50 protein-coding genes, 1 tRNA gene and 7 pseudogenes (1 of these 58 only partly in view) are annotated in these 55,472 nt (G+C 68.2%); 32 read left to right on the top strand and 26 right to left on the bottom strand.

Translation table 11 applies throughout. From position 1 onward, the window contains the following. Positions 1–183: glycoside hydrolase family 15 protein (locus ACFWBQ_RS13150; protein WP_385487169.1), on the top strand; the 183-nt coding region annotated here is incomplete at its 5' end. 118 nt (positions 184–301) lie between these two features. Here the strand turns inward: ACFWBQ_RS13150 and ACFWBQ_RS13145 are convergent. The 4 genes from ACFWBQ_RS13145 to rph all read right to left on the bottom strand — a co-directional run bounded on the left by ACFWBQ_RS13145 (position 302) and on the right by rph (position 5,638). Continuing rightward, positions 302–1,147: an amino acid ABC transporter ATP-binding protein gene (locus tag ACFWBQ_RS13145; protein ID WP_385487167.1), complete on the bottom strand. Its 846-nt coding sequence runs from the start codon at positions 1,145–1,147 to the stop codon at positions 302–304. A gap of 5 nt (positions 1,148–1,152) precedes the next feature. Continuing rightward, positions 1,153–1,938, bottom strand: a complete 786-nt coding sequence (locus ACFWBQ_RS13140) for an amino acid ABC transporter permease (protein WP_385487164.1) — start codon at positions 1,936–1,938, stop codon at positions 1,153–1,155. A 14-nt stretch (positions 1,939–1,952) separates the two neighbouring features. Then, positions 1,953–2,759 (bottom strand): ABC transporter substrate-binding protein, encoded by an 807-nt coding sequence (locus tag ACFWBQ_RS13135; protein ID WP_385487162.1) that lies wholly within the window; start codon positions 2,757–2,759, stop codon positions 1,953–1,955. Positions 2,760–3,040: 281 nt separating this feature from the next. Further along, positions 3,041–5,638, bottom strand: coding sequence for a rifamycin-inactivating phosphotransferase (rph, locus tag ACFWBQ_RS13130; RefSeq protein WP_385487160.1), 2,598 nt, complete (start codon positions 5,636–5,638; stop codon positions 3,041–3,043). Between the two features lie 856 nt (positions 5,639–6,494). Here rph and ACFWBQ_RS13125 point away from each other — a divergent pair. Further along, positions 6,495–7,079, top strand: coding sequence for a hypothetical protein (locus ACFWBQ_RS13125; protein ID WP_385487158.1), 585 nt, complete (start codon positions 6,495–6,497; stop codon positions 7,077–7,079). 282 nt (positions 7,080–7,361) lie between these two features. Here ACFWBQ_RS13125 and ACFWBQ_RS13120 read toward each other — a convergent pair whose 3' ends face one another. The 5 genes from ACFWBQ_RS13120 to ACFWBQ_RS13100 form a co-directional block, all read right to left on the bottom strand. Continuing rightward, complete coding sequence (locus tag ACFWBQ_RS13120; RefSeq protein WP_385487156.1) at positions 7,362–8,741, bottom strand: IS1380 family transposase; 1,380 nt, start codon at positions 8,739–8,741, stop codon at positions 7,362–7,364. A 324-nt stretch (positions 8,742–9,065) separates the two neighbouring features. Beyond that, positions 9,066–9,698, bottom strand: a complete 633-nt coding sequence (locus tag ACFWBQ_RS13115) for an NADPH-dependent F420 reductase (RefSeq protein WP_385487154.1) — start codon at positions 9,696–9,698, stop codon at positions 9,066–9,068. Between the two features lie 800 nt (positions 9,699–10,498). Further along, positions 10,499–11,065: a VOC family protein gene (locus ACFWBQ_RS13110; protein WP_385487152.1), complete on the bottom strand. Its 567-nt coding sequence runs from the start codon at positions 11,063–11,065 to the stop codon at positions 10,499–10,501. Positions 11,066–11,202: 137 nt separating this feature from the next. Continuing rightward, entirely contained in the window at positions 11,203–11,574 is a 372-nt protein-coding gene (locus ACFWBQ_RS13105; protein ID WP_385487150.1) for a DoxX family protein, read from the bottom strand. A 267-nt stretch (positions 11,575–11,841) separates the two neighbouring features. Beyond that, on the bottom strand, positions 11,842–12,594 hold the full coding sequence (locus tag ACFWBQ_RS13100; protein WP_385487148.1) for an NADPH-dependent F420 reductase: 753 nt from the start codon (positions 12,592–12,594) through the stop codon (positions 11,842–11,844). A gap of 29 nt (positions 12,595–12,623) precedes the next feature. On the opposite strand from ACFWBQ_RS13100, the gene ACFWBQ_RS13095 reads away from it, so the two are divergent. The 5 genes and pseudogenes from ACFWBQ_RS13095 to ACFWBQ_RS13075 all read left to right on the top strand — a co-directional run bounded on the left by ACFWBQ_RS13095 (position 12,624) and on the right by ACFWBQ_RS13075 (position 16,814). Further along, on the top strand, positions 12,624–13,097 hold the full coding sequence (locus tag ACFWBQ_RS13095; RefSeq protein WP_385487146.1) for a MarR family winged helix-turn-helix transcriptional regulator: 474 nt from the start codon (positions 12,624–12,626) through the stop codon (positions 13,095–13,097). Positions 13,098–13,158: 61 nt separating this feature from the next. Beyond that, a pseudogene (locus ACFWBQ_RS13090) lies at positions 13,159–13,805 on the top strand (recombinase family protein). A 366-nt stretch (positions 13,806–14,171) separates the two neighbouring features. Beyond that, entirely contained in the window at positions 14,172–15,008 is an 837-nt protein-coding gene (locus ACFWBQ_RS13085; RefSeq protein WP_385487144.1) for a CPBP family intramembrane glutamic endopeptidase, read from the top strand. Beyond that, positions 15,005–16,159 (top strand): annotated as a pseudogene (locus tag ACFWBQ_RS13080) (sensor histidine kinase). Before ACFWBQ_RS13085 ends, ACFWBQ_RS13080 begins: the two are co-directional and overlap by 4 nt. After that, positions 16,156–16,814: pseudogene (locus tag ACFWBQ_RS13075) on the top strand (response regulator). The pseudogenes ACFWBQ_RS13080 and ACFWBQ_RS13075 overlap by 4 nt, the downstream one beginning before the upstream one ends. Positions 16,815–16,933: 119 nt before the next feature. Here ACFWBQ_RS13075 and ACFWBQ_RS13070 read toward each other — a convergent pair. Next, positions 16,934–17,119: pseudogene (locus ACFWBQ_RS13070) on the bottom strand (transposase); the annotation flags it as partial. Positions 17,120–17,363: 244 nt separating this feature from the next. After that, positions 17,364–17,540: a hypothetical protein gene (locus tag ACFWBQ_RS13065; RefSeq protein ID WP_385487142.1), complete on the bottom strand. Its 177-nt coding sequence runs from the start codon at positions 17,538–17,540 to the stop codon at positions 17,364–17,366. Positions 17,541–17,719: 179 nt separating this feature from the next. On the opposite strand from ACFWBQ_RS13065, the gene ACFWBQ_RS13060 reads away from it, so the two are divergent. Then, positions 17,720–18,528 (top strand): IS5 family transposase gene (locus ACFWBQ_RS13060; protein WP_385487203.1). Its coding sequence is split into 2 segments (ribosomal slippage): positions 17,720–18,068 and positions 18,068–18,528, totalling 810 coding nucleotides; the frame shifts between segments, so codons are not numbered across the junction. Between the two features lie 9 nt (positions 18,529–18,537). On the opposite strand, the gene ACFWBQ_RS13055 is transcribed toward ACFWBQ_RS13060, so the two are convergent. Then, entirely contained in the window at positions 18,538–18,996 is a 459-nt protein-coding gene (locus ACFWBQ_RS13055) for a MarR family winged helix-turn-helix transcriptional regulator (RefSeq protein WP_385487140.1), read from the bottom strand. Positions 18,997–19,134: 138 nt separating this feature from the next. On the opposite strand from ACFWBQ_RS13055, the gene ACFWBQ_RS13050 reads away from it, so the two are divergent. Beyond that, positions 19,135–20,181: an SDR family oxidoreductase gene (locus ACFWBQ_RS13050; RefSeq protein ID WP_385487138.1), complete on the top strand. Its 1,047-nt coding sequence runs from the start codon at positions 19,135–19,137 to the stop codon at positions 20,179–20,181. 363 nt (positions 20,182–20,544) lie between these two features. After that, positions 20,545–20,811: a helix-turn-helix domain-containing protein gene (locus ACFWBQ_RS13045; protein WP_385487201.1), complete on the top strand. Its 267-nt coding sequence runs from the start codon at positions 20,545–20,547 to the stop codon at positions 20,809–20,811. Here ACFWBQ_RS13045 and ACFWBQ_RS13040 read toward each other — a convergent pair. After that, the gene (locus ACFWBQ_RS13040; protein WP_385487136.1) at positions 20,720–21,646 is read right to left on the bottom strand and encodes a LysR family transcriptional regulator; all 927 of its coding nucleotides are present in this window, start codon (positions 21,644–21,646) and stop codon (positions 20,720–20,722) included. The two genes, ACFWBQ_RS13045 and ACFWBQ_RS13040, sit on opposite strands and share 92 nt — an antisense overlap. 134 nt (positions 21,647–21,780) lie before the next feature. On the opposite strand from ACFWBQ_RS13040, the gene ACFWBQ_RS13035 reads away from it, so the two are divergent. From ACFWBQ_RS13035 to ACFWBQ_RS13025, 3 genes are all read left to right on the top strand, one after another. After that, positions 21,781–22,713, top strand: a complete 933-nt coding sequence (locus tag ACFWBQ_RS13035) for an NAD-dependent epimerase/dehydratase family protein (protein WP_385487134.1) — start codon at positions 21,781–21,783, stop codon at positions 22,711–22,713. Positions 22,714–22,764: 51 nt separating this feature from the next. Beyond that, a complete protein-coding gene (locus ACFWBQ_RS13030; protein WP_385487132.1) occupies positions 22,765–23,259 on the top strand; it encodes an SRPBCC domain-containing protein in 495 nt (164 codons plus the stop codon). A 249-nt stretch (positions 23,260–23,508) separates the two neighbouring features. Continuing rightward, on the top strand, positions 23,509–24,012 hold the full coding sequence (locus tag ACFWBQ_RS13025; RefSeq protein WP_385487199.1) for an SRPBCC domain-containing protein: 504 nt from the start codon (positions 23,509–23,511) through the stop codon (positions 24,010–24,012). Positions 24,013–24,063: 51 nt separating this feature from the next. On the opposite strand, the pseudogene ACFWBQ_RS13020 reads toward ACFWBQ_RS13025, so the two are convergent. Further along, a pseudogene (locus ACFWBQ_RS13020) lies at positions 24,064–25,179 on the bottom strand (IS1380 family transposase); the annotation flags it as partial. A gap of 584 nt (positions 25,180–25,763) precedes the next feature. Beyond that, on the bottom strand, positions 25,764–26,387 hold the full coding sequence (locus ACFWBQ_RS13015; protein ID WP_385487130.1) for an HdeD family acid-resistance protein: 624 nt from the start codon (positions 26,385–26,387) through the stop codon (positions 25,764–25,766). A gap of 196 nt (positions 26,388–26,583) precedes the next feature. On the opposite strand from ACFWBQ_RS13015, the gene ACFWBQ_RS13010 reads away from it, so the two are divergent. The 10 genes from ACFWBQ_RS13010 (at position 26,584) to ACFWBQ_RS12965 (ending at position 35,111) form a co-directional block, all read left to right on the top strand. Continuing rightward, a complete protein-coding gene (locus ACFWBQ_RS13010; RefSeq protein ID WP_385487128.1) occupies positions 26,584–27,429 on the top strand; it encodes an endonuclease/exonuclease/phosphatase family protein in 846 nt (281 codons plus the stop codon). 258 nt (positions 27,430–27,687) lie between these two features. Then, a complete protein-coding gene (locus tag ACFWBQ_RS13005; protein ID WP_385487126.1) occupies positions 27,688–28,389 on the top strand; it encodes a hypothetical protein in 702 nt (233 codons plus the stop codon). A gap of 7 nt (positions 28,390–28,396) precedes the next feature. Then, a complete protein-coding gene (locus ACFWBQ_RS13000) occupies positions 28,397–29,032 on the top strand; it encodes a MauE/DoxX family redox-associated membrane protein (protein ID WP_385487124.1) in 636 nt (211 codons plus the stop codon). Then, positions 29,008–29,556 carry a hypothetical protein gene (locus tag ACFWBQ_RS12995; RefSeq protein WP_385487123.1) on the top strand — a complete coding sequence of 183 codons (549 nt, stop codon included), beginning with the start codon at positions 29,008–29,010 and terminating at the stop codon, positions 29,554–29,556. Before ACFWBQ_RS13000 ends, ACFWBQ_RS12995 begins: the two co-directional genes overlap by 25 nt. After that, entirely contained in the window at positions 29,553–30,470 is a 918-nt protein-coding gene (locus tag ACFWBQ_RS12990; RefSeq protein WP_385487122.1) for a peptidoglycan-binding protein, read from the top strand. The genes ACFWBQ_RS12995 and ACFWBQ_RS12990 overlap by 4 nt, the downstream gene beginning before the upstream one ends. Further along, positions 30,471–30,659 (top strand): hypothetical protein, encoded by a 189-nt coding sequence (locus ACFWBQ_RS12985; RefSeq protein ID WP_385487120.1) that lies wholly within the window; start codon positions 30,471–30,473, stop codon positions 30,657–30,659. A gap of 72 nt (positions 30,660–30,731) precedes the next feature. Next, complete coding sequence (locus ACFWBQ_RS12980; protein WP_385487118.1) at positions 30,732–31,235, top strand: hypothetical protein; 504 nt, start codon at positions 30,732–30,734, stop codon at positions 31,233–31,235. Between the two features lie 209 nt (positions 31,236–31,444). Next, positions 31,445–32,179, top strand: coding sequence for a D-Ala-D-Ala carboxypeptidase family metallohydrolase (locus tag ACFWBQ_RS12975; RefSeq protein ID WP_385487116.1), 735 nt, complete (start codon positions 31,445–31,447; stop codon positions 32,177–32,179). Between the two features lie 210 nt (positions 32,180–32,389). After that, positions 32,390–34,138 (top strand): glycoside hydrolase domain-containing protein, encoded by a 1,749-nt coding sequence (locus ACFWBQ_RS12970; protein WP_385487114.1) that lies wholly within the window; start codon positions 32,390–32,392, stop codon positions 34,136–34,138. Between the two features lie 34 nt (positions 34,139–34,172). Then, positions 34,173–35,111, top strand: coding sequence for a penicillin-insensitive murein endopeptidase (locus ACFWBQ_RS12965; RefSeq protein WP_385487112.1), 939 nt, complete (start codon positions 34,173–34,175; stop codon positions 35,109–35,111). A 55-nt stretch (positions 35,112–35,166) separates the two neighbouring features. Here the strand turns inward: ACFWBQ_RS12965 and selD are convergent, their stop codons facing one another. Continuing rightward, on the bottom strand, positions 35,167–36,210 hold the full coding sequence (selD, locus tag ACFWBQ_RS12960) for a selenide, water dikinase SelD (RefSeq protein WP_385487110.1): 1,044 nt from the start codon (positions 36,208–36,210) through the stop codon (positions 35,167–35,169). 56 nt (positions 36,211–36,266) lie between these two features. On the opposite strand from selD, the gene ACFWBQ_RS12955 reads away from it, so the two are divergent. From ACFWBQ_RS12955 to ACFWBQ_RS12925, 7 genes are all read left to right on the top strand, one after another. Further along, positions 36,267–36,360: transfer RNA gene (locus ACFWBQ_RS12955), tRNA-Sec, on the top strand. A 23-nt stretch (positions 36,361–36,383) separates the two neighbouring features. Further along, positions 36,384–37,703 (top strand): L-seryl-tRNA(Sec) selenium transferase, encoded by a 1,320-nt coding sequence (gene selA / locus ACFWBQ_RS12950; protein WP_385487108.1) that lies wholly within the window; start codon positions 36,384–36,386, stop codon positions 37,701–37,703. Between the two features lie 2 nt (positions 37,704–37,705). After that, entirely contained in the window at positions 37,706–39,493 is a 1,788-nt protein-coding gene (selB, locus tag ACFWBQ_RS12945) for a selenocysteine-specific translation elongation factor (protein WP_385487106.1), read from the top strand. Between the two features lie 427 nt (positions 39,494–39,920). Continuing rightward, positions 39,921–40,661: an amino acid ABC transporter ATP-binding protein gene (locus tag ACFWBQ_RS12940; protein ID WP_385487197.1), complete on the top strand. Its 741-nt coding sequence runs from the start codon at positions 39,921–39,923 to the stop codon at positions 40,659–40,661. Positions 40,662–40,728: 67 nt separating this feature from the next. Beyond that, positions 40,729–41,580, top strand: a complete 852-nt coding sequence (locus ACFWBQ_RS12935) for a glutamate ABC transporter substrate-binding protein (protein ID WP_385487104.1) — start codon at positions 40,729–40,731, stop codon at positions 41,578–41,580. A 77-nt stretch (positions 41,581–41,657) separates the two neighbouring features. Further along, positions 41,658–42,323: an amino acid ABC transporter permease gene (locus ACFWBQ_RS12930; RefSeq protein WP_385487195.1), complete on the top strand. Its 666-nt coding sequence runs from the start codon at positions 41,658–41,660 to the stop codon at positions 42,321–42,323. Further along, positions 42,320–43,261 carry an amino acid ABC transporter permease gene (locus ACFWBQ_RS12925; protein WP_385487102.1) on the top strand — a complete coding sequence of 314 codons (942 nt, stop codon included), beginning with the start codon at positions 42,320–42,322 and terminating at the stop codon, positions 43,259–43,261. Before ACFWBQ_RS12930 ends, ACFWBQ_RS12925 begins: the two co-directional genes overlap by 4 nt. Before the next feature lie 888 nt (positions 43,262–44,149). Here the strand turns inward: ACFWBQ_RS12925 and ACFWBQ_RS12920 are convergent. From ACFWBQ_RS12920 to ACFWBQ_RS12905, 4 genes are all read right to left on the bottom strand, one after another. After that, positions 44,150–45,100, bottom strand: coding sequence for a RimK family alpha-L-glutamate ligase (locus ACFWBQ_RS12920; protein ID WP_385487100.1), 951 nt, complete (start codon positions 45,098–45,100; stop codon positions 44,150–44,152). Next, positions 45,097–45,348, bottom strand: coding sequence for a hypothetical protein (locus tag ACFWBQ_RS12915; RefSeq protein WP_385487098.1), 252 nt, complete (start codon positions 45,346–45,348; stop codon positions 45,097–45,099). Before ACFWBQ_RS12915 ends, ACFWBQ_RS12920 begins: the two co-directional genes overlap by 4 nt. 409 nt (positions 45,349–45,757) lie before the next feature. Beyond that, positions 45,758–46,297, bottom strand: coding sequence for a GNAT family N-acetyltransferase (locus ACFWBQ_RS12910; RefSeq protein WP_385487096.1), 540 nt, complete (start codon positions 46,295–46,297; stop codon positions 45,758–45,760). A gap of 102 nt (positions 46,298–46,399) precedes the next feature. Continuing rightward, positions 46,400–46,975, bottom strand: coding sequence for a CGNR zinc finger domain-containing protein (locus ACFWBQ_RS12905; RefSeq protein ID WP_385487094.1), 576 nt, complete (start codon positions 46,973–46,975; stop codon positions 46,400–46,402). Positions 46,976–47,060: 85 nt separating this feature from the next. On the opposite strand from ACFWBQ_RS12905, the gene ACFWBQ_RS12900 reads away from it, so the two are divergent. After that, positions 47,061–47,936: an alpha/beta fold hydrolase gene (locus ACFWBQ_RS12900; protein ID WP_385487091.1), complete on the top strand. Its 876-nt coding sequence runs from the start codon at positions 47,061–47,063 to the stop codon at positions 47,934–47,936. Positions 47,937–48,109: 173 nt separating this feature from the next. Here ACFWBQ_RS12900 and ACFWBQ_RS12895 read toward each other — a convergent pair whose 3' ends face one another. From ACFWBQ_RS12895 to ACFWBQ_RS12880, 4 genes and pseudogenes are all read right to left on the bottom strand, one after another. Beyond that, positions 48,110–48,751, bottom strand: coding sequence for a hypothetical protein (locus ACFWBQ_RS12895; protein WP_385487089.1), 642 nt, complete (start codon positions 48,749–48,751; stop codon positions 48,110–48,112). Between the two features lie 733 nt (positions 48,752–49,484). Continuing rightward, a pseudogene (locus ACFWBQ_RS12890) lies at positions 49,485–50,224 on the bottom strand (IS5 family transposase). A 95-nt stretch (positions 50,225–50,319) separates the two neighbouring features. Further along, positions 50,320–50,946, bottom strand: a pseudogene (locus ACFWBQ_RS12885) (transposase family protein); the annotation flags it as partial. Positions 50,947–51,089: 143 nt separating this feature from the next. After that, on the bottom strand, positions 51,090–51,797 hold the full coding sequence (locus ACFWBQ_RS12880; RefSeq protein WP_385487087.1) for a haloacid dehalogenase type II: 708 nt from the start codon (positions 51,795–51,797) through the stop codon (positions 51,090–51,092). Positions 51,798–52,512: 715 nt separating this feature from the next. Here ACFWBQ_RS12880 and ACFWBQ_RS12875 point away from each other — a divergent pair. Further along, positions 52,513–53,130 (top strand): TetR/AcrR family transcriptional regulator, encoded by a 618-nt coding sequence (locus tag ACFWBQ_RS12875; RefSeq protein ID WP_385487085.1) that lies wholly within the window; start codon positions 52,513–52,515, stop codon positions 53,128–53,130. 141 nt (positions 53,131–53,271) lie between these two features. On the opposite strand, the gene ACFWBQ_RS12870 is transcribed toward ACFWBQ_RS12875, so the two are convergent. Both ACFWBQ_RS12870 and ACFWBQ_RS12865 read right to left on the bottom strand, forming a co-directional pair. Beyond that, positions 53,272–54,687, bottom strand: coding sequence for a helix-turn-helix domain-containing protein (locus tag ACFWBQ_RS12870; protein ID WP_385487083.1), 1,416 nt, complete (start codon positions 54,685–54,687; stop codon positions 53,272–53,274). Positions 54,688–55,037: 350 nt separating this feature from the next. Next, a protein-coding gene (locus ACFWBQ_RS12865; RefSeq protein WP_385487081.1) for a cupin crosses the window boundary here: on the bottom strand, positions 55,038–55,472 show its 3' portion. It continues 126 nt past the right edge of the window; only the last 435 of its 561 coding nucleotides appear in the window; its start codon lies beyond the right edge, outside the window; it ends in the stop codon at positions 55,038–55,040.

Here is a 55,472-nt window from a genome sequence, read left to right as displayed (position 1 = left end):
CGTGCCGGGCGCCGGGAAGATGCCCAGCTGGCCTTCGAGAAGATGCTCACCTACGCCAACCATCTCGGCCTGTACGCGGAGGAGATCGGCCACACGGGCGAACAGAAGGGCAACTTCCCGCAAGGGTTCACGCATCTGGCGCTGATCAGTGCGGCCTTCAACCTTGACCGGGCGCTGGGCTGAATTCGACACTACGTGACCTGCCGGGTGGACCCCTGACCGCAGGCCGACGGCTGCCGAGACGGTGTGCGCAGAGCCCGAGGAGGACAGGAACCCGTTTGTCCTCCTCGGGCGCGTTGCTCTAGAGCCGGCCGGACTGATTCCCGGGCCCGCCGGATTCCGCGGCCGGATCCTCGCTCAGGCCCGCGGTGGCCGGGGTCAGCAGGCGCGCGAGGAAGGACCGGGTACGGGCATGACTCGGTGCGCCGATCACCCGCGCCGGAGTGCCCTCCTCGACGATGACCCCGCCGTCCATGAAGACGACGCGGTCCGCCACCTCCTGGGCGAAACTCATCTCATGGGTGACGACGAGCATCGTCATTCCCTCGTCGGCCAGGGACCGCATCACGGCGAGGACGTCCCCCACCAGTTCCGGGTCCAGGGCGGAGGTCGGCTCGTCGAAGAGCATCAGTTCCGGGTCCATGGCCAGCGCCCGCGCGATGGCCACCCGCTGCTGCTGACCGCCGGACAGCTGTGCCGGATAGGTGGACTCCTTGTCGGTCAGGCCCACCCGGGCCAGCCGCTCGCGGGCGATCCGTGCCGCCTCCGCCTTGTCGCGCCCGAGCACCCGCCGCTGAGGGAGCGTCAGGTTTTCCAGCACCGTGAGGTGCGGGAAGAGGTTGAACGACTGGAAGACCATGCCGATCCGCCGACGCACCCTGTCGATGTCCACATCCGGGTCGGTGACTTCGGCGCCGGCCACCAAGACCGTCCCCGAGGTCGGCTCCTCCAGCAGGTTCACGCACCGGAGCAGCGTGGACTTGCCCGAGCCGGACGGGCCGATGACGCACACCACCTCGCCCCGGGCGACCGTGAAGTCGATGCCCGCGAGCACGTCCAGCGTCCCGAACGACTTGTGCAGGCCCCGCACCTCGATCGCCGGTGTGTTCACCGCCGCCGCGCCGTCCGCCGCAGGAGCCGCCTTCATCGCGTTCACCTCGCCTTCGCCGTACGCGCTTCGAGCCGCCGGACCAGATGGCCGAGCGGCAGGGTAATGATCAGATAGCAGAGCCCGGCGATGAGGATCGGGGTCAGGCTGCGATTCTGGTTCAGGGCATCCCGGCCGAACTTGGCCAACTCGTACTGGGCGAGTGACAGGCCCAGCAAATACACCAGGGACGAGTCTTTGGTCAGCAGGATCAGTTCATTGGTGAGCGGTGGCAGAACGATGCGCAGGGCCTGCGGAATGATGATGGACACCATGGCCCGGCCCTGCGACATTCCGAGCGAACGCGCCGCTTCCATCTGCCCCTTGGGGACCGCCTGGATTCCGGCCCGTATTGTCTCCGCCATATAGGCGGCGCCGACGAGACCCAGCGCCAGCATCACAGTCACATACTGGTTGAGCGCCACCTGGAAGGCGAGCGGGACGCCGAATCCGAGGGCGATGAAGACCAGCAGGGCGGGAACCCCGCGGAAGAACTCGATATAGGCAATGGCCAGCCAGCGGTACGGAGGTACGCGCGACAGCCTCATCAGTGCGAGGAGGAGCCCCATGGTCAGCCCGAAGCTGAAGCCGAGCAGAGTGTAGATGACGGTGTTGACCAGGGCGGTGGTGATGATGTCGGGGAACTGCGCCTTGGCCACGCCCACATCGAAGAACGCCCGTCTGATCTCGCCCCAGTCGGCGGCCAGGGCGACTACGAGCAGGACGGCGGCGAGGACAGCGTACTGAACACCCCGGATGACGCGCGTCCGTTGGCGGCGGGATATGGACATCAGTAGTGGATTCCTCAGTTCTTGGGAGCGGCGGGGAACCACTTCTTGTAGATGCGGTCATAACTTCCGTCGGACTTGGCCTTACTGATCGCCGCGTCGATCTCCTTGCGCAAGGCATCATTTCCGGTACGCACCCCGATGCCGTACTGCTCGCCCGTATCGAACTCAGCGGTGACCTGGGTGTCCGGGTTCTTCCGCACATATTCGAAGAGCACGCCGTTGTCGTTCACCGCGGCGTCGACCTGTCCGGTCTTCACGGCCGTGAGCAGCAGAGCCAGATCCTCGAACTGTACGGTCGTCACCCCCGGGGCGTTCTTCTGCGCGTACGTCTCTCCTGTGGTGCCCTGCTGGACTCCGAGCTTCTTTCCCTTGAGGCTCGCCAGCGAGGTGAAGGAGGAGCCCTTCTTGGCGACCAGGGCCTGTGTGGCGTCGAAGTAGGCGGCAGAGAAGTCCAGGTTCTTCGCACGCACCGGCGTGATCGTCATGCCCGCCGCGGCCAGGTCGCACTTGCGGGCGTTGAGATCCTCGCCGCTCTGGATGCCCTCGAAGGGCGTGTCCACGATTTCCTGGGTGAGTTCGAGCTTCTTGGCGACCAGATCCACGAGGTCCACGTCGAAGCCGACGATGGCGTTGCCCTTGCGTACCTGGAAGGGTTCATACGGCAGATGTGTGCAGGTCGTGAGCTTGCCGGAGTTCACCAACTCCAGTTCTGTGCCACCTGACGCCGAGGGCTTTGTGCTCGTGCAGCCCGTGAGTACGGCAACGGCGGTGGCGGTGACGGTTGCGGTGGCTAGAAAGGGCAGCACGGAACGATCGGACACGACATCTCCAAAGTGCGGTCGGCCAACGAACCCACCTCGTCGGTGAGTTGCGCTGATCTTGCCACCGGAGGTGCCGGATGTCGCCTGTTGAGTCGTGGGCCGCCAGTGACGCCCGGGGGACAAGGCCGAGCCGGTCCGCGGTGCCCGCGCGGTGGGCGGCGCGTACATCCGGGCGGGTCGAGGAACGCTGTCCGGTCGGTGATCGAGAATGCAGGAAGTGCCTCTGCCCCTGCCTCGTACAGGACGTGATGAGGCCGTGTACGGGGCAGGGGCAGCGTCGGTCAGGGCAGGATCTCGATGTACCCGTCGGTTCCGTGCACGCGGATCCGCTGCCCGTCCCGGATCAGCCGGGTGGCCCGCTCCACGCCCACGACGGCCGGCAAGCCGTACTCCCGGGCGATCACCGCGCCATGCGTCATCAGGCCCCCCACCTCCGTCACCAGGCCCGCGATTCCGACGAACAGCGGCGACCAGCTGGGGTCCGTGAAGGTCGTGACCAGGATGTCGCCCGCCTCGAGATCGGCCTCCGCCATGTCCAGGATGACGCGGGCTCGCCCCTCGACGGTCCCGGCGGAAACAGGCAGGCCGACCAAGGCGCCCTCCGGCACGTCATCGCGCCGGTACGCCCCGGTGACCGCCTCGCCGTCCGATGTGAGCACCCGGGGCGGTGTGAGCGCGTGGTACGACTGGAACGCTTCCTTGCGCTGCTGGATGAGCTGTTCGTCCACCTGGTTCGAGCGCACGACGTCGTGGAGTTCCTGGAACGTGAGAGAGAAGATGTCCTCCTTCTCGGAAAGCACGCCCGCCTGCACAAGACGCTCGGCCTCCCGCATCAGGGCCTGCTTGTAGACGAAGAAGCGGCTGACGATGCCGTACTTCGGGTACTCCCGGTATCCGATGAAGGTGCGGACCCGGTCGATCATCCGCTTGGTCTCGTCGGCCTTCCGATCCCCGTCCGGCAGGGCACGCAGGCGTGACAGCACGTCCTGTTCCTTCTCCTGCGCCTTCTGCCGCCCTTGCTCGAAGCGCCGCTCGGCGGCCCCCGGCTCGAAGATCCTGACGTTGTCGAGGATCACGGGCACGAGTGTGGTGGGGCGCTCACGCCAACGCGGCCTCGTGATGTCGATCTCGCCGACGCAGCGCATGCCGTACCGGTCGAGGTAGGACTCGATGGCGTCGCGCGCCTCTGCCCCGCCCGAGAGCTTCGCCAATTCGTCCAGGAAGTCCTCGTCCTCGACACCTTGCAGGAACGCCACGACCTCCGGGTGCGGGCGGATCACGTCCGCGACGTCGAGCAGCGCCAGTCCCATCTCCGAGGTGATGTTGTCGGGGGCGGACAGCGTCAGCGTGTCAGCCGCGTTCTTCTCGCCCAGCCACTCCTGCAGCTTGTCGTTGAGCCACCACGTGGCGTCCATCCCCGCCATGATCGCCTGCATGCTCAGCGGATCACCGAGGACCCGCTTGTGCTCCTCGAAGGCCGCCAACAGGAAGTCGAACAGCGCCGGTCCGGTCTTCGTCCGGATGTCGCGCTCCAGGGCGGCGACGGACGCCCGGCTGCGTTCGATCAGCCCGGTGACGATGGCCGGATCGGTCTCGATCGGGGCGGACGCACCTCCGGCCGGCGGTCCACCGGGACTCGCGTCCGGGAGCGACGGGACGAAGCCGTCATGGTCGAGGACGGTCTCCAGAGCGTCCCTGATCAGCGGATCGCCTCTCCCTATGGCATCCAGGAGGGCGGCGCGGCTCGTGGGCGAGGCCAGCCGCCGGGTGACGTCGACGAACAGTCTGCCGCCCGCCTCGTGCATCTGCACCATGGCCGTCAGCTGCCACATGGAGAACCCCAGGGGTTTCATGGGGTCGGTCATCATCTGTCCGTGACCGACGGAGACGTAGACGTGATTCTCCTGGTCGGCGGCCTCGGGAACGGGGAACAGCGTCGTGATCGGCCGGCTCTGAACGATCTGGAAGCCGTCGTCGACCAGACACCATTCGATGTCCTGCGGGCGGCCGAAGTGCGCTTCGATGCGCCGCCCGAGCTGTACGAGCCGTACGACCTGCGCATCCGTCAGCGCAGGTTGCTCCTGCTGCTGCGAGTCGATCGCGACTTCCTGCGTACCGCCGTCCGGGAGGGCGTGAACGGCCCGCTGTTTGGCGGCGATCCCCTTGGCGACGATTTCGCCGTGCCGCACCTTGAAGACGTCCGGGTTCACCAGGCCGGAGACCAGGGCCTCGCCGAGGCCGAAGCCTGCGTCCACGGTGGCGACCTTCCGGTTGCCCGTGACGGGGTCGGCCGTGAACAGGATGCCGGACGCATTCGGGAAGGCCATCTGCTGCACGACCACGGCCATGTGGACCGTACGGTGGTCGATGCCGTTGCGGCGGCGGTAGATCACGGCCCGCTCGGTGAACAGCGAGGCCCAGCACCGGCTGATGTGCTGCAGGATCGCCTTCGGCCCCACGACGTTCAGGTACGTGTCCTGCTGGCCGGCGAAGGAGGCCGTCGGCAGGTCCTCCGCCGTCGCGCTGGATCGGACGGCGTACGCGGCCCGCTCGTCGAGCCGGGCGAGGGCGCCGGTGATCGCCGCCGCGAGATCGCCTGGGACAGCAACCTCTTCGATGGTCCGGCGAATCTGCGCGCTGAGCCTGCGGATCCCGTCCAGGTCGTCCGGGTCCAAGCGCGACAGCTGGTCGAGCTGATTGTCGACCGACGGCTCTTCCGCCATGATCCGCCGGAAGGCGTCCGTCGTCACGCAGAAGCCCCCGGGCACGCGGATGCCTTCGATCCGCGACAGCCCGCCCAGGTGCGCGCCCTTGCCGCCGACGACCGCGACCTGCTTCTCGTCGACCTCTTGAAGATCCAGAACGTATTGGTCGATCATCGTGATGCCTCCGAGACAGCCGTGCTCCCTTGCACTGGAGCGGCCGATCGCATCACCGGCACCTCCAGTTCTGTCGAACCCCTCGTCGAGCACGTCGTCATCTCTCGTCGCCCTTCCTCCGACGAGCCGGGCGGCGCGCACACCCGCACCATCGCCCCAGGAGCCCGCGCCCACACTGCCGGTCCGACAACTGATTCGACGTCACCGCGTCCCCCACGCGTCGACAACACACGCACGTAGTGCCCTTCTTTCCGCAGGTTGTGGCCTCGGCCGACGATTCTGCGCCACCACCCGGGCCTTGCCGCAAGCCCCCCATTGCGCTATAAGTTGAGAGTGGCAGGGAGAGAGATCTCCTTGCCTTTATTCATTTGCCGTCCGCCGGGACTGACGAGCGACTCCCGACGTGGCGGCGCGCCGCGTACAGGTACACGTCGATCGCGGTCGAGCGCTTCCCGCCCGGCGCCCTCCGAACGGCCGCGCGCGTGTCGTATCGCTTCCACTCGGTGGCGAACGTGATGATGGCGTACGCAGGTCGAGCCGGACTCCGAAAAGACCCCTCTCCCGAAGCCTGCGGCCTGGAGGGCGAATGAAGCCTGAGTGCACCATCGAGCGGCGCACCGCGATTCGACTGGGAGGGATGATCGCACTCGGGGGAAGCAGTGCGATCGTGGGCGCCGGCCCCCCGACGCCCCAATCGACGGGTAACCCTGCACCTTCGCCATCGCTTACGGGGCGCACCTACATCTTCGGGTACGGGTCCCTGATCCAGCGGGCATCACGGACCTCGACGTGGCCCAAGGCGGAGGAAGCCGTACCCGTGGAGGTCCGGGGTATCAGCCGCGGCTGGTACGACCGGGTGGGCACCGTCAGTTGGGGCCCCACGTATCTGGGGGCCGTCCCCGAGAAGGGCGCCAGATGCACTGGTGTCCTCTTCGCCGTCACCCAGCAGGAACTCGAAGGCTTCACACGCCGTGAATCCGGTTACCGGCTGACACGTATCCCCGCGGGCGACATCTCCGTACTGGATGGCAGCAAAGGCCCTCCCGCCGGTTCCGTGTGGTATTTCGCCAACGTCACCAAACGCTATCCGAACGAGGAATTCCCGATCGTTCAGTCCTATGTGGACGTGTGCCTGGACGGCTGTCTGGAAAACGAGGACAGCTATCCGGAAGCCCGAGAAGCTCAATTCGCAAAGGAATTCATCAGAACGACAACCGACTGGCGGACGCCGTGGTTCAACGACCGGATCCACCCGTGGCGACCTTTCGTGCACGTCCCGCGTGCCAACGCCATCGACACGCTGATTCGTGACGGACTCGGGAGGGACCTCTTCGGCAAGATCACGCTCCCTCGTCGCCCCAACCGGTCTGCCTGGACCCACGGCATGACGATCGGCCGGAGTGAGGGACTGGAACGGGGAAGTTCCTTGTGGCCCCCCTGATCCGGCCCGGTTCAGCCGGGTGCGTCGCCAGGGGGTGGCAAGCCGCATGTCAGATATTCATCCCGCGGTGCGACTGTCTGAGAATGATTCCCCTCACGCAATCGGCCTAGCCTCGATCGTTCATGAGTCCTCGTCGGTTCGCTGGCGGGGGCCTCGTGCTTGCGAGGTGCGGTCTTTTCGGGGCGGGGGGAGGCTGGTGGTCCGGCTGTCGCGTCGGTTGGACGCCGGGTTCCACTTTCCCGGTGTGGTGGTGCGGGTCGTTGAGGCGGTCGGTGTGGTTGGTCAGCCGGGGTTCGGCAGGGCTGCGAGTCGTTGGATCGCGCGTGTGATCACATCCGTCCAGGGCCATCGGGCGGTGAAGCGGAGCCAGCGGCGGCGGCCGGTGGTGATCAGCTGAGCGGCGGCAGAGAACAGCCGCAGGCGAAGCCGTTTGGGCTCCCAGCGGCGGGTTTCTGCAGTCAGGGCGAGCATCGGCAGCCAGGCGAGGAGATCGAGTGCGATCTGGGCGATCTCCAGCCAGATCTGGTTCTGGGCGGTGTCGTGCAGGGGCAGGTTGCGCAGGCCGGTGTCGCGGGCGTTTCGGATGCGGTCCTCGCAGCGGGCCCGCCGTCGGTGACGCAGTTCGAGGTCGGCGAGCTGGCCGCCCTTGGTGTTCGTCGCAAAGCAGGTCAGCCGCAGTCCGTCGAGGTCGGTGAATCGCAACTGGGCGCCGGGGTGCGGGCGTTCCTTGCGTACGATCAGCCGCATGCCCTTCGGCCAGGAGGAGAGGTCGGGCATGTCGGTGATCTCCGCGACCCAGGCGCCGGGCCGCTCAGCGCCGCCGGCGTCGTAGGCCGGTGTCCATGCCTCCTTGGGGATCTTCAGGACGGCTTGGTGGATGGCGTCGCTGATGGTCATTCCGACGGAATACGACAGCCACCGGCCCCGGCGGGAGAGCCAGTCGAGGAAGGCATGGGTGCCGCCGGCGGAATCGGTGCGGATCAGTGTCTGACGGCCCCGTCGCAGGGGTCTGGGCAATTGGGCCAGGGCGAGTTGAGCTGTCTCGATGTGGTCGCTCGCGGTGTTGGAGCCTGCGTTGCCGGGCCGCAGCAGCGCGGCCACCGGTTCTCCGGACCCGGCCTGGCCGTGGTCGACGAACGCGACGAGCGGGTGGTGGCCGAAGGTCTTCTTCCAGGTCGCGGTGGCGTCCTGCTTCTCGGAGTGCGCAAGGACGAGCACGCCGTCGATGTCCACGATGACCGAGCCGTCGACGGCGGGAGCGTTCGCCCTGGCCAGTTCCCAGACATGCGAGCGTGTTTCGGCCCGCGCCGACCGGATCGCGGTGAGCGCCTTCGGTCGGCGTGCGGCAAGGGCGTCAATGAGCCGTGAAACCGTCGGGTCCGATGCCACCGGCCCGAACACGGCCGGTTCGCCCCGCAGCGTGGCGACATCGGCGAGGCAGTCCCCGCCCAGAGCGACTCCAAGCGCGACATCCAGCAGGACCTTGCCCGGATCATGCACCGCCCGTGGCTTGCGCCACGGCGCCAGTGCCGCCGATATCGCGGTGTCCAGACCGGACTTGCGGACCGTCTCGACCAGCAGCACCGCGCCGGCCTGCGAGACTGCCCCGCTGCCACCGCCCTCGACGCGGACACGCGGGTACAACTCGATACGCTTACTCACCTGGAGAGTGCTTCTTTCCGTGCAGCCAACAGGACCCTAGGCAAGTCCCATCGTTGCAGGTCAGAAGCACTCTCCGCTTATTTGATCAAGCACCGGACAACCCGCCTCACGAGAGCCCGAGGCTAACGATCTCCCGCCGGACCAGCGCGAGCACCTCACCGAGACAGCACACCAGCTCCGTTGACCAGCGGAGAGCAGGTTGGTGTGGGCTCAATGGCGAGCCGCGCTCGCCCACCGCTGGGAGACACTCATCGAACGCGTGGTTGATGATTCGGTAGCCGCCAAGACCCGGCAGGTCCGTCCGGGACTGCTTAGCTCGGCCGGCTAGCGCATCCGCTTGATGAGGTGCAGCTCGAGTCCCGACAGCGGAGCCCCGACCTCGTGCATCGCGCCGCCGACGGCGAGCGACCCCAGATCGACTGCGGCGAAACCCGCGCCGCTGAGCATCCCCATGACCAGGCCCTTCGCCTCCGGGTCGTCGCCGGACGCGAACAGGACCGTGCGCGGCCGGTCGGCGCTGAAGTCCTCGATCCACTCCATCGGCACGTTACTGATCGACTTCACCAGTCGCGCGCCGGGAGCCCACTGGGCCACCAACTCACTCGACGTCGAGCGGGTCTCGGCCAGCACGGCACGCGACTTGGTCACACCGGCCAAGCTGATGTCAGCCTCGAGCTCGGCGTGCGCGTTCATCGCGTCGACCAGGATCCGTCCGGTCCAGTCGACGCCCTGCAGTGCTTCTTCGGCCTGTCCCCAGCGGGCCGAGATGATCACGACGTCGCTCTCCACGACCTGGTCTTTGGTTTCCGCGGTCGCACCCGGCCCGAACTCCTTGATCAACCCGGCGAGCGTCTCGGGCCCTCTCGAGTTGCAGACGGCGATCGTGTGACCGGCATTGAGCAGGTGACGGCCCATAACCTGGGTCACTCGGCCGGCCCCGATGAATCCGATGCGCATTTCTCAATACTCCTTTTGTCAGCGATGGTCGCGATGTCAGCACGCGCTTGAGCTTGTGATCCAACATGGACAGAGGTCCCGGCACCCTCAGCGTGCGGGCGCGGGTCCGTTCCACGCGAACCGGCGTAGGTCGGGGTAGCCGGTGATTTCCCAGCCGCCATCGACGACGAGGCTGGTGCCAGTGATGTAAGTGGCTTAGGGGCCGGCGAGGAAGAGGCACGCTGCGGCGATCTCTTCGGGTCGGCCGGGGCGTCCTTGTGGGATGCGTCCGAGCCAGGCGTCCATCAAGGGCATATTGACGGCTGGCGCAGGGGCAGGGCCAGCGCATCGCCGGACACCGATTCATTCGGTGCGCGCGGCGACCCAGCTCAGCAGGGTCTAGGTGTCCAGCAAGGTGGAGTTGTAGGAGTGATCCTGGAAGGTGACGAAGTCGTAAGCCGAGCCGCTCACTGAGCTGCGCCAGCTCGACCGGCGTTATGCCTGGCAGTTGGTAGGAGAGATGAACGTTCCGAACTGCAACGGGTGGCCATAGTCAGGCATGGGCGTGAGACTCCGTCCTGCCCAGCGGGTGAGAAACCGTTGCGCTCCATTCAGCGAAACGGTTCAGGCAGTGCTACAGGACGTCCGCGCTGCAATGCCAGCCGTCCAGGACTTGTTCGATGACAGGTCCCGCGCCGCGCGACGCGCCGATGAGTGCGTGAGGCGACCTCACACTTGAGCCGCGCCGCGTGGTGTGTCGGCCTGTGCGGGAGGGGAGTTCGGTTCCAAGCTCCCCTGTGGTCGTGCGTGTGCCTCGCGGCCTAGCTCTTGGCCGGCGTGGTGGGGGTGTGGTCTCCGGCGATGTACCTGCGCATCATCTCGTGGGCGCGCTCGGTCTCGAGGCGGTACATCTCCTCGTGGCCGTCGGGGTCGACGGCGAACTCGACCAGGAGGCGGTTCGGGTCGAAGACGTATAGCGAGCGCAGGACCCCGTGGTCGATGTAGAAGTGCTCGTAGCCGTCCGCTTCCACTCGCTTGCGGATCTCCTGCTGCTGCTGGTCGTCGACCTTGAGCGCGACGTGGACGCTCGTTGGCTGCTCGGTGCCGACCATCGTGGCCTGCACGGCCGCCTCGGAGTAGTTCATGAACGCCATGAACCCGCCGTCGGCCAGGCCGAAGAAGGCGTGGCCGATGAACTCCGATCCCTGGCCCTCCGGCACGGGCTCGATCCAGAACGTCCTCAGGGGCAGGCCGGCGATGTCCTCGTAGAAGTGCCGGGTCGCTTCCAGGTCGCTGGTGTAGAAGTTGTTGTGGTGCATCCGCGCCGGCGGGCGAATCCCATGCTGGGCCTCGGTGGCGGTGCCTGATTCCGTGAGCGTAGACGACATTTTTTCCTTTCCTTAGTCAGTGGTCGAGAAGCAGATGCGGATGAACGGTGACGGTCCGCGTGGAGAGGCGATCTCGCGATCACGCGGCCGGCTTTGCCGGGTGAGGACGAGCTGCGGCGCCGCGGCTTACAGCCCTGTCAGGAGGCGAGGACGAGGGTGACGGCGGCAGCGATCGCGATGATGGTGAGGATGACGGGTGCTATCGAGTGGCCGCGGGTCTCGGGGTTGGCGTAGTCGCCGGACTTGGCGTGGAAGCCAACGGCTCCGACGAGGACGACTGCGAATCCCAGGGCGGCGGCAACGCCGATGGGCCACCAGAAGAGACCGGCGAGGAGCCCTACGGCTGCGGCCAGCTCGGCCAGCCCGATGAACCGGACCAGCGGGGCGCTGAGGCCTCCCGGAGACTGCAACTGGGCTGGGATGCTGCCCTTGAGCAGGGCTTTCGGTAGTCCGGCGGCCAGCCCGACAACGGCGAGCAGAACGCTCAGTACGGCGGCGAAGACATACACGGGTCATACCTTTCTGGAGAGTGACTCGGACCGCCCCAGTTTTGAGGGGCCGGCGTCCGTGGAGGATGGGTGTGCCGGCGGGTTTCGCTGCTCACGCATGAGCGTTGCTGTAGTGCGGTCTCATCGATGGAGAGCGCTGCGGCGCGGCGACCTGGCCGCGGGCCGGGAGCTGGCCGCCGCGGTGTGGCCGGTGACGGCGGACACTGAGGCGGGACGGCTCGTTGGGGCCGGCCGTGCCGCCGCCCATGGGAGGCAGAACGCGGCCACTCAGGTGAGCGGCTGTTCGGTGAAGTTCCTGAGCACCAGTGCGCCTGGAGCCTCGATGAGGCGTCCGCCTTCGTCGATCCTGCCGAGTTCCACGGGCGACAGGCCGAGTGTGCGGGCGAGCTCGGCGATCTGGGAGCCGGCCTCGTCGGAGTCGCTGGAGACGAAGACCACGCGCTTGCCCTGGCCGGAGGGCACTTCGGCGGCGAGCGTCTGGGCGGGAAGCTGGTTGAAGGCCTTCACGATCTGGGCGCCGGGCAGGACCTCGGCCGCGTACTGCGAGGAGAGCCGGCCCTTGAGGATGTCGCCCGCGTTGGGCGCGTAGTGCGCGTTGGTGGTGTCGACGACGATCTTTCCGTTCCAGTCGGGCAGGGCGTTGCTGAACGTCTCGACCGCGCCGAACGGGATGGCCATGAAGATGACGTCGCTCGCCAGTGCCTCAGTGAGCGTCACGGCCCGAACCGTAGAGCCCCAGGAGGCGGCGAGTTCGCTGATCGAGCGCGGTCCACGGGTGTTGGCGATGCTCACCTCGACTCCGGCCCGGGCGAAAAGGCGCGCCAGCGCCGAACCGATGTTTCCGGTGCCCACGATGGCGTAGCGGGTGTCTGTAGACATGTGTGTTTCCCGTTCCAGTCGATTACTGAGGGCCGCCGAGACGGCAGAGCGGCTCCGTCGCCGCGTTCCTGTCGGCGGCGGCGACCTCCACCAGGCAATGTGGTTAAGGTGTGAACCAAACCCTATGACGGGTTGGTTCACATGTCAACCAAAGCGGTAAGGTGGACTCCATGGATGAACCGCGATGGCTGGACGAGCGTGAACAGCGAGCTTGGCGCAGCCTCATGAAGATGCAGGCTGGCCTGTCCGCATACATCGAGCGGCAGCTGCGCACCCACAGCGGGCTGTCCGCCGCCGACTACCAGGTGCTGGCTCACCTGTCCGAGGCACCCGAGGGTCGCCTGAGGTCGTTCGCACTCGGGGATGTGCTGCAATGGGAGAAGGGTCGCCTGTCGCAGCATCTGACCCGCATGCAGAACCGCGACCTCATCCGCCGCGAGCGATGCGCGACCGACCAGCGAGGGGCAGTCGTGGTCATCACCGAACAGGGCCGCACCCTCGTCGAGGCAGCCGCCCCGCTCCACCTGGCTGACGTACGCAATGTGCTGATCGACCACGTGACCCCTGCACAGATGGACCTTCTGATCGAACTGGGGGACCAGGTGGAGGCGCGACTCGCCGCGGTCGATCAGAAGCCGGGATGAGCCCTTGCGTACCCGCCGGGCTGACGCCGGCCGTGCCGTCAGAGTCTCGCCCGGGGTGCCAATGAGGGCCCGGAATCGCGCCAACCGCCCTTACCGTGACACTCGGATCCAACGAAGAAGACGATGCGGGTCGATGAGCCTCGCCTTCAAAGAACGAACCTTTTCCGAAGATCACCGTTTCAAGATCGAAAAGGACCGGAAACCCTTCAAAAACCTGGGTCGTTCAAGAACCCGGGACCAGCGTTTTCTGACATGGTCCGGGGTCATGAGTGACCTTTCGGAGTCATTCGGACACCCCGAACTCCTCGTCGCCGAGCCGCTGGTGCACACCGAGATCAAGATCGGGTACGCACGGGTGTCGAGCGGCGGGCAGAAGCTCGACCGGCAGATCGATGCCCTCACCGCCGCCGGGTGCCGGAAGATCTTCGCGGACGAGAAGTCCGGCAAGAGCACGCTCCGCCCGGAGCTGAAGGCGTGCCACGCCTTCCTCGACGCCGGCGACACCCTTGTCGTCCCCTCGCTCGACCGCTACGGCCGCAGCCTCCAGGACCTCATCAACATGGTCACCGCCTGCGCGAGCGCGGAATCGGCTTCACCTCGCTGCACGAGAACCTCGACACCACCACCCCCGGCGGACGGCTCGTCTTCCACGTCTTCGCCGCCCTGGCGGAGTTCATCCGCGAACTCATCGTGCAACTCACCGCATAGATCGCCGACGCCTGGCCCCACGAGGACGACGTGTACGTGTACTTCAACACAGGTGCATGGTGCGGGGGTGACCGGGTTTACGGGAGGGCCATCCGGGGTCGCCGGTGGCGGCGAAGCGGATCCAGCTCCGGTGCACCCGTTGCGCCAGGTCGGCGGGTGGGAGCATGGTGCCGAGCAGTATGGATCGCCGACCACCCCACCCGCCAGGCGACTGCCGGCATGCCGTCCAGGGCCGGCCTGAGAGGGCCGTGTCCCCCGTGCGAGCTACGTGCAGCTGTCCTCCCTGGGGTGACGATTACGTGCGGCTGGATCCCTAACGTGGGCACAGCCGCGGCGCTCCTGCCGCGGATCCGGTGAAGGAGCCTCATGAGAATCGTCTGGCAGCTCGTGGCCGTCTTGGCCATAGCCCTGATCGGCAACCAGGCTGTTGCCGCGGCGCAGGGGAATCCGTGGCTCAGCCTTGGCCTCGGCGCCCTGACAGCCGTGCTCGGCGTGCTGGTTTACAGGTGGGTGGTGGGGCGGACCGAACGGCGGCCGGTCACGGAGTTGGCCCGGAAGGGTGCCGTGGGAGCGGGGGCGCGGGGGGTACTGATCGGCCTCGCGTTGTTCGGGGTCGTGATCGTGAACATTGCCTCGGCCGCGGAGTACAAGCTCGACGGCCTGGGTTCGGTGACGGGCGCGGTAACACTGTTCGGCGTGATGACCGCTGCCGCCGTGTCGGAGGAACTGTTGTTCCGCGGGATCCTGTTCCGGATCATCGAAGAACGCGCCGGCAGCTGGATCGCGCTGGCGCTGACCGGTCTGCTGTTCGGTCTGTTGCACCTGGTCAACCCGGACGCCACTCTGTGGGGTGCCATCGCCATCGCCATCGAGGCCGGCGGCATGCTCGCCGCCGCGTATGTGGCAACGCGCAAGCTGTGGCTGCCGATCGGGCTGCACTTCGGCTGGAACTTCGCCGAGTCCGGCATCTTCAGCGCCGGGATCTCGGGCACCGACACCCAGCAAGGGCTGCTGGACTTTGAGATCTCCGGCCCGCAGCTGATCACCGGGGGCGACTTCGGCCCGGAGGGCAGCGTGTACTCGGTGGTGTGGGGCGTGCTGTTGACGATCGTGTTCATGTGGCTGGCCCACCGGCGCGGACATGTGGTGCCCCGTCGTCGGCGCGTCGGCCGGGGCGAGGCCGCCGCTACACTCCCCCAGTGACCGATCTGCGGAAAGTCCGGGAGCTGTGGGGCCGACTCGACGTCACGGTCCGCGATCTTCCGCTCGGGCTGCTTCTCCTCGGCGGGTCGCTGCTGCCGTGGTTCGACAGGCACGGGTCACAGCTCGGGGGTATGCCGACCCACTCCTTCGATGCCCTGGCCGCCGTGGCGCTCGCCCTCGAATGCCTTCCGCTCGCCGTGCGCAGGCGGTGGCCGGTCGTCTGTCTCGCCTTGGTGTCGCTCGGCTTCTTAGTCGACCAACTCCGGGGGTACCACCTGCTCGCGGGCGCCGCGCTGCTCGTCGCCCTGCTGAGCGCGGGATCCCATCTGGCACGGCACCGGCGCGCCACCGTGCTGCTCCTCACCGCGGCGTACGTGTCACTGGCGGTCGCACTGCTCCGGCTCGGTTCCGGGGAGCCACCGGGCGAGTTCGCGACGTTCTATCTGGTGCTGGCCGGCGCCTGGGGCGCCGGGGCATGGCTGCGCGCCACCCGTACCACCGCGGCCGAGCGCCGCTGGCGGGACGCCGAGGAAGCCCGGGTCGCCGAACGCACCCGCATCGCCCGCGAGCTCCACGACGTCGTGTCCCACCACGTGACGGCGATGGTCGTGCAGGTCGAGGCAGCCCGCTATCTGACCGCCGCACCCGAGCGCCTCGACCAGACATAGGCCACGGTCGGCGACACCGGCCGGCGGGCCATCACCGACCTGCGGCATCTGCTCGACCTACTCAATCCCGACCACGGCACCGAAGCCAGGACGCCGCACGTCGGCAGTGTCCTCACGATCGTGGAACAGACCCGCCGGGCCGGGCAGCAGGTGAAGTTCACCGAGAAGGGCACGCCGGCGGAGTCGACAGGAAGCGCCGAACTCGTGGCCTACCGGGGCGTGCAGGAATCCCTGACCAACGCCCTCAAGTACGCCCACGGCAGCCGCATTTCGGTCCAGGTGCACCACGGCGAGAACGAGATCACCGTGGAGGTCGTCACGGACGGTTCCGGCTCGCCGGCCCCGGTCCCCGGCGGGAGCGGGCGTGGCCTTGCCGGTCTCCGCGAGCGGGTCGACGTCCTGGGCGGCGACTTCAGCGCGGGCCGGCGGGAGGGCGGCGGCTTCGTCGTACGGGCGCGTATACCCGCAGGGAGCCCTTCGTGACCGCGCCGATCCGGGTCCTGGTCTGCGACGACCAGATTCTCATACGCACCGGGCTGGCGACGATCATCGGCGCCCAGCCCGACCTCGAGGTGGCAGGCGAGTGCGGGGACGGACGGACCGCGGTCGAGCTCGCGGGCGGCTGCGCCCGGACGTCGTGGTGATGGACATACGCATGCCGGTGCTCGACGGCATTGAGGCGACCCGCCTGCTGGCGGGTGCCGGGGTGCAGCAGCCCGTCAAGGTGCTCGTGGTGACCACGTTCAACCTGGACGAGTACGTCTACGAGGCACTGCGCGCGGGGGCCAGCGGGTTCCTGCTCAAGGACGCGCCTCCGATCCAACTGCTCCAGGGAATCCGGACCGTTGCCATGGGAGCTGCGCTGCTGGACCCTGAGGTGACACGCCAACTCGTGGGCAAGTACGCCACGCGTATCCGTCCCGCCGGCGACGCCCCGCACGACATTCCGCTGACCCCACGCGAACTGGAGGTCCTCCGCCTCATCGCGGACGGCCTCTCCAACAGCGAAATCGCCGCGGCCCTGGTGATCAGCCGGGAAACCGTCAAGACCTTCGTGTCACGCATCCTCACCAAACTCGGACTCCGCGACCGCGTCCAGGCCGTCGTCTACGCCTACCGCCAGGGCCTGGTGGCCTGAGGTGGTACGGACGGGCGGTGGCCGCCGGTCCATTGTCACCGGGGCCTCACGTCTGAGGCTCGGCGGGGCCCGGATGGGCAGGACCACCCTGCATCCTCTGCAGAAACGGGGCGGCCGATGACGCCGGTCCGGTTGAGGAAGAGGGTCGCGTTCATGACTTCCCGCAGGTCGGTGAGCTTGCCCCCGGGGTTGAGCGAGGGCTTCTGGCGCTCGGCCCGCCAGGCCGCCAACGTCGGCTCGATCAACGCCCAGCGGGCATCGGACAGATCGCTCAGGTACGGCTGGCGCTGCTGCGAAGAAGTCATGGGGATACTCATGCACGAGGCCCGCACCCGGGCATATCGCTCGATCGAGCGAGGCAAAAGCCGTCTTCCGGAGGGTATTCGAACCGGACAGGAGCTATCGGCCTGAACCGGAGCGAAAAGCGAGATTAGACCCGACGCGACTGCGGCCGCGAACTACCCGTTTCGCCTGTACGCCGCGAATTCCGGCAGGAACGAACCTCCACAAAGACGTACATAAATGACGCGAACGTCCCCTGAGTAGACGTTAAGTCCGTTTTTGGTAGCGGCCCCGTCCGGGCTCGGCGAGGAAGCCTTGGCGGATGAGGCGTCCGAGACGGCTGCGGGTGATGTTGACGGATGCCTCGTCGGTGAGCATGCCAAGGAGTTCGTGCAGTTCACGGGCCCGGAATGCCTGGCCGGGGTGCCGGTTGAAGGTGGTCACGATGGCCTGGTAAGCGTGCTCGTCTCGGTCTGGGGCATGTTGTCCCGGTTGCTGTCGCTGCGGGCCAAGTTGGGGTGACGTTGACGAGTGTGGCACCAGCCGTGATAGCGGCTGGTGCCACACTCGTCAACATCACCTTAGAAGTCATCTCAATTGGCGGCGTTGGTAGGCTGTCGTTCATGGTGGGGATTGTTGAGCGGCTGGTGCCGGATGAGTTGTGGGAGCTGTTCCAGCGGGTGGTGCCGGAGGCGCCATCGCGGCCACAGGGTGGCGGTCGGCGCCGGCACGGCGACCGGGAGGTGCTGGCTGCGATCGTGTTCGTGGCCACGTCAGGCTGCACCTGGCAGCAGTTGCCCACTGCTTCGTTCGGGCTGTCAGGGGCAACGGCCCATCGACGTTTCTCCGAGTGGTCGAAAGCCAGGGTGTGGGCCAAGCTCCACCGAGTGGTGCTCGACGAGCTCGGCTCCCGCGGCGAGTTGGACTGGTCCCGCTGCGCGATCGACTCGGTGAACATGCGGGCCCTGAAAAGGGGGATCTGACAGGTCCGAATCCTGTCGACCGGGGCAAGTACGGGTCGAAGATCCATTTGATCACCGAGCGAACCGGTCTGCCCCTCTCCGTCGGAATCTCAGGGGCGAACCTGCACGTCAGCCAAGCCCTGATCCCGCTCGTGCAAGGGATACCCCCGATCCGCTCCCGCCGCGGACCGCGGCGCCGCAAACCCGAAAAGCTCCACGCAGACAAAGGCTACGACTACGCTCACCTGCGACGATGGTTACGCCAGCGCGGCATCCAGCAGCGCATCGCCCGTAAGGGAATCGAGTCCTCGCAGCGACTGGGCCGCCACCGCTGGACCGTTGAACGCACCATGTCCTGGCTCGCCGGCTGCCGCCGACTCCACCGACGCTACGAGCGCAAAGCCGAGCACTTCCTCGCCTTCACGAGCATCGCCTGCACCCTCATCTGCTACCGCAGACTCACCAATTGAGATGACTTCTTAAGCCGGTTGTGGCTTGTGGCTGTCGAGCAGCTTGGCAAGCAGGGAGTGAAGCTGTCGTCGTTCCGCGGCGTCGAGGCCGGCGAGCAGTTCGGCCTGGACGACATCGGCGTGCTGCTGGAGTTCCTCGAGGTGCTGCCTTCCGGCGGCGGTGAGGGTGACGACGTTGCGGCGCCGATTGGCGGGGTCGGCCTGCCGGTCGACCTGGCGGCAGCCTTCCAGGCGGTTGAGGATGCCGCTGACGTCGTTGCGGTCAAGACCGAGGCGGCGGCCGATCCCGGCCTGACTGAGCGCCCCGTACTCCTCCAGTGCCGCCAGGACAGCGAAATCGGCGCGGGCACTCAGCGGCATGCGCTGCGCGGTCAGCCGAGCGCCGAGCGTCGACACCTTGCTCGCCTGCCAGCTGGCGAGCTCACGCAGTCGGGCCGGGGGTTGCAATGCGTGATCCATGTCCGCCATGTCCACATCCTAACCGTTGGCCACCCCAACACACACCTGTTATGTTGGTCTAACCAACGTTGGCTTGGCCAACACGTGAGTGGGGTCAGTGGAGGACCGCCGGTCGACTGCCTCGCACCGCTCCCGAGGAGTCATCTCATGCACAGCAGCAATGCACTTCCCGATCTGTCCGGTCGCAGGGTTGTCGTTCCGGGCGGCACGGGAGCCGTGGGAGAGGGTGTCGTCCGCAGCTACCTCGCCGCCGGTGCGGACGTCGTTGTCCCGACCCGCACCCAGGAGCGGGCGGAGGAGTTCCGGCGCGTGCTCGGTGACGCGGCGACCGACCACCTGCACCTGGTGGTTCACGACTACACGACGTTCGCCGACGCCGAGCAGCTTGCCGAGGAGATGGAGCGCAGGCTCGGTGGTGTCGACGACGTGGTGGCCCCGATCGGTGGGTGGTGGGCCGGCAAGCGGCTCTGGGAGATCGGCGAGAGCGACTGGCAGAACGCCTTCGTCGGGCTCGCGGCCGCGCACGTGGCCGTCCTGCGGGCCTTCCTGCCCAGGCTGAACGCCCGCGGCGCCTACACGTTGATCGTCGGGGCTTCCGCGTTCACGCCGGTTCCCGGCAGCGGCCTGGTCAGCATGGAACAGGCCACCCTGTTGATGATGCGGCAGGTGGTCGAGGCCGAGGTGGTAGGACAGCAGCGGGTCTTCGCCCTGGTCCTCGGGCCAGTCAGGACCCGCCTGGTCGACTCCGGCGATCCGGACTGGGTCAGTGCCGAGCAGGTCGGTGCGGTCGCCGTCGCGGCCTCGGCCGCAGCGGCAGTGGGCGGCCTGGAGATCCGGCTGCGCAGTCAGGCCGAGGCAGACGAGGCGCTGGCAGTGCTCCAGGGCGACCAGCCGATCAGGACCGGCGCGGTCGTTGCCGTGTCCACGATGGAGCCCAAGAACGGACGGCGCGAGGACCTCCTCGAGGTGCTGGCCGAACTCGCTCCGCAGATCCGCGCCGAACCGGGGTGCCTGCACTACTCGGTACACCGACCGCGCGGCGATGCCGACGGACCGCTGCTGGTCATCCAAAGGTTCGCTTCGATCGAGGCGTTCACGGAGCACAGCGCGAGCGTGGCGGACCAGATTCCGAGGATCGCCGCCCTCCTCGCCACGCCCCCCATGCCGCCGACCCTGTTCGAACCGGTCCCGTAGTCCGCTCTCATCGAGCGGCAATGGCGAGAAGGACCACGTTTGTTGACGTCACCCCAAGTAGAGGGCGAAGCCCCAGGTGCGCAGCACGCCTGGGGCTTCGCCGGCGACACAGCGGCACGGTCTGCTTGTCCGGCAATTCGGCTGCTACACAAGCGAACCGAGTGCGGAATCGGACCGTGCTGACGTTCACGTGCGGCCGGCACTGGTGGCATGGTGGTTCAGGCGCTGGCCGCACGTGCTGCTGCATCGATGCGGGGGCCTCGGCGCGGGCCCGTATTGCAGGGTGCGGCGCCCCACCCGCCATGATCATGGCCGTGTGCGGTGGCCAGCGAGGCGGGGACGGCAGTTGAGGTGGGGCTCGGGATGGAGGTCCACGAGCGGCTTTTGAGGACGGTGGCCTCTGCGAAGTCTCAGGTTCGGGCGGTGTTGCGGGCCCGGATCGTGCTCGCGGCAGCGGACGGGCTCGCCAACGGCGCCATCGCCCGGGAGCTGGAGATCAGTGTGAACACGGTGCGCAAGTGGCGGGGACGGAGGACGGTCACGCCTTCGCGGGAGTCGAGTTGCCCCCTCCGAGCTGAGTTCGCACGTCGCGGGGCACGTGCACGCCGTGCCTGCGCATGTTGGCGATGAACCGCGCGGCGAGCGGGTCGAGTGTGGTAGCGGTGACCGCCACCAGTTGCCTGACCCAGTGTGGTGAGAAGGATCGGACCGCGCCCGGGAAGCCGGCGCTGATCGCGCTCACCGGGCATACCGCGACCCCTAGGCCGGCGGCCGCGAGTTGCGGGGCTGCGACAGTCACCGATGTCCTCATCACAGGCTCCGGGCGGACTCCGGCCTTGGTGAGGGACCGGTCAAGCCACGTGCTGAGGCCATTGTCCGGAGAGAAGTGGACAAGGCGCACTCCATCAAGATCCTGTACGCGGACGACGGGCTGCCGGGCGATGGGGTGGTCCGTTGGTGCCGCCAGCACAATTTCCTCGTCGGCGACCACGGTGGCCGTGAAGCGGTCGGGCACCGGAGCGGGCATCAGCACCACATCCGCTTCGTCGGCGTCGATGAAGCCGTGAAGCTCTTCTGCCGACGTGGATTCACGCAATGTGATCGTCACCGCGGGGTGACGGTCGTACCACTCGCGAACGACCGGTGCGAGCACGGAGATCAGGCTCTGCGCGCAGGCCAACCGCAGCGATCCCCCGGTCGCCTCGCCGACGGCGCGGGCCGACCGGACTGCGGAGGCAGCCGCCTCGATCGCTCGTCTGGCATCCACGACGGCGGCACGCCCGGCAGGAGTGAGCTTGACTCCCCTGGGTTCGCGGCGAAGCAGGATCGTCCCTGTCTCGCGTTCCAGCGCGGCGAGTTGGTGAGAGACAGCGGGCTGCGACGAATGCAGCAGCCGTGCAGCCTGTGTGACCGACCCGGAGTCCGCGACCGCGACAAGGCACTCCAGCGCCCGAAGAGAAGCCATATCGATATTTTATCGCAGCCCACCGAAGTATGAATCTTTTCGAGGGAATGGCTCGTGACTGGAGACCGCTTCACCCCGTGAGACCTTCTCGCCCCGAGGCAGGCGAGAGGCCGGTATCGATGAAGGAGAGTTTCATGGCACGAGCATTCGTCACAGGCGGTTCGGGGTTCATCGGCCAAGTGCTGGTCCGTCGGCTTGTCAGTGAGGGGCATACGGTCCGAGCTCTGGTCCGAAGCGAGGAGTCGGCCGCCAAGGTGGCAGCGCTGGGCGCGGAACCCGTGCGGGGCGAGCTGACCGACTCGGCCACGTGGCGGGACGCGGTGAAGGGCAGCGAAGTGGTCTTTCACCTCGCTGCCGAAACCGATATTTCCAGCGACCGTGCACGTCAGGAGGTGGTGACGGTCGGCGGCACTCAGGCAGCGGTGGACGCGGCCCGCTATGCCAAGGTTCCCCGGTTCGTTCACTGCGGAACCGAAGCCGCGCTCCTTGCCGGCGACCCCCTCGTGGACGTCGACGAAACCGCGCCGCTGCGGCCGGACTCGGAAGCCGTCTACTCTGCGGTGAAGGCTGAGGCCGAGGCGATCGTGCTCGACGCGAACGCGCCGGGATTCGCCACGGTGTCGATCCGGCCCAGGATGGTATGGGGTCCCGACAGCATCCTCATCGACATGCTGATCGAGTTGGTGAAGGCGGGGCAGTTCGCCTGGATCGAGGGCGGTCGCCACACGACTGAGATCACGTTCGTCGACAACTGCGTCGAGGGCCTCGTGCTCGGATGGCAGCGCGGCCGGCCGGGCCAGGCATATTTCGTCACCGACCAACACCGCGTCACCTTCCGCGACTTCTGGGAGACCCTGTTCGAGATCCATGGCGTCGACAAGCCGACCGCCGAACTGGACGCCGTGACTGCCGCCCGTGCGATCCCCGTGCCCGTTCGATGGTTCCTCGGGCAGACGTGCACCCTGCGGACCGACAAGGCGGTAGCCGAACTCGGGTACAAGCCCATCGTCTCGCACGCCGCCGCCCTGGAGGCCGTCAGGAACTCGGTGGCCGTCGCCCGCGCGTGAAGCGCCGTCCACGTTCAACCGGCCTACATCAAGCGCCATCTGGAGATTTCTGTGTTTGAAGCGATAAATTGGCCGGAAGCCCTGGCCCCCAGTCGCTCCCCGATCCACTTCACCAACGAGCGCGAGGTCGAAGCTTCTCCTGAAACGATCTGGTCCCTGCTCGTGGACCCCCGAACCTGGCCCACCTTCTACCCGGGCGTCGAACATGTCCAGCTGCTCGACGGCCATGAATCGCTGCACCTCGGAACTCGATTCGAAACCAACCTGGCCGGCCAGGACGTTTTCGCATCCGTACAGGAGCTTCAACCTGTGACGCGTATCGCCTGGGGTGGTTACCCCAAGGCGTCGGAAGCATCCAAGGCCTACCACGCTTGGATCATCACACCCACGCCGAGGGGGAGCCACCTCTGGACCGAGGAGACGATGCAGGGCCCGCTCTGGATCGAATTGGCGAAGCAGGATCCTGAAGTCTTCTGGCGCACACACGAGAACCTTCTCGCGGCGCTCGCCAAGGTAGCGGCCGAGCGTAACAATCGCGCCGGCTGACTCGTGGGTACAGCGGACTGCCGAAGGCGGGAGTCAGTACGCAGTATCAGCGGGATGCGGTCCTCCCGCGACAGCTCCAGGGGCGCCCCCGCCGCGGACCGCCCACAGCCTCACGTCGAACGACAGCGACCAACTTCTCGAAGCAACTTGAGCTCTGCCGGGTGAACGGACTATCCGTCCAAACGCCTCAGACAGCAGTTGGCACATTGAAGCGTTCTCTCCAACACGTTCGGACAGGAAAAACAGCGGATGTACGACAAGGTGAATTGGCCCCAACGGTATGACCCGAAAACGTCGGCTCTCTACGCGCTCAACGATGTCGACGTGAAGGCGCCGCCTGAAGTGGTATGGAAGCTGCTCGTCGATGCCGAGAACTGGTCGAGCTACTTTCCTCCCGAAGATCAGGTCAAGATCCTGGGCCATGAGACAGTACTGGAGCTCGGAACCACGTACAGCCGGGTGACGGTGGGTTTTCCCATGACTCTCAACGTGACGGAGTATGAGCCCTTCACCAGGCTCTCGTGGGAGACGACGGTCGACGGCGACGAATCCGGTTCGAGCGCGTACCACGGCTGGGTAATCACGCCCACGAAAAATGGTTGTCACGTGCTGACCGAGGAAACGCAACAGGGCCCCTTCTTCCTCGAGGAACTCGGCCACAAGCATCCCGGTGCGCTCTACCGCTATCACCAGGACTGGGTCGAACGTCTCGCCCGTGCCGCAGAAGCGGAGGTGGCGAAACCCGCGGCCTGACCCGCATACATGCACGGGCGTGGGCGAGGCCCTGACCTCGGCTGCCGTCTTGTGCCGGGGCAGGTTGGGCAGACCGGTGGCGCGGGCGTTTCGGATGCGGTCCTCGGCCCGTGCGCGTTGGCGGTGTCGCAGTTCGAGGGCGGCGATCGGAACGTTGGTGGTGTTGGTGGCGAACGCGGTGAGCCGCACCCCGTCAGCATCAGTGAACCGCAACTGTGCTCCGGGATGAGGGCGTTCTTTGCGGACGATCAGCCGCATGCCCTTCGGCCAGCCTTTGAGGACATCGCCGTCGAGTTCGGCGACCCAGGCGCCGTCGCGGATCTCACCTTCCGGTTCGACGGCCGCTGTCCAGGCGGCGGAAGGCACTGTGAGGACGGCCTGGTGGATCTGCTCGGTGACCGTCATGCCGACCGAGTACGACAGCCACCTGCCTCGTTGGGCGAGCCAGGCGACGAACTCATGGGTGCCGCCGCCGGAGTCGGTACGGATCAGTGTCCGGCGTCCGCGGTAGTTCTTCGGCAGCTGGGCCAGGACGAGTCGGGCGGTGATGATGTGATCGGCGGCGGTGTTGCTGCCTGCGTTGCCCGGCCTGAGCAGGCCGGCCACCGGCTCCCCGCTGCCACCGCTTCCGTGATCGACGAAGGCCATCAGCGGATGGTGTCCGAAGGTCTTCTTCCAGGTCGCGGTGGCGTCCTGCTGCTCGGAATGGGCCAGCACCAGCACCCCGTCCAGGTCCACGGTCACCTGACCTGTGGCGTCCGGGGCCGCGTCCTTGGCCAGATCCCAGACGTGCTCGCGCGTTTCGGCCCGCGCGGCCCGGATCGCGTGCAGGGCCTTCGGCCCGGCCGCGGCGAGGGTGTCAATAAGGCGGGAGACCGTCGGGTCGGAGGCTACCGGACCGAACACGGCCGGCCCGGCCCGCAGCATGGCGACATCCGCGAGGCAGTCCCCGCCCAGCGCGACCGCGAGAGCCACATCCAGCAGGACCTTGCCTGGATCGTGCACCGCCCGAGGACGGCGCCAGGGGCTCAGCGCCGCCGTTATCGCCTGGTCCAGCCCGGCTTTGCGAGCGGTCTCGACCAATAGCACAGCACCGGCCTGAGACAGCACCGCCCGGCCGCCGCCCTGGATGTGGACGCTTCGATAGGACCCGATATGCTTCTTCACCTGGGAAGTGCCTCCGACGGTGGCAGGAACAAGGACCTCAAAAATCCTCATTCTTGCTGGTCAGAGGCACTTTTCGCTTACCTGACCACCCGTCGGACAGCCAGCTTCATGAAAGCGCGAGGCTAGTGAAGCCGCATGCGCAGCGGACATCGGTGCCACGTTGTATTCGACGGTGAGGGGGCGGATTGCGGCGCGATGGACCTACGGCGGGCTGGATCGCTGCGTCGGAAGGTTGTCCCGGTCGTCAGCGGCGTTCCGGCTCTTCGCCTGGTTGTGCGGATGTCCGATCCCGCGCACAGCTTCAGAATCGGCGCTGTGGCGTCATGCATTTTCTAGGGGATCGGAGACACCCTCGAGTTCAAGTGGCCGATCGCACCGGCACGGACCGCGCCGTCGTCGACGGGCGGCCAAGGCGGCCACGAAACGGAAGAGCGTGCCTGCCAAGCCTCGGCGGAGCGGACCGGGCGCGACCAAGAGTGCGAAGCGGTCCGCCACGAAAACGTCCTGACCCCCCCCGCGGCCCACGCTCCCTCGGCCATCGTGTGGCGGACCGTTGCTGCCGTTCCGACCGGGCCCGTGGGCCCTTACCTGCGGAGGGCCGCCCGCCACGCGAGGGCGAGAGCCACCTCGGCCAGGCCGAGCAGGACGAGCCACAGGCCGAGCAGCCATGTCAGGGCGCGGGCCGACTCGGCTGGCAGGGCGAGCACCACGATTCCCGCCACGATGGCGAGCGCCGCGGCGCTCGCGACAACGCCTCGGTGTGGCAGGTCCTTGGCGGCGATGGCCGCGTAGAGGGTGAGGATGCCGGACACGAGCCAGACGAGCCCGACGATCAGCGAGAGTGCGGCGATGGTCTGCAGCGGGTTCCGCAGGCACAGCACCCCCGCCAAGGTGTACAGCACAGCCAGGAGCAACCCCGGGAGCCGTTCGCCGTGGCCCTCCCCGGCGAAGACGGCCACGAAGCGGAATACCCCGGTCACCAGCAGGTACAGGCCGATGAGGACCGCCAGGACGTGCAGCGTCCCGTCCGGCCAGAGCAGAATCAGGAGGCCCGGTGCGAGCGTCGCGATCGCCGAGCCCAGGATCCAGGTCCAGGACCGGCCGAGACGCGCCAGCACATCCGAGGGGTCGCCCATCGGGCCGGGCTCCGCCCCGTAGGGATCGTGTCCCGCTCCCGGACTCGGTGCCGGACCGTGCGACGTGGTCATGGTTCCTCCTCGCGCGATCGCCAGGGCCGGAAAGCGACGACGTTGCTGCTTGCCAGCATGGACCGTTTCGATCGGATCGGCACTCGACAGCGCGTCGACATCTGCAAGGGAGCCGATCTTCACCTCGCGGCCACGGGCACGCCAGGGGAGCGGACGATCATCGGGGTCCTTCGTGAACCTGTGCCAGGAGGCCACCATGCTCCGCCGGACCCTGTCCGTTCTCGCCGTTGTCGTCGCGCTCGCCGGAGCCACGGGCCAGGCCTCGGCCGCTGACGGCACCCCGGCCACTCAGCGTCCCGGCCCCCGCGTGCTGGACGTCATCTCGTTCAACATCCACCACGCCCAGGGCACCGACGACGTGCTCGACCTCCAGCGGATCGCCGGTGTGGTGCGCGAGAGCGGCGCCGACGTGGTGGGCCTGCAGGAGGTCGACAACCACTACTCCGGGCGCAGCGAGTGGGCCGACCAGCCCGCCGAGCTGGCGGCCATGCTCGGCTACCACGTGGTGTTCGGCGCCAACATCGACAACGCTTCGCCGATCCCGGGCGGGCACCGCGTCCAGTACGGCACCGCGATCCTGTCCCGGTACCCGATCACCGCGTCGGACAACACCTGGCTGTTCAAGTCGCCGGGCCAGGAGCAGCGCGGTCTGCTGCACGCCACGATCGACGTCCACGGCAGGACGGTGGAGTTCTACAACACGCACCTGGCTGCCGGTTCGCAGACCGATCGCCTGCGGCAGACCGCGCAGGTCGTGGACCTGATCGGCACGAAGAAGCCCGGGATCCTCGTGGGCGACTTCAACGCGCTGCCGGCCGCACCGGAGTCCCTGCCGCTGCAGGAGGCGTACACCGACGCGTGGGCCACGTCCCTGCACGGGCGCGGTGACGGTGCGACGTACCCCGCCGAGGCCCCGACCGAGCGGATCGACGTCATCTACACGACCAGCAAGGTGACGCCGCTCGTCACCCGTGTCGTGCAGGCTGCCCCGACCGCCTCCGACCATCTGCCGCTGCTCAGCAAGGTGCTCGTCACCCCCTGACCCGGCGTCACCTGCGCGCTCCTGCGCCGGAGCAGGACGAGGACGACCTTCGCCGGACCGTTCGGGTCCCCACGATCGTCAGGTCATGGGGACCGGGCAGTCCGGTGTTCCCATGATCGTCGGGTAGGCACGAAGGGCCGGGAGCGCGGCTGATCCTGCCTCGGGCGGTCCCGAATGATTGACAGGGTCATGACTCTTGTCTAGTTTCCTCAGCGGCTGCGGTGTCACATCAGACCCCCCGCCCCGGGGAGGATGCACATGGCCGCATCGTTCGTCACTCATCGCGCACTCGATGGCGGGACGTACCACCTGGAAGGCGACGTCGACCTCCAGGCGCCGTGCACGTCCGCCGTCGAGGTGGTGGCCGGTGGCCGACTGGTCGAATTCACCGCCGGGCCGGCCTCTTTGGGGGACGATGTCGCTGCCTCCCTGGGCATCGGGTCACCCGAATCCGAGCTCACCTTCCAGAAGGGCACGCTGCGCATCTTCCAGTCGGTCGAGCGCGAGCCGCGCTCGGGGCTCGTGGAGCGGCCGTCGCTCGTCGTGTGGCGTGGCGAGCGCCACGCACTCGTGACCCGGCTGTACGGCCTGGGCGTGGCCGCGGTGCTCGGGCTGCTCCGGTCGGTGCGTATCGCGGAGAGCGAGTACGGGCTCACCCTTGAGCCGGACCCCTCGGCCGGAAGCGCCTTCGCGCGGCCCGCGACGGTGATCAAGGAGGTGCCCGGCCTCGGGCTGCTGGAGCTGTCCCGGCGCACGAAGGAACACACCGCCCAGCTCCCGCCCTGGAAGGGGGTGGCGGTCGCCTCCGGAGAGCTGTTCCGCGACACACTCTCCGACGGCAGCCCGTTCTTCGTGCTCTCCTCCACCGACATCTGGGCCACGCTGGTTCCACTGGCGTCGACTCCCGTCGAGCGGGTGCCCGATCTCGTCGGGCGGCTCACGCTGCGGCACACCGGGTGATCCGCCGGTGATCGGCTTCCACGGCGGGCTGACCGCCTCCATCGTCGTCCTGACCCTGCTCATGGGCGCGGGCTCCCACGCCGCCAGTCCGGCCGCCCTGGGCGACGCGCTGTGGGCGCACGGAGTGCTGGGCACGCGGGTCCGTCGGTGGGCGGCCGTCGTGCTGCCGGTCGCGGAGGGTGTCCTGGGGGCGGCAGGCGCGGCCGCGCTCCTGACGGGTCACCAGCGGGTGCTGCAGGTCGTACTGGCGGTGGGGGCCGCCCTCTTCGGGCTCTACGCCGGCTACACGCGCCACGTCCTCGCCCTCGGGCGCGGGGGCCCGTGCGGCTGTTCCGGCCGGGATGTGCCCCTGAGCCGCTGGGTGACCCGGCGGGCCGCTGCCCTGTCCGTCCTCGCGATGACCGGCGCGGCCGTAATCGGGACCGGCCCCGTACGGCTCTCCACGGCGGAGCTGATCACGCTGATGCTCGCGGCTCCCGCCTGCACCGCGCTGCTGTGGTCCCTGCCCGCTGCCATGCACGAGCCGACCACAGCCTCCGTCCACCCGCCGACCAGGGCCCCCGCTCACCAGCAGGACAGGGCCACCGTGCACCGGACCGCCGAAGGAGTGCCAACGCGATGGACTTCACCACCAGCGCCCTGATCGCCTCGTGGGCGGCGATCGCGCTGCTCGCGCTGGTCGTCTCGGGGCTGATCAGGCAGGTGCACCAGCTGTCCCGAACGCAGCCGCACCGCCCCGGGCGGGTGGGCATCGCCCCCGGCGCACAGGCACCCGGGCTCGATGCGGCCCGGCCCGATCCGACAGGCCTCGACGGCCTCCTGACACCGGGCCGCGCAGCGCTGCTGCTCTTCCTCGACGCGGACTGCCGCACCTGCGGCCAGGTGCTTGCCGAGGCCGGCGCCTGGTCGGTCCGCCAGGACGACACGGCCGCCCCGCAGGTGCTCGGGCTCTACGCGGGCGCCGGACCGCAGGCCGATGAGGGCGCCGTCCCGGTCAGGGACCACCGTCCGGAGCTGTTCACGGCCTATGACATACCCGCCACCCCCTACGCGGTGGCCATCGATCCGGAACGCCGGATCGTGCGTTCCGAGCCGCTCGGTTCCCCCACCGCGCTGCTGCGGCTGCTCGACGACATCGCACCCGCAACGCCGAGGAGCCGGCCATGACTTCACTGGACGACGTGCCCACGCTGCGCCGCTCAGGGAGCGGTGGCCGCCGCTCCCGGACCGGGCGCGGGGCCCTTCCCTCCTTCGCGCCGTCCAGGCGCACCGTGCTGCAGGCGGCCACCGCCGCGGGCTTCGCCGCGCTGGGGGTGTTCTCCGCCGCGCGGGAGGCCTATGCCGACGGATACGACATCTGGACCGGTGCGTGCCCCAGTTACGCCGAGGACCACAACTGCTCCCCGGGCTGCGGGCCCAGCTCCATCTACGCCGACGCGTGCGTGACATCAGGGACGAACACCGGCTTCCACCGGACGGACGGAGTCACCTGGACCCTGCGGCCCAACCAGTGCTACGCCGGTACCTACGACGGCTGGCTGTGGCGCTACAGCGCGGCCTGTGGCAGCTGCGGCTGCGGTATCGAGCGGCGCTGCCACGACGGGTACCGCAACACCGGCTCCGGCTGGGTGAAGTCCATCTGCCGCTGGACCACCGACTGCGACTGCCCCGGCTCCGTCACCTGGCCGACCATCGCCCGTGGAGCCACCGGACCCGACGTCCACACGATCCAGCATCTGCTCACCCACCACGGTCATCCCACGGATGTCGACGGCATCTTCGGCACGGACACCGAGACGCAGGTCGAGGCGTTCCAGTCGGCGAAAGGACTCAGCCCCACGGGCAGCGTCAGCGCGGCCACCTGGCCGGTCCTGGTCGTCACCGTGCGCCAAGGAGACGTGAACGATGCCGTACGGGGCGCGCAGCGGCAGCTCAACAAGCACGGCTCCGCACTGACGGTCGACGGCAACTTCGGTTCGCTCACCCGGCAGGCCGTCGTCTCGTTCCAGTCCCTGCACGGCCTGACCGCCGACGGCGTGGTCGGCCAGAACACCTGGCTCACACTGACCGGGACGGTCTAGGTGGGCGAGTCGATCCGTCCCGCGGATCGGCCGGACGGCGCCCGTGCCCTACGGGCGCTGCTCACCGATCCTGTTCTGCCCGTGGCGGCCCTGGGGATCACGGTGATCGCCGCCGTTCTCCACGCCCCCGTGCTGACCTGGGCGATCACCGGTGGTCTCGCCGGCTACTCGCTCTCCGGCTCCGTTTGAACGCGTAACAGCGCATTCGCGCTGGCCTCGCCAGGTTGGCGGGCAACGTACAGACAGGCGCTGGTCCTCGGCGTGTTCACCTGCGGTCTGCTGGCCGGCGGGGTGCTTTCGGCCGGGGTGCTGTGGCTCGTGTCCGGTCTCTTCACACCGCTCCCGGCCGGCGTGCGGCAAGGGCTGATCGTGGCCGTCGCGCTGCTTGCCGCGCTGCGCGACGCGGGCAAGCTGTCGCTGCGGCTGCCGCAGAACGCCCGGCAGATACCGCAGGACGTCCTGCGCCGTCATCTGGCGCGCGGCGCCCTGCAGTTCGGCTTCGAGCTCGGTACGGGCGTGCGCACCTATGTCTCGGCGAGCGCACCGTACGCGATGGCGGTAGCGGTGCTCCTGTCCGGGGGCTCCTACGCGCCCGCCCTGGCCGCCGGACTCGGCTTCGGAGCCGGCCGGGCCCTCACCCCGGCCCTGCGCAGGCTCTCCGGAGACGGGGAGCGCTGGGACGATCAGCTTGCGGGGCGGCTGAGCGGCATGACCGTCGTGTGCTCCGTGCTGATCGCCGCTGCCGCCTGCGCGGTCCCGCAGTAGCGTCCCCGCCCGCCTCACCGGCCCACCCAGGACGGGGCCGGACACCGCATTGCGTCACGTCACACAACTCCCTTCAGTTTACAGGCCAGTTGTGCCGGAGGTCTGGTCCTGTGGCAGATGGTGATGGTGTGGACATGCCACGGAGAGGGGGGCCAAACTCGCCTCAGTCCTCTAGCGGGGAATCGGGAAGGACTCACAACGGAGGCGCCATGTTGAGGCGTACGATCCAACTCGCTCTGTCGATTGTCATGATCATGGTGGCTACGATTGGGGGGGTGCTGGCCACCGCCGTCCCGGCCCAGGCCGACGAGTGCTACAGCTGGGGCCGCACCCTGTCCGAAGGGATGTCGGGCGCCGACGTGACCCAGCTGCAGATCCGGGTGGCCGGGCATGTCGACTACGGCGAGATCCTCTCCGTCGACGGCAACTTCGGCCCGCGGACCAAGGCCGCGGTCACCAAGTTCCAGCAGGCGTACGGCCTCGGAGCGGACGGCGTCGCGGGTTCCCAGACGTTCAGCAAGATCTACGCACTGCAGGACCCGGACTGCACTCCCATCCACTTCACCTACGCCGAGCTGAACCACTGCAACTCCGACTGGTCCGGTGGTGCGGTCAGCGCCGCGACGGCCAAGTCCAACGGCCTGCGCACGATGTGGAAGCTGGAGGCCCTGCGGCACGCGATGGGAGACGTTCCCATCTCCGTGTCCAGCGGATTCCGCTCGACGGCCTGCAACAACGCGGCGGGCGGTGCCTCGAACAGCCGGCACCTCTACGGTGACGCCGCCGATCTGGTCGGCAGCCCGTCGTTCTGCGCGCTCGCCCAGCGGGCTCGTTCGCACGGCTTCGGCGGCATCTTCGGCCCCGGCTACCCCGACCACAACGACCACACCCACGTGGACGGACGCACCAGCCGCTCCTGGTCCGCCCCCAACTGCGGCGTCTGACCGGCACGTCGCCACCGCACCCGCACAGCAGCCCGCCTTCTCCGGGCCGGAGTCCGGCCCGGAGAAGGCGGGCCCGCACCGTCCGCAGGGTGCGCGGCCGATCAGGCTCCGACTCCGTCCACGGGCAGGCGCCGCCCGCGGCCGAACCGGAGCAGACCTGCCGAGCCGCTCTCCCTCACTCTCCCCCCGCATTCGAGTAGGAGTGAACCGATGTCCTCCCGGATCCCCTGGCGTGCCCGCGCCGGAACTGCCCTGCTGGCGGTGCTCGCCGGTATCGGCGCGTTCGCCGCCCCCGTCCCCGCCCAGGCAGATTCCCAGCCCGAGGGCCTGCAGAGCGTCACGTACCGCGGCTACCGCATCGAGGTGCCCGCCGAATGGCAGGTGGTCGATCTGGCCGAGAACCCGCGTGCCTGCCTCCGGTTCGACAGACCCGCCGTCTACCTGGGCGAGCCCGCCGAGCAGAACGACTGCCCCGTCGGAGTCGTCGGCCGTTCGGCGGGCATCGTCGTGGAGCCCATCACCGCCCGCTCCGCCGGCCAGGCGACGGCGGCGACCGCGCGGACCCAGCGCGGCAGGGCCATCGCCCCGTCCGCCGCGTCCAAAGACGACACCATCCAGATCGCGGTCGAGGACGCCGGCGTCCTCGTGACCGCCGCCCACACACCGGAGACGGAGAACCTCGTACGCGGCATCCTCGCCTCGGCCGAGCTCACCGGGGGCGCCGAGCGCACCGCGCTGCCCCGCGCGGCCCAGCAGTCCGACACCACCGCCCTCGCCGCGGCCGGACCGCAACCCGGCAGCTACGTCGGCAAGGGCTTCGACGCCTGCACCGCGCCCTCGCAAGCCGCCATGAACGCCTGGCAGGCGAGCTCGCCGTACAGCGCGGTCGGCGTCTACATCAGCGGCTCCTTCCGCGGCTGCGCCCAGCCGAATCTGACGGCGAGCTGGGTGACCAGCCAGACCAGCAACGGATGGCGTCTGTTCCCCATCGATGTCGGCCGCCAGGCCCCCTGCACCAGCTACTCGCTGAAGATGTCCACCGATCCGGCCACGGCCAAGTCCCAGGGCGTCACCGCGGCGGCCGGCGCCATCACCGCCGCTTCGGGCCTCGGCCTCCCGGCAGGCAGCGCCATCTACAGCGACATCGAGGCGTACACCTCCACGGCCTCCTGCAAGGCGTCCGTGCTGTCGTACCTGTCCGGCTGGACCGAACGGCTGCACAGCAGCGGCTATCTGTCGGGCTTCTACTCCAGCGCCGCCTCCGGCATCAAGGACGCCGCCGCCGAGTACAACAACAGCGCCTACACACGGGTCGACCACCTCTTCTACGCGTGGTGGAACGGCGCCGCCGACACCAACACCGGTTCCTACGTGCCGTCCACCTCCTGGTCCAGCCACCAGCGGATCCACCAGTACGCGGGCGAGGTCACCGAGTCCTACGGCGGCTACTCGATCAACATCGACCGCGACTACCTGGACGTGGGCAACGGCACCCCGCCCACGCCCACCTGCACCGGGGCGAACCTCGACTTCACTGCGTACACCACCGTCCAGAGCGGCGCGACCGGAGACCGGGTCAAGGCGGCCCAGTGCCTGCTCAAGGCCGCCGGCTTCGACCCGGGCACCCCGGACGGGATCTTCGGGGCCGACACGACCACCGCCGCCCGGAACTTCCAGGCCGGCAAGGGGCTCACGGCGGACGGTGCGGTGGGCGCGAAGACCTGGACGGCCCTGCTGTCCCGCGGATCCACCCCGACCGTCCAGAGCGGCTCGACGGGAGAGGCCGTCACCCGGCTGCAGCGCGCCCTGACCGCCGCGCTCGGCCGGACGGTGTCCATCGACGGCGTGTTCGGCTCGGGCACCGCCCAGGCCGCACGCGACTACCAGTCCTCGCGCGGGCTGGGCGCCGACGGCATCGTCGGCCCCGCCACCTGGGGCGCCCTCCAGTCCGGAAAGTGAGCAGGCGAATGAACAGGAAAGTGAGGCAGAAACCATGAGACGACTCGCACGCATCGTCACGCTGTTCACCGCGTTGGCGGGCCTGCTCCTCGGACTGGCACTCCCCGCGCAGGCCTTCCCGCAGGCAGCGTTCCCGCTGACCAGCGACGGCAACCGAGGCTCCGACGTCGTCGCGCTGCAGCACCTGCTTGCCGCGCACGGCCGCCCCGTGGCGGTGGACGGCGCCTTCGGCTCGGGTACCCAGAGCGCCGTGGTGGGCTTCCAGCAGTCCAAGGGTCTGACCGCGGACGGCATCGTCGGGCCGGCCACCTGGAGCGCGCTCGCCATCACTGTTCGACAGGGCGACAACGGGCCGGCGGTGACGGCCCTCCAGTCGCTGCTCAACGCCAAGCGGGGCGCCGGACTCTCGGCCGACGGGGCCTTCGGACCCGCCACCGGCACCGCCGTCCGCACCTTCCAGTCCCATGCGGGAATCGGAGCGGACGGCGTCGTCGGACCGGCCACCTGGCAGAACCTGCTGTGGCACTACGAGAACGTCAACTTCGGCGGAAGCACGATGTGCGCGCAGAGCCCCGACGGCAACGCGGGTGCCCACTGGGCGACAGCCGGCGCCGTCGGCCAACTGGAGGCCGCCGCCGCCACCTTCGCCGCCACCGGGAACGGCAGACTGCCGGTGGGCGACGCGGGCTTCGAGCACGGCGGGGACATCCCCGGCCACGGCAGCCACGAAGTCGGGATGGACATCGACGTGTGGCCCGCCCGAACCGACTCGGCGCAGTGCACGGCGGGTCGTATCACCTGGCAGTCGAGCACGTACGACCGCGCGGCCACCCGCAGGCTCGTCCAGGAGATCCGGGCGAAGGCCCCCGGTCACGTCCAGCTGATCTTCTTCAACGACCCGCAGCTGATCTCGGAAGGGCTGACCACGAGCTACGCGAACCACGACAACCACCTGCACATCCGCTACCGGTAGCGAGCCGGCCGCGGGACCCGGGCCTCGCCCGCGGACCCGCGGCCGTCCGCAGCGCTCAGCGGATCACCAGCGTGGTGCCGGCCACGGCGGGCACCAGTTCCCCGATGACCGGATGTCCGGGTATCTCCCCGGCGACCAGCAGCCCGCCGGAGGTCTGTGCGTCGGCAAGCAGGTGCAGTTGGTCCTCGCTCGCCCGTCCCGGGTCCAGGTGCGGGTGCACCCATTCGAGATTGCGCCGGGTGCCGCCGCTGACGTACCCGGCGCGCAGGGACTCCCAGGCGCCGTCGAGCACGGGGACGGCGGCGGCGTCCACCACGGCCGTGACGCCGCTGGCCCGGGCCAGCTTGTGCAGATGCCCGAGCAGCCCGAACCCGGTCACATCGGTGGCGCACACGGCGCCGGCTTCCAGGGCAGCGGCACTGGCCCTGTCGTTGAGCGCCGTCATGGTGGCGACGGCGTGCGCGAAGACCTCGCCGGTCTGCTTGTGGCGGTTGTTGAGTATCCCGATGCCCAGCGGTTTGGTCAGGGTCAGCGGCACGCCCGGCCGGCCGGCGTCGTTGCGCAGCAGCCGGTCCGGATGCACCAGGCCGGTCACGGCCATTCCGTAGAGCGGTTCCGGGCTGTCGATGCTGTGGCCGCCGCCGACGAGGCAGCCGGCGCTGCGGGCGACGTCGAGTGCTCCCGCCAGGACCTCCCGGGCCAGCTCTGCGGGCAGTACGTCACGGGGCCAGCCCAGCAGGTTGAGCCCGACGACGGGCCGGCCGCCCATCGCGTAGACGTCGGACAGGGCGTTGGCTGCGGCGATCCGGCCCCAGTCGCGGGCGTCGTCGACAACGGGCGTGAAGAAGTCGGCCGTCGACACCAGGGCGGTGCCGTCACCGGTGCGCACCACCGCGGCGTCGTCGCCGTCATCGAGTCCGACCAGCAGCCGGTCCTCGTCGCTGCCAAGGGCCTGTCCGGGCTTCCGGGGCGACAGCAGCCCCGCGACCATCGTCTCCAGCTCCCCCGGAGGGATTTTGCAGGCGCAGCCGCCGCCATGCGCGTACTGGGTCAGCCGCAGGGGCGTGTCCGGTCCGGCGGCGGGGCCAACAGTCGTCATACGGCGATCATTTCACCTCTTGCCCCAGCAGCGTGCGGGGATCACACTCTTGTCCCGGAGGCGTTGGGCGGGCTGGTGCCCCTCCCGATCTTCAAAATCGGTGTGGTCCGGAATCCGGGCCAGGCGGGTTCGATTCCCGTCCGCCTCCGCTGACTTCGATCGGGGTGGCGCGGGTGGCGGACGAGACGCAGCAGCCGCCGGCGGACATCCGGCGGCAGGTACCGAGCACCACAGTGCTCCTCGGCGATCCCCTGCTGAGCGAGGCGTCCGCACGGCTGGGCAGGCCCATCGTCAAGGCCGCGGTCGCCACCGCCCAGCAGGCCGTACGCGACGGACGGATCGGCCCGGGCGATGCGGTCCACGCCGTTCTTGCCGCGCTCCCCGCACGCGCGGCCGGGCTGAGGCCCGTACACAACGCCACCGGCGTGGTGCTGCACACCAATCTGGGACGGGCCCCGCTGTCGCGGTCCGCACTGGAGGCGATGGCGGCGGCAGGCGGATACACGGACGTCGAGCTGGACCTGAACACCGGCAGACGGGCGTCGCGCGGCCGCGACGCCCTGGCGGCCCTTCGGGAAGCGGTACCGGCCGCAGAGTCCGTGCACGTGGTCAACAACGGAGCCGCCGCCCTGGCCCTGGCGGCGGTGACGCTGGCTTCAGGGCGCGACATCCTGCTGAGCCGGGGCGAGTTCGTGGAGATCGGCGACGGTTTCCGGATACCCGAACTGCTGGCCTCGTGCGGCGCCCGGATACGCGAGGTCGGTACCACCAACCGGACCCGTCTCGGCGACTACGCGGACGCCGTCGGCCCGGACACCGGCTTCATCCTCAAGGTCCACCCGTCGAACTTCACGGTGAGCGGCTTCACCGGGGGAGTGGACGCCGGGGAACTGGTGTCGCTGGGCCTGCCCGTGGTGGTCGACATCGGCTCAGGCCTCCTCGCGCCCGACCCGGTGCTGCCGGACGAGCCGGACGCGGCCACGGCCCTGCGCGCCGGGGCCACGCTCGTCACCGCCAGCGGGGACAAGCTGCTCGGCGGTCCGCAGGCGGGGCTGGTCCTCGGCCGGTCCGCCGTCGTCGAGCGGATGCGCCGCCATCCGCTGGCCCGCGCCCTGCGCGTGGACAAGTTCACCCTGGCCGCGCTGGAAGCGACACTGCGCGGTCCCGAGCCACCCGTGCACGCAGCCGTGCACATGCCGCTGCCGCAGCTGCGTATCCGCACGCTGCGCCTGGCCGAGGGCGTTGCGCGCCGAGGTCTGGACGCGCGCGTCGTACCCTGCGAGGCGGTGGTCGGGGGAGGCGGCGCGCCCGGTACCGCTCTGCCGTCCTGTGCGCTCAGCCTCCCCGAGGACCTGGCGACGCCGCTACGCACCGGTGAACCGCCCGTGCTCGGACGGGTGTTGCGCGGAAGGCTGCTCCTGGACCTGCGGTGCGTACCGCAGGCGTGCGACGGTGACATCCTCGCCGCGGTGCTGCGCGCGGCGGGGCGGTGATCATGCGGGTCATCGCGACGGCCGGACACGTCGACCACGGCAAGAGCACACTGATCCACGCGCTGACCGGCACCCACCCCGACCGGCTGGCAGAGGAGCGGCGCCGTGGTCTGACCATCGACCTGGGCTTCGCATGGACGGATCTGCCATCGGGTGAACGGCTTGCGTTCGTCGACGTCCCGGGTCACGAGAGGTTCGTACCCACCATGCTGGCCGGCGTGGGGCCCGTGCCCGCCGTGCTGTTCGTCGTCGCAGCCGACGAGGGCTGGAAGCCGCAGTCCGCCGAGCACCTCGCCGCCGTGGACGCCCTCGGCGTACGGCACGGACTGCTGGCCATCACCCGCTGCGATCTGGCCGACCCCGGCCCCGCCACGGCGCAGGCAAGGGACCGGATCCGCTCCAGCACCCTCGGCGACGTCGAGGCCGTGGCCGTCAGCGCCCGCACCGCCGCGGGCCTCACCGAGTTGCGCGCCGCCCTCGACCGGCTGGCCGCGCGGCTGCCGGACGGGGACGCCGACTCCCCGGTGCGACTGTGGATCGACCGGTCCTTCACCGTGCGCGGCAGCGGGCTGGTGGTCACCGGCACTCTCGGTGCGGGGCGGATCCGCAGGGGCGACGTCCTGGTGACCGCCCGCTCCGGCCGCCCCGTGCGCGTCAGGGCGCTGCAGGCCCTCGGCGAGGAGACCGGCCTGGTGCGGGCCACCGCCCGGGTCGCCGTCAACCTCCGGGGCCTCGACAAGGAGTCGACGGGCCGCGGTGACGCCCTCCTCACGCCCGACAGCTTCCTGCCCTGCCAGCGCTGCGACGTGCGCGTACACAGCGGAACACCGGCGGCGGCGCTGCCCCGCTCCGCTGTCGCCCACATCGGCTCGGCGGCCCTGCCGGTACGCGTACGGCCACTCGGTGCGGATATCGTCCGGCTGACCCTGCCGGTGCCGCTGCCCCTGCGCATCGGTGACCGCGCGGTGCTGCGCGATCCCGGCCTGCGGCGGGTGCTGGCCGGCCTGACGGTGCTCGACCCTCAGCCACCGGAACTGCGGCGCCGTGGCTCCGCCGCACGGCGGGCGGTCGAGCTGGGCGACGCTCACGGCACCCGGGGAGAGGCGGACGAGCTGCGGCGCCGGCTGGTGGTCAGGCGCGGGGAGCTGACCGCGATGGGGGTGGCCGTCCACTCCACGCCGGTCTCGGGCGACTGGCTAGCCGACCCCGCCCACTGGACCACCCTGCGCGCCCGGCTGGCCGAACTGGTCGCGGTGTACCGCTCCGAGCGGCCCACCGAGGAGGGCATGCCGGTGGAGGCCGCTCGGCATCGTCTGGGGCTACCGGCCGTCTCCCTCGTGGAGGCACTGGTCACGCCGCCCTTGCGGATGAGCCGCGGGCGCGTGACCGCCGGGCCCGCGGTACAGCCGGCCGCTGTGGCGGACGCTGTGCGCCGGCTCACCGCTGAGCTCGACGGGCAGCCCTTCGCCGCCCCCCACGCCCAGCGGCTCGCGGAACTCGGCTTCGGCCGCCGTGAGCTCGCCACGGCGGTCCGCCACGGAGCGGTACTGCGGCTCGCGGAGCACGTGGTGCTGCTGCCGGACGCCCCCCGGCTGGCCGCCGACCGGCTGAGTGAACTCGACCAACCGTTCACCGTGGGAACGGCAAGCCGCGCCTTGGACACCACCCGACGCGTCACCGTTCCCCTGCTGGAGCACTGCGACGGTCAGGGCATCACCCAGCTGCTTCCCGACAAGCGCCGCCGGTGCGCGCCCCGCAGCCGACCGGTGTCGGTCACCGCATCACACTGAACTCCGTGTTCCCGCTGGAACTGCCCGGTCCTTTGCCCATGCGGGCCGAGGTGCGGTACCGAAGGCGTATGACTCGTGACACAGGCCGAACCTCTTCTGCCCGTGGTCAGCATCATCCAGGTGGCAGCGGGCACTGCCGGTCCTTGTCACTGCTGCAGGACGACGCGCTCGACTTCCCCGACCGGCTCTTCGAATCTGGCGAAGTACCGGGCCAGGGGTTGGTTCACCGGAGACGCTGACGTTGTTCGCACCACGCAATTCGCTGCGTACGGCCAACCGGCGCTCCAGGGTGGCGACACCGCGGTTCCTCACACCCGCCTGCCCGGCGTCCGCGCTCGGCTCTCTCCGCATGCGACCGCGACGAGGTGGACGGACGATGAAGCCGATGAGTGGAGCAGAGGTGACCAAGGGGGATGTCCTACCGGGCATGAGCGATGCCCTGGTCGTGCTGAGCCGTGTCAACAAGCACTTCGGCGCGCTCCATGTTCTCCAGGACATCGACCTGACCATTTTCCGGGGCGAGGTCGTGGTCGTCATCGGCCCGTCCGGCGGCGGTAAATCAACGCTGTGCCGCGCCATCAACCGGCTGGAGACCATCGACTCGGGCGAGATCGCCATCGACGGCAGACCGCTGCCCGCCGAGGGCCGCGAACTGGCAGGGCTGCGCGCCGATGTGGGCATGGTGTTTCAGTCCTTCAACCTCTTCGCCCACAAGACCGTGCTGCAGAACGTCACTCTGGGCCAGATCAAGGTCCGTAAGAAGGACAGGAGGTCGGCCGACGAGCGGGCGCGCTCTCTGCTGGAGCGGGTGGGCGTGGCCTCCCAGGCGGACAAATACCCGGCCCAGCTGTCCGGCGGACAGCAGCAGCGCGTGGCGATCGCACGGGCGCTCGCGATGGACCCGAAGGTGATGCTCTTCGACGAGCCGACCTCGGCACTCGATCCCGAGATGATCAACGAGGTGCTGGAGGTCATGCAGCAGCTCGCCCACGACGGCATGACGATGGCCGTCGTCACCCATGAGATGGGCTTCGCCCGTTCGGCCGCCAACCGTGTGGTCTTCATGGCGGAGGGCCGGATCGTGGAGGAAACGACGCCCGACGAGTTCTTCAGTAACCCGCGCAGCGAGCGCGCCAAGGACTTCCTTTCGAAGATCCTCCACCACTGAGCGGGAACACGTTCGAACCGCTCACGCCCCCCACACCCGTTGCAGCAATCCCCCAGGAATGATCACCATGAACCCTCGCAAGACCACCGCCGCGGCTGCGGCCGCACTCCTGCTGTCCCTGACCGCCGCCGCCTGTGGTTCCGACGGTCGCAACGACACCGCCGCCGGCACCGCGGCGGGCAGCGGCGCCGACACGATCACCATCGGCATCAAATTCGACCAGCCAGGGATCGGTCTCAAAACCCCGGACGGCAAGTACACGGGCTTCGACGTCGATGTCGCGACGTATGTCGCCAAGGAGCTCGGCTTCGAACCCGGCGACATCGAGTGGAAGGAAGCCAAGAGCGCCGACCGCGAGACGCTGCTCCAGCGGGGCGACGTCGACTTCATCGCCGCCTCCTATTCGATCAACGACGAGCGCGAGAAGAAGGTCGACTTCGCGGGTCCCTACCTGCTGGCGCACCAGGACATCCTCGTCCGTGCGGACGACGACTCCATCAAGAAGCCCGAAGACCTGAACAACAAGAAGCTCTGTTCCGTCACCGGGTCCACCTCGGCGCAGAACGTCAAGACGGAGCTGGCGCCCAAGGCGCAGTTGCAGGAGTACGGCGGCTACTCGGAGTGCATCACCGGTCTGGAGAACGGGGTCATCGACGCAGTGACCACCGACGACTCGATCCTGGCCGGTTACGCCTCCCAGAAGGAGTTCGAAGGCAAGTTCAGGCTCGGCGGATTCAAGCTGAGCAACGAGAACTACGGCATCGGCGTCCAGAACGGCAGTGACCTCAAGGCCAAGATCAACACGGCCCTCGAGAAGATGGTCGCCGACGGCACCTGGGACAAGTACGTCGACAAGAACTTCGGCCCGGCGGACTACAAGAACGAGCCCGCACCGAAGATCGGCGTCATCGTCACCTGACACGGCGCTGACCGGCGCGCCGCCCCGTACGGGGGCGGCGCGCCCCACGCTCCACCCACCCGGAAGTGCGGGAGATCGTGTTCGACTTTCTTGAGGGTTACGACCTGCTGGGAGCCTTCTGGGTGACGGTGCAGCTCACTGTCTACTCCGCCATCGGCGCCCTGATCTGGGGAACGCTCCTGGCTGCCATGCGGGTCAGCCCCGTCCCTCTCATGCGCGGCTTCGGCACCGCCTATGTGAACGTCGTGCGGAACATCCCTCTGACGGTGATCATCATCTTCACCTCGCTCGGACTGTTCCAGACCATGGGGGTCAGCCTCGGAGCGGAGGACTTCGAGACCATCAACTTCCGGCTCGCCGTGCTCGGCATGATCGCCTACACCTCCGCATTCGTGTGCGAGGCGCTGCGCTCCGGCATCAACACCGTGCCCATCGGGCAGACGGAGGCCGCGCGCGCCATCGGTCTGAGCTTCCCCCAGGTGCTCAGGCTCATCGTCCTTCCCCAGGCATTCCGCTCCGTCGTGGGCCCGCTGGCGAACGTACTGATCGCCCTGACGAAGAACACCACCGTGGCCGCCGCGATCGGGGTCGCCGAAGCAGCGGCCCTGATGCGGGAGATGATCGAGAACGAGGCCCAGCTCATCCTCATCTCCGCCATCTTCGCGGCCGGATTCATCTGCCTCACCCTGCCGACCGGGCTGTTCCTGGGCTGGGTCAGCAAGAAGGTTGCCGTGAAGCGATGACCTCCGTCCTCTACGACGTACCAGGGCCCCGCGCCAAGCGGCGCAATGTCCTCTACACGATCGTGTTCCTGATGGCACTCGGCCTGGTGATCTGGTGGGTGATCCAGAGCCTCACCGACAAGAACCAGCTGGAGTGGGCGAAATGGAGGCCCTTCTTCACGGACTCCCGCGCCTGGTCCACGTACATCTGGCCGGGGCTGAAGAACACACTCATCGCTGCCGCGCTGGCCATGGTCATCGCGCTGCCCCTCGGGGCGCTCTTCGGTATCGCCCGGCTCTCCGAACACTGGTGGGTTCGCGGAGCGGGTGGAACCGTCGTGGAGTTCTTCCGCGCCATTCCGGTGCTGATCCTGATGCTCTTCGCCAACGCGGCGTACGCGGAGTTCACCGACGTCAGTCCCGACAACCGGCCGCTGTACGCCGTGGTCACGGGGCTCGTCCTCTACAACGCCTCGGTGCTCGCCGAGGTGGTGCGCGCCGGAATCCTGTCGTTGCCCCGTGGGCAGACCGATGCCGCCAAGGCGATCGGCATGCGCAAGGGCCAGACCATGACGAACGTGCTGCTCCCACAAGCGGTCACCGCGATGCTGCCGGCGCTGGTCAGCCAGCTGGTGGTCATCGTGAAGGACACCGCGCTCGGCGGCGCTTTGCTCGGCTTCTCCGAGCTTCTCGCCTCGGTCCGCCCGATGAGTGCGAACTACGGTGCCAACACGATCGCTTGCTTCACCGTCGTCGCGGCGATCTTCGTCGTGTTGAACTTCGCGCTCACCACGTTCGCCTCGTGGCTGGAGCGCAGGCTGCGACGCGGAAGGAAGTCCACCGGCGCGGTGGTCGGCGTCGACGCGGTTGCCCAGCTCGCCACTCCCGGCGAGCCCATGGAGCCGGGCGGACCCGGAGCCGTCGGCGGCGGATCGAAGGACGATGGCCCCCGGTCGTGAACCGGACGTGAGCCGGTCCCGGAGCGGCCGGCTTCGTTGCTGTCCGAGTTGGACGGCGTGGAAGTGCCGCAGTGCACCGGTCTTGTGGCCGGCGACGTGGACAAGGGTGATCCCCCGGAACGGCTGCCGATCACTTCGGATGTCCAGGCCGAACTGGCAAGACCGGCCGATCGGTTCCGGTCGTCGCTCGACTGGGAGGGCCCACCGAATCCGTCTCCTTGGGCCCAAGGAACAACAGTGTCGGGGTACGGGTGAATGTTGCTCTGGCAAGATTTTCGTAGCCGGAGATCATCCCGAACCGGAAGTTGCCCGGTTTGCCGGATGGGTAGCCTTTGCGTGTGTTCTATTGAACTGTCGAAGTTGTTACCACACTTGGCCGGGTTGCTCGATCGGTACTCCTCTACCTCGACTACCTGCAGACACGCTGGGACGAAGGCGAACACAACGCCAAGATTCTGGGAATGGCCGGTCACGGCTCGCTCGACTTCACACGGGCTGTACGACATCCCGTGAGTTTCCCTGAGCCCTGCTGAGTCCCCAGCCCCGTGGCCAGGGGTTCCTCCTCCTGGTGTGCTCTCCCGCCAAGTGACGCAACTTCGGGATTCTTGAGGCGTTCTCATCTCGTCCGACCGATCTGCGGTCCGGGTGAAGGTGAGGGGGCTCGGGTTGGCGGCACTGGCGGTCGTGCGGGACCCCGCGATGTGCGGGCTCCGGTTTCGGCGGAGGAGCTGGAGCAGTTCGAGACCGACGCGCTGGCCGGGTTCCTGCTCGCGGGCGTGGGCCGGGCTGACGGACGGCACCATCCGCGGCTGTTTACCGGCTGGGCCAGCGAGCTGACACCTGCCGGAAGTTCGCTCCGATGGCCACAGGGAGACCGGGTAGCGCCGCCTATGGCGTTGCGGAGAGTAGAAAGTCGGCGAAGTGTTGCGTCAGGGGCTCGTCTGTGAGGGGTTCCAGGAACATGAACTGGCCCTGCGGGTTCACCTCAAGCCATACGGGCTCGCCCTCCGGCGTCAGCTTCAGGTCCACCACACCCATGCGCAGACCCAGTCGGTGCAGGACCGTGCGCACTCGTCGGGCGATGTCCTCGGGAACAGGCCAGCGGGATATGGGCACGTTCAGGTCGGGGCGCCAGTCGAGTTCGTCTGTCTCGATGAGCGCGGCGAACATCTGGTCGCCGAAGCAGTTGAGCCTGATGTGCCGTCGGCCCTCGATGTACTCCTGGTATGTAGCGGGGCACACCTCGAAGGACGACTCCGGGATCGACTCCGGGTTTTCGATCCAGCGGGTATAGAGGGATGGACCGGGGGCCCCGACAACGGGTTTGACGATGGTCCGCCCGACCTGCTGGGTGAACGCGACGACGTCCTCGCGTGACTGTGAGACCAGGGTCCGCGGCACCCGGATTCCGGAATCCCGCGCCACCGCCAGCTGATACACCTTGTCAGAAGCCCGGTCGGTTGCATCAGGTGGGGAGATCCACTCACCCTGGAAGGCGGCGGCCAGGGTGCCAGCGAGCGCTCCGCGGCAGTCGTTGTTGACCAGCCTGACCTCTTGGGCAGCGGCGGGCTCGGACGCGGTCATCTGCTGATCAGCCTTGGCCCGCCGCCACCACAGAACCGCCGCTTCCTCCGGGGACACGGTCACACCCTCGGACGTCAGGACAGTCGCGGCGCCGACGCCATGCGCCTCTTCGTCACCGTGCGAGCGCCAAGTCACGGACGCTCTGCCGCTTACCGCGTCGCACTCGACGATGTGGAACTCGTGGCCCCGGCTACGCACCGCATGCTGGACCGCGATGGCGTGCAGGTCACCTCGGAAGGAAATGGCCAATATCATGCCATGTCACACATGTCGGAGCAGCAGTTCGGCCCGCACCCTGTTTCGCAGGCCCGAGCCTCGAGAGTGTCGGCGTCGATCTCCATGCCGGTGGTCTGCCGCACCATCACTTCCCACGCGCGAAGTTGCTCAGGCGTCTTCAGGGAAACGAAACCCGTTGCCTGAGTGCTAAAGACAACGGGCGGAGCCATCTTGGCGAATCCCTCCGCCTTCTCATCCAGGGGCTCGCCGAGCGTGAAGCCTTCCATCGCCCTCTCCTATCACAAATGGATGCAAACTTCCCTTCACTCCAATGAACCACCACTGCGTCGTCGACGCATCTCGGTCCACGTGGGGCCATGCCAGGTGCTCAGACAACCGTGCGAGATCCCGTGAGTTCCCCCGAGTCCTTGTCCCCGTGGCCAGGGGGTTCTGTCTCCTTGGGGCGTTCTTCGAGCCGCCACCCGAGCTGGCCTTCAGGATCCACCATCGTTTCGGGCACGAGCTGCCTCTGGTCGAACGACTTGCCGAACCTGGTCGACGACTGCGACGTCCTCGAATACGGCGACATAGCACCGGCCCAGGTCGACGTCGATGTCACGACCGAAGCTCTTCGGCTTGCACAGTGAGCCCTTTCCAACCCGGGGTGGGCGGGCATGTGAGCATCGGATCGGCCGGTCAAGTGCCTGCCTGGAGCCGTTCGGAGTGGTTCGCCTCGTTGTTCCGCGGCGCTCGCCGGGTCATGCGAAGGTTCCAAAGCTTGTTTCGCCACAGGTGCCGCTCGCTGGTGGCTTCGAAGCCGTAGTGCTCGTAGAAGCGGATGGCTCGCTCGTTGTAAGCGGTGACCCATAGGCGGATGGGTGCGCCGCCTGCCCAGGTGAGGAAAGCCGCCATCAACTGTCGTCCGATGCCTCGGCCCTGCACCTGTTGCAGCAGGTACATCGGCCCGAGACTGATTGTTTCGTCCCGGCGCCCGCACAGGAGGCCGACGATCTCGTCCCCATGGCGCACGACACGGCAGAAGCGCTGCGCGGGCTGGCGCTCGACCTCCTGGATGAACCGCTGCCACTGGGCGATGCCCTCACCGGTGACTGCGTCGGCGCGATGCGCCCGGATCCATGCTTCGTCGATCCCCGCGTCCCGATTCCAGGCCGCCAGGAGTGTGTGGGCAAGGGCTGGGGCGTCCTCCCCCCGGACACTGTCGATCAAGTAGTCCACGTGGGCATTGTTCAGCACGGACCGTCGAGCTGTCGTGCGGTATTCGTCGCCCGCTCCTGGCGCGTGCGGGTCCGTTCCTCGCCTCAGGCCGGATCGAGGGATTCAGTTGGCTTTGTGGCGCCGGTAGTAGCGGGCAACGCGGGCCCGGTTGCCGCACCGGGAGGTCGAGCACCAGCGGCGACGCGGATGGGCTTGCAGGAACAGCATCACGCAGCCTTCGCCCTCACAGATACGGACCTTGCGGACCGCCGGATCGGTCAGCAAGCCGACCGCGTCCTCTGCGAGCAGGGCGGCCAGGCGCGTGCCGGGTGCGCCGGGACGCTGGGAGGTGAGGGTGACTGAGCCGCCGTCCCAGACCAGTTCCTGGATGGCGGGCGCGGCGTGCAATGCCGCGTTGAGGCCGTCCAGGGCCTTCGGGGGTGGACGCTCGCCGTGCCGGGCGGCGTGCACGGCGGCCGCGATGTGCTCGCGCACGGCGTGTACGGCAGCCAGGTCTGCCTCGGTGAGCGCCGCCCCGTCCGATGTCGGCTCCGGGAAGCGTTCAGCCTGGAGGCTCAGCCATGACCGCAGCTGGGTGACGTCGGCGAGCAGGTCGACCGGGCCGTCGGCGGTGTCGGGGCGAGTGTTGACCAGGTCGATGGCCAGGGGCTCGCCTGTCAGTGGAGTGGGATCAACCATGCACCTAATGATACATGGGCACGTTGACACATTAGCTTGAGATCGGTTAGAACTAATGCATCATCTCGACGGAGAGGCATGTGAAATGGCGCCGCTGGTCTTCCCCCGCATCGTCCACCGCTACGTCGAGGTCGACGGCGTGCAGGTCTTCTATCGCGAATCGCTTCCGGACCGGGCGGACGCTCCGGTCTTGTTGCTGCTGCACGGATTTCCGTCGGCCTCCCACCAGTTCCGGCGCCTCATCGACGCACTCGGCGCTCAGTACCGGCTGATCGCCCCGGACTACCCGGGCTTCGGACACACCCGGGCCCCCAGTGGCTTCGCCTACACCTTCGACCGCCTCGCCGACATCACCGAGGCATTTGTGGAACACCTCGGTCTGACCAGGTTCGTGATGTACGTCTTCGACTTCGGCGCCCCCGTCGGCTTCCGGCTGGCAACCCGTCACGCCGATTGGATCGCCGGCCTGGTCGTGCAGAACGGCAACGCCTACCAAGAGGGCCTGTCACAGGGCGCCCGCGACTTCATCGAGCTCCGCCCGGACGTCCCCGGCGACGAAGGCATCATCCGTGACCTGCTGACCCTGTCCGCCACGCGCGGCCAGTACGAGGGCGGCACGAGCGATCCCGAACTCGTCGCCCCCGAGGGCTGGACCCTCGACCAGCACTTCCTGGACCTTCCCGGACGCAAGGAAGCCCAGATCGCCCTGGCCTTCGATTACCACACCAACCTGAAGCACTACCCGCAATGGCAGGAATGGCTGCGCAAGCACACCCCGCCCACCCTCATCACCTGGGGCCGCAACGACCAGTTCTTCCCCGAATCTGGCGCCCACGCCTACCTGGGCGACCTCCCCGACGCCGAACTCCACATCCTCGACACGGGCCACTTCGCACTGGAGGAGAACCTCCCCGAAATCGCCCCGCTCATCGCCGACTTCCTCGACCGCACCTGGACCTGACCAGCCCTGCCGCCGGACTGCTTCCCGATACGAAATGTGCCGACCGGGTTGAACGGGTCGGCGACTGGCTTCGGTGGGAGTGGACGGTCGGTGTCCTGTCGCACTCACCTCGAGCGAATCTCGCCGAAGTCTCAGTGACTGTGGCGCCGGGCCCCATCACGCCGAGATGGTGGTCACTGCTTCCGATCTCCATGCGTGAACGGGCCGCTCGCGGGGGCTACGCATTTATCGACGACGGTCTTCTCGCCGGCGGCCGAGCCCTCCAAGCAGAGCCGTCCGCCCTTGTCACGCAGGTCGAGGAAGAACCGCGTGGTCGCGCCGGACTGCTTGAGGTTGTGGATGCGCTCGTCGACATAGCCGAGGTCGTTGAGGATCGTCCTGACCTTGGCGGGGGTGGGATCCACCAGATTCCAGAGCGCCTGGGCGATGCGCTCTTCATGGAGGGCGCTCGCGCACCAGTCGCGAGCGTTCAACTCCACTTCCGGCCCCGCCGTGGGGGCGATGGGCTCGATCGCGTCGCTCGGCGGTGTCTCCACCGAACCGGGCGGCAGTGTCTCCGTCGGACCGGACGGCGGCGCCTCTGGCGGGGCGCTCGGGGGACACGACTGCGCGAGCGTGTCCAGCATCGCCGTGAAGGCCGTGTCGGGCTGGCCTCCCACGGCGCTTGCGCGCGTGCTCTGCTCTCCTCCGGCGTTCGCCTTCTCGGTGCCGCACGCGCCAAGTGACAGCACAGCGACGGCTGTTATCGCGAGGGTGAGCCGCGGGCGGCGCGAGGAGCGGGCGAAAGTGCTGGTTGAGGCAGCGATTCGTCTCATGTGCACAGTCTTTGATCAAACGGCCCCCCGCGCGTGAGTACGCGTACCTACGTGGGTAGGGGCACTCGCTCAAACGTCCCTACGCTGGTCTGCGGGACCGGGCGAGCCCTTCGTATGGTTGGCCCACCCAGGGGCGTCGCGGTCATCGCCGATCAGGTCCGTTTCCGGCGATACCTGAACCCCTTACGCACCGGCGACAAGACCGTCATCGACCTGAAAATCCTCACCGGCCGACGCATGGACCTCGTCGCCGAAGGCACCCCACCCGCACCGTCAACCGGCTCCGGGCCCAGCTGTCCGGGATCTCCCCGGGCCTGGAACGGGCCTTGGATCTCACCAACACGGCTCGCTGCCCTTGCCGACCGGCTACCAGACACCCGCCGCCCTGCGCCGGCTCGGCACCAAGCGTCTGGAGGCCTGGCTGCGCAACCGCAAGGTTGTCCGCGCCGATCAACTCGCCGAGACCGCGGTCCATGCCGCCGAACGCACACCATCTGCCCGGGGAGAAGCTGACCGCCCAGACGGTGCACACGCCGGCGAGGACCCATGAGACCTCTCCTCCTACGGTCGGCTCTGCTGGCTCCGACCCGCCCGCACAATAGTTCGTGAAGAGAGAGCAGAGCCATCGGCCGGGCCCCCACGCACCTCTGGGGCCAACGGCAGTGCTCTGGGACACGCAGCACGCGGGCACACATCGCAGTCGGTGATGCGGAGCCGGAGCCTGGTGGCACGCCTAGAGCGCGGCGGCGAGTCCGAGAAACGCCAGGTAGTTGCGGGGATGGCGCTCGTAGCGGGGGCTGAGTCTGCGGTAGCCGGACAGCCACGACATGGTCCGCTCGATCACCCAGCGTCGACGTCCTAACCGTTCACTTGACTCGATGCCCTTGCGGGCAATACGCACGCCAATGTGCTTGCCCCATAACCATTTCCGCAGGTGAGGTACGTCGTAGGCCTTGTCTGCATGAAGACGTCGGGGCTTGAAGTAGCCTCCGCGGTAGGGGTCGTGTCTCGTCTGGTGGCCCTCGACCATGGGCTTCAGTGCGAGAGCCTACTGTCGTGGACGTTCGCGGCGGAGAGGCCGACGACCAGAGGCAGTCCGTTCGCGTCCGACAGGACGTGCATCTTGGAACCCGCTTTACCTCGCTCCACGGGGCTCGGGCCTGGGAGACATCGATGAGGCCGGTGTCGTCCAGCCGGTGCAGAACCGCTTCATGGAGACGGCCCCAGACGCCCGCTCTCGACCAGATCATGAACCGCCGGTGCACCGTCGACTTCGACACCCCGAAGCACGGCGGCAACGCCCGCCAGGGAACAGCCACTGACCAGCACATAAACTATCGCCGCGAACAGCGTCTCATCAGGCGTGTTCTGCGTGCCGCCACCCTGCGGCCGTACCCGGTCCTCCGGAATCAACGGCCTGGCCAGCTCCCACAGCCCGTCCGGAACAACCCAACTCCAAGTCCCCTGACCCATAAACAGGTCATACCCAACTCACCACGTAGGAGACCGTCTAACGAGTTGGTGCGTGATAGCGGGTGAGGCGTGTTTGGCTTGGTCGTGGCCTGTTGTCAGGCGTTGTTGGTGCGGTCGGAGACGAGGCCGGCGATGGCTCGGTAGGTGTCGGGCAGGCGGTCGCGGCGGTGGGTCCAGCGCGTCAGTTGCTTCCAGCGTTTGTGGTCGGCGAGGGCGTGTTCGATGCTGATGCGGTCGGACGAGTGGTCGTGGCGGTCGCGTTCCCACTGTTCAACTCTGCCGGGCAGTGCTCCCGGCCACGGCTTTCTGGGCGGTGTGATCGCTTGCCCGCGGTGGTCGCGGCTCAGGCCGAGGTAGCCGTCGTCCAGGAGGACCTCGACCGCGGAGAAGTGCTGGAAGCAGACGGCGATGCCCTCGTTGCGGGTGGCCGTGGCATCGTGCATACGTCCAGGTCGCAGGGCATCGGTCCATAACGTGCGGCCCCGCCAGTCGGCAACCACGGTGGCCTTCATGGTGTTCTGCTTCTTCTTGCCCGACACGAACGCACGGCGACCGCCGCGGTTGGCCGGCGGCCTGCGGACCTGGATCTCAGTGGCGTCCAGCCGCAACTCGATGCCTTCGGCCTGGGCGTAGGCAAACACGTCCGGCAGCGTCCGCAGCCGCAGGCCGGGGCGGTCGGGGACCGCGCAACCCCGCTCGGCCAGGAGCGGACGAATCTCCCCGCCCGATTGACTACGTTCGCCACACTCGGATCATGCCACCTGCCCGGCACGACGCCTCACCCGCTATCACGCACCAACTCGCTATTTGAGGTCCCCGGCCGGAACGGGGCAGGACGCGACCGCCCGGGGACGGATCGGGACTTCTACGCAGCCGTCAGCACGGCGGCCAATTCATCCAGGCTGTCCGACTGCCAGTCGAAGGAGTCGGTCTGCTGCGGAGGGTCCCCGCCCGGTCGCTGAACGTAGGCGGTTCGCATACCCATCGCCTGGGCTCCGCGAAGATCCCAGGCGTGGGCGGCGACCATCAGCACGCGGTCCGGTGGACATCCTGCCGCGTCGAGCGCGAGCTGATAGACCTCCGGCGCGGGCTTGTAGGCCTTGGCGTCCTCGGCGGACAATGCCTGGTGCCAGCGCAGCCCCGCATATGCGTTGAGACGAAGCAGGGTCGAGCGACTGGCATGGGTGAGACCCAGTACGGGAAATCGCTGGGCGAGGCGTGCGAGGCCGGCGGGGGCGTCGTCCCACGGCTTCAGGCGCTGACTGGCCGTGGCCAGGAGTTCGATGGCCGCCGGGTCGGTGAGTCCGGCTTGGCCGGCCACCCGCTCAGCTGCCTCGCGGTCGATGACCTCCGAGTTCGCGTAGGCCCGGCCTCTCCCCCCGATGTGTTGCTGCTCGTGCTCGACATGCTCTCGCCACAGGGTAACCAACTGGTCGACGGCCACCTCGTCGTACGCGGGCACCGCATTGCACATGGCTGCTCGCAGTCCGCCCGGCTCGTCGACCATGGTGCCGAGGACGTCGAAGACAACGACCTCGATGTTGTATGCCTCGGGGTTGCATCCCTTGGGCATCCGCCCTCCCAATTTCTATATTCAGGCGCAACGCGGCCCGGTGTATCTCACTCCAACAACGCTGTTGGCCAGCACAGCGTGACCTGAGGGAACGGCCCGGGATCCCTATTACTCCATCAGTGGCATGTCATACGGTGTCCGCATCGGTAGCGGCATTCGCGCCGACGTAACAGTCGTGGCCCAACTCCATTTGTTTTCAAGCGGGCCGCCATGGGGAAGCCCTTCAGGCCGGACGGCCGGGCCGGCAGCGCGCCGCGCGTAAAACTCCGCTCCACCGCAACAGTTGGTGCGGGTGGGGCGAACCGTCGCTCCAGCAGCAGGAGAAGGCGCAGCCGGCCAGGCGCTGGGTTGGCGGCAGCGAACCACCGTCAAAAATAGGAAGACAGTTTGGGAGGGGCCGAGTAACCTGGACCGCCGTACGCGAGGGGTGTGTCAACCGGCGTCGCATGACAGCGCGTTGTGTCCCCGGGGAGCCGCGCGCCCATGGCGCTGGAGCGTCACATCAAATCCACAGGAGCGCCGGAAGTGACCGAACCGATATCGCTGAGGCCGGAGCTTCATTCACCAAGAACGTCGCCGCGAATAACCACTTCACGCCGTCGGCCCGTTCACCCCGTCGGCGAGATGGAATTGCTCCGCGGTCCCAGCTCATCTCCGGATGTACGGACCGGTACAGCAACTGTCGCAGGTATACCGCTGGGTGTACCGTTCAATGGTGACTATCAGCAGCGGGACCGCCGGTCGAAGCAGCAAGCGACGCGGCATACAGCATCTGACCCCGGCCGGCGTCAAGATCCTGGAGACCGCTTCCCGGCTCTTCTACGAGCAGGGGATCCGCGCTGTCGGCGTGGAGGCGATCGCAGAGGAGGCAGGCGTCACCAAGAAGACCCTCTACGACCGCTTCGGTTCGAAGGAGGATCTCATCGTCGCCTACCTGCGCGCTCGTGACGGCCTGTGGCGTTCCACTCTGGTGAAGCACGTCAACGGTCACGACGGCCCCCCAGGGCAGAAGATCCTGGCCACCTTCGCCGCCCTGCGTGACTGGATGCTCGAACGGAACCTGCGAGGCTGCGCCTTCATCAACGCGTCCGTGGAACTGCCTGAGGATCACCCCGGCCGGGAGGTCGCCCGCGACCAGAAGGCCTGGCTCCTCGCCTACCTGGAAGACCTCGCGACGGCGGCCCACGCCAAGGACCCCGCCGCACTGGCCGCCCAGGTGCTGATCCTTCATGAGGGCGCCTCCATCACTGTTTCCATGCGTTCGGTGGATCGGGCGGTCGATCGGGCCGAGCAGGTAGCCGCGATCCTCATCGAGAGGTCACTTTCCGCGTGACCCGCGCCGCCCCGGCCTCGAACGCTGAGGGTGCGCCCGGTCTTCGGACGGCCGGCCGTTGGCCGGAGGACGCGTAGCAGTTCCCGTCCCCGTGCCCTCGGTGAACTCTCCAGGGCTCATCACGGCCTTGCCCGTGCGGATCTACGCGATGAGGGACGAGAGAGCGGGCGAATCCAGCGCGGACACCGGGTCGGCCGCAAGACGCATCGGCTGCGCCCGCTCAGGCTCACCGTCCAGCTGCCGTGCGAGGTCGGCCGCATACGCCCGCAGCAGGTCGTGCATGAAGTAGTGCCGCTCGTCCTGGCGCCGGATCAGATGCGCGCTGGCGAGGCTGTCAAGCAAGCGCAACGCCTCGTCCTGACTGAAACCCGCGGTCGATGCCGTAGCTGCGGCGTCGATCAGCTGGCCGGGGAGCAGGCCGAGCAGCCGGAACATGCGAGCACTCTGCTCGTCGAGCGCTTTGTACGAGGTGTCGAATGTGGTGCGGAGCACTACGTCACCCTCGGCCAGGTTCAGCCGGGCATGCTCAGTCTTGAGTTCCGTGGCAAGGGTGTCGGCGCTGCGGTGCTGTTGGCTCACGATGTGCTCGGCGGCCAGGACCATTGCCAGGGGGAGGTGGCCGCAGCGTTCTGCCAGTACGGTTACTGCGGCGGGGTCGGCGTCAGCACGCACGTCGCCGATCATCGCGCGGATCAGCGTCGCGGCCTCCGGCCGGCACAGCTCCGTCAGGGGCAGAGTGACGGCGTCCACTCGGGATAACAATCCCGGCAATCGCGAGCGGCTGGTCACCACGACGGCGCATCCCGGTGAGCCGGGCAGCAGGTGGTAGATCTGCTGGGCGTCCGCGGCGTTGTCCAGTACGAGCAGTATCTCGCGGCCGTGCAGATACGAACGGAAGGTGGCGGCCCGTTGGCCCAGGTCTTCCGGGATGCGCTCGGTGGGCACGCCCACAGCGCGGAGCAGGTCCTCCAGAACGTCGAACGGGGCGGCCGCGGTTCCCAGCTCGGGACCCTCGAGGTTGACGAACAGCTGCCCGTCGGCGAAGTGACCGTCGCTGACGGCTTGATGCGCCCACTGCACTGCCAGCGCGGTCTTTCCCACCCCTGGCGGTCCGTTGATGACCGCGACAGGTACCGCAAGGGACTGCGCGTGGTCCTGTAGCCGGCTGTTCAGACGGCTCAAGCAGTCGCGGCGCCCGACGAAGTTACGCTTCGTTGCGGGAAGTTGGGCCGGCTGGACCCATCCTTGCTGCTGACGAGTGGTTGCCTCCAGGGCTGAGGCGATGGTGGTGAAGGTATATCCGACGTTCAGAACCCGGTCGCAAGCCTCCGCGAAACTCACCGACGGTGTTCGCTTGTCGGTCTCGACCTTACTGATGTGGCCCCGGTTGAAATGCACTCGACCTGCGAACTGAGCGAGCGAAAGCCCTCGCTGCATCCGGTGAGCCCGTAGCAATTGCCCGAACGTCGCGGGAGCTCCGGCATCCGCCGGGCAGTCGGCTCCTTGGTGCGGAAGCTGGGTCGATGCTGAGCCCTGCGCTGGTTCCCGTACCACCATCAAATCCCCCAAAATGATACAGAGTGTCTGAAGCGCCCAGCCCCAGAGTGAAGTTGGCGCGTTGGCAGTGCGCGCTCCATGGCTGATCGGGCTCCCGTGCCACGCTGTGCGGGCGGCGGGGGGCCGTAGACCTGGCGATCCAGGTCGCATGGTCGGAACGTGCTTGGCGGGGTCGCGCATGCGTGCTGGCAGACACTCGGGCTTCGAGTGCACTGCTGAGCGCCTGACTGACAACGCTGTCGAACCTGGCCCGGCCCATGAGCTGGGACCGCCCAAAGGCTGACAACATCTGTGGCGGCGCTAGGGGCCCGTCGTCGAAGATGGCCGTGGGACCAGGACGGAGCTGCCGTTCATGTTGTCGCCAGCAGATCGTCGAGGGTTGGGAAGCGGTCGGCGATGCTGTCCGGCAGGAACCGGGCGGCGCAGCCGTTGTCTTCCTGGAAGAAACGGATGGCGGTGTAGCTCGGACGCGCTCCCGCATCGAACCAGTGCGCCGTCCGGCTGGGTACGCACAGCAGGTCCCCCCCTGTGCACAGCATCGCGTGCACGTGGCCCGCGGCATGGAGATAGAAGCAGCCGGCCCCCACTACGACGAAGCGCACCAGATCTTCGTCGTGGAAGTGCTCCGTCAGGAACTTGTCACGGCCGGGGTCCCTTTGCTGGGGCCGGTCCGGGTCGGTCGGCGCGGAAGTCATGCGCGCGATGTCAACGACTTGTGAGCCGCCCTCGGCGCTGACGTGGTCGATGTGGCTCCGGTAGGCCTTCATGATGGTGGAGTCGTCGGC

The sequence above is a fragment of the Streptomyces sp. NPDC060035 genome (assembly GCF_042736635.1).
GTDB lineage: Bacteria > Actinomycetota > Actinomycetes > Streptomycetales > Streptomycetaceae > Streptomyces.
Note: the sequence above shows the minus strand (reverse complement) of the source record. Positions and strands in the feature narration are given on the sequence as shown.

Excerpts from the sequence above, each read along its gene's own strand:
- ACFWBQ_RS13145 (WP_385487167.1), bottom strand. The coding sequence starts at position 1,147 with ATGAAGGCGGCTCCTGCGGCGGACGGCGCGGCGGCGGTGAACACACCG.
- ACFWBQ_RS13140 (WP_385487164.1), bottom strand. The coding sequence starts at position 1,938 with ATGTCCATATCCCGCCGCCAACGGACGCGCGTCATCCGGGGTGTTCAG.
- rph (WP_385487160.1), bottom strand. The coding sequence starts at position 5,638 with ATGATCGACCAATACGTTCTGGATCTTCAAGAGGTCGACGAGAAGCAG.
- ACFWBQ_RS13115 (WP_385487154.1), bottom strand. The coding sequence starts at position 9,698 with ATGCGCATCGGATTCATCGGGGCCGGCCGAGTGACCCAGGTTATGGGC.
- ACFWBQ_RS13110 (WP_385487152.1), bottom strand. The coding sequence starts at position 11,065 with ATGTCGTCTACGCTCACGGAATCAGGCACCGCCACCGAGGCCCAGCAT.
- ACFWBQ_RS13095 (WP_385487146.1), top strand. The coding sequence starts at position 12,624 with ATGGATGAACCGCGATGGCTGGACGAGCGTGAACAGCGAGCTTGGCGC.
- ACFWBQ_RS13085 (WP_385487144.1), top strand. The coding sequence starts at position 14,172 with ATGAGAATCGTCTGGCAGCTCGTGGCCGTCTTGGCCATAGCCCTGATC.
- ACFWBQ_RS13055 (WP_385487140.1), bottom strand. The coding sequence starts at position 18,996 with ATGGCGGACATGGATCACGCATTGCAACCCCCGGCCCGACTGCGTGAG.
- ACFWBQ_RS13050 (WP_385487138.1), top strand. The coding sequence starts at position 19,135 with ATGCACAGCAGCAATGCACTTCCCGATCTGTCCGGTCGCAGGGTTGTC.
- ACFWBQ_RS13045 (WP_385487201.1), top strand. The coding sequence starts at position 20,545 with ATGGAGGTCCACGAGCGGCTTTTGAGGACGGTGGCCTCTGCGAAGTCT.
- ACFWBQ_RS13040 (WP_385487136.1), bottom strand. The coding sequence starts at position 21,646 with ATGGCTTCTCTTCGGGCGCTGGAGTGCCTTGTCGCGGTCGCGGACTCC.
- ACFWBQ_RS13035 (WP_385487134.1), top strand. The coding sequence starts at position 21,781 with ATGGCACGAGCATTCGTCACAGGCGGTTCGGGGTTCATCGGCCAAGTG.
- ACFWBQ_RS13025 (WP_385487199.1), top strand. The coding sequence starts at position 23,509 with ATGTACGACAAGGTGAATTGGCCCCAACGGTATGACCCGAAAACGTCG.
- ACFWBQ_RS13015 (WP_385487130.1), bottom strand. The coding sequence starts at position 26,387 with ATGACCACGTCGCACGGTCCGGCACCGAGTCCGGGAGCGGGACACGAT.
- ACFWBQ_RS13010 (WP_385487128.1), top strand. The coding sequence starts at position 26,584 with ATGCTCCGCCGGACCCTGTCCGTTCTCGCCGTTGTCGTCGCGCTCGCC.
- ACFWBQ_RS13005 (WP_385487126.1), top strand. The coding sequence starts at position 27,688 with ATGGCCGCATCGTTCGTCACTCATCGCGCACTCGATGGCGGGACGTAC.
- ACFWBQ_RS12995 (WP_385487123.1), top strand. The coding sequence starts at position 29,008 with ATGGACTTCACCACCAGCGCCCTGATCGCCTCGTGGGCGGCGATCGCG.
- ACFWBQ_RS12990 (WP_385487122.1), top strand. The coding sequence starts at position 29,553 with ATGACTTCACTGGACGACGTGCCCACGCTGCGCCGCTCAGGGAGCGGT.
- ACFWBQ_RS12975 (WP_385487116.1), top strand. The coding sequence starts at position 31,445 with ATGTTGAGGCGTACGATCCAACTCGCTCTGTCGATTGTCATGATCATG.
- ACFWBQ_RS12970 (WP_385487114.1), top strand. The coding sequence starts at position 32,390 with ATGTCCTCCCGGATCCCCTGGCGTGCCCGCGCCGGAACTGCCCTGCTG.
- ACFWBQ_RS12965 (WP_385487112.1), top strand. The coding sequence starts at position 34,173 with ATGAGACGACTCGCACGCATCGTCACGCTGTTCACCGCGTTGGCGGGC.
- selD (WP_385487110.1), bottom strand. The coding sequence starts at position 36,210 with ATGACGACTGTTGGCCCCGCCGCCGGACCGGACACGCCCCTGCGGCTG.
- selB (WP_385487106.1), top strand. The coding sequence starts at position 37,706 with ATGCGGGTCATCGCGACGGCCGGACACGTCGACCACGGCAAGAGCACA.
- ACFWBQ_RS12940 (WP_385487197.1), top strand. The coding sequence starts at position 39,921 with ATGAGCGATGCCCTGGTCGTGCTGAGCCGTGTCAACAAGCACTTCGGC.
- ACFWBQ_RS12935 (WP_385487104.1), top strand. The coding sequence starts at position 40,729 with ATGAACCCTCGCAAGACCACCGCCGCGGCTGCGGCCGCACTCCTGCTG.
- ACFWBQ_RS12925 (WP_385487102.1), top strand. The coding sequence starts at position 42,320 with ATGACCTCCGTCCTCTACGACGTACCAGGGCCCCGCGCCAAGCGGCGC.
- ACFWBQ_RS12920 (WP_385487100.1), bottom strand. The coding sequence starts at position 45,100 with ATGATATTGGCCATTTCCTTCCGAGGTGACCTGCACGCCATCGCGGTC.
- ACFWBQ_RS12915 (WP_385487098.1), bottom strand. The coding sequence starts at position 45,348 with ATGGAAGGCTTCACGCTCGGCGAGCCCCTGGATGAGAAGGCGGAGGGA.
- ACFWBQ_RS12905 (WP_385487094.1), bottom strand. The coding sequence starts at position 46,975 with ATGGTTGATCCCACTCCACTGACAGGCGAGCCCCTGGCCATCGACCTG.
- ACFWBQ_RS12900 (WP_385487091.1), top strand. The coding sequence starts at position 47,061 with ATGGCGCCGCTGGTCTTCCCCCGCATCGTCCACCGCTACGTCGAGGTC.
- ACFWBQ_RS12895 (WP_385487089.1), bottom strand. The coding sequence starts at position 48,751 with ATGAGACGAATCGCTGCCTCAACCAGCACTTTCGCCCGCTCCTCGCGC.
- ACFWBQ_RS12880 (WP_385487087.1), bottom strand. The coding sequence starts at position 51,797 with ATGCCCAAGGGATGCAACCCCGAGGCATACAACATCGAGGTCGTTGTC.
- ACFWBQ_RS12870 (WP_385487083.1), bottom strand. The coding sequence starts at position 54,687 with ATGGTGGTACGGGAACCAGCGCAGGGCTCAGCATCGACCCAGCTTCCG.